Below are 52,823 nucleotides of genomic sequence, written 5' to 3'. Positions count from 1 at the left end.
TTCGACATGCAGGTGTCATTCACCGACAAGCAGATCGCGGCCGGCGACACGACATACAATTTCGAGCGGCGTGCGCGGAGATCGAAGGACCTTCCCGGCACCAGCGTGTTCTATCGTGACGAGAAAGGCGACATCTTCCTGACTTTTATCGCGCGCTCCAGAGGCGGCGATCCGCTGATAGGCGCCTATCACTATCTCGATCTGACGCCGAAGGGCCGCAACGAATCTGGCCCGCATCATAGCCTCGTCGACTGGGTGCGGCTACATGACCAGTACGAAGACCGATCCGGGACGCATGACGGCTGCCATTGAGGCGACAAGGATGTCGCTGCAAGGTCGTTCACCTTCAGTACAACATGCGCTAAGTGCTGTGCGCTATGCCCTAAAAGGGACTTGCCATGCGGCGCTTTCCGACCCTTCTCACCTGGCTCGCCTTTCCGGTCTATGTCTGGCAAGGACTTGGCGTGCGTCGTCGCACCACCCGCATGCTGCCGGCACAAGGTCCGGTCATGCACGAGATATCTGGCCTGGCGCCAGCAATCTCGGTTCTGGTGCTTGGCGATTCCTCCGCCGCCTCGGTAGGCATCGGCAATTCCGAAAACGGATTGGCCGCGCAACTGGCGGTTCTGATTGCGCAACGCACCGGCCGCACCGTGCGCTGGCGGGCGGCCGGCTTCAACTCGGCAACCTCTGGCCAGATCCGCGATCATGTGCTGCCCAATCTATCGGCCGATCCGTGGACGCATATCGTGCTGGCCATCGGCACCAACGACACCAAGAATTTTCATTCGGTGCCGCGCTTCAAGCGCGAGTTTGGCGGCCTGCTCTACGCGCTGCGCGCCAAATGGCCGGAGGCGCGCGTCGTGTGGTCGCCGGTGCTGGAGTTCACCCGGGCGCCGGCAATGCCGCCGCTGCTCGGCAAGATCCTCGAAATCCGCGCCGTCGAAATGAACCGGATGGGCGAGCGCCTTTGCCTCGAACGCGGCGCTATACCAGCGCCCCGCCTGCCGATCACCGATGCCGAGGCCGGCTTTGCGTCGGATGGATTCCATGCTTCGGAAGCCGGCTACCGAGCCTGGGCGGAACATCTGGTCGGCCTGTTGCTCGCCAACGAACCGGGCGTCGCGTAGCGGGCCGCCGGCACTACGTCCAGTGCCCGAGCACCGCCGTAATCGAAATCGCTGCCATCGCCAGCAGCGCCAGCTTCCAGAAATCACTGCGCCGCTTCAGCCCGGGCCAGCCGAGCGGCTTGATCAGCTGGATGACCATCATGGCGATGATGACGAGCGCGAGAAGTTTCGACATGCAGCCTTTGATCAGCATCGCGGCTGGCTGTCAAAGCGGCTCCGCGATCGCCGTCTTTCCACTGCGGCAGGCCGCTTTTCAGCACTGGCTGATCACTTCGGTCGACAAATCGGAATGCCGGTCACGAGAGACGCACCCTCCTGACAGACTGCTGTCAGCAGGGGTGTGCGATAGTGCCTGCATCGAAAGAGAGGAGACCAGCCATGAACGGTATTACCATTCTGCGTAGCGTGCAGCACTATGTCGGCAAGATCCGGACGATGCGCAATGAGATCCGCACCCAGCGGTTCATGAACACCCTGCCGGCGGACATCCGCAAGGATATTGGTTGGCCGGACATGTATGGCGACCGCCGCAATGGTGGCAATTGAGGCAAGCTTTCCGCGTGGCGTTTGGATGCGACCTGGCGACGAGCTGAAATGGACATGCTGAAGCCTCCTGACAGTATGGTGTCAGGAGGCTCGTGCGATAGTGCGATGGAGCCGGATGGCCGAGAGGACGATCGATGAAAAGCTGGAACGACAGGCTGAACACGCCTGGCATCAACGGCATAAGACGGTCGCCGCGCACCATCGGTGACGTCGTCGAAGGCCGGCCGATGCTGGTTCCTTCAGCTCACCAGGTCGATGCATTCATCCGCTCCATCCCCGAAGGCATGGACATGGATATCTGCGCTTTTCGCACCGCCCTTGCCATCGAGCACGGTGCCGAGGTGACATGTCCGGCCACCATCGGCTATCATCTGCGCACCGTCGCCGAGGCCGCCAACGAGGATATGGAGCGTGGTGTGCCGCTGAGCGACATTGCGCCGTACTGGCGGGTGCTCGACGCAAGCACGCCGACAACGAGGAAACTGTCCTTCGGCGCGGCCTTCGTCGCCGCGCAGCGCAAGCGCGAAGGGCTGGAACGATAGACGCCGAGGGACCATACGATGCGCCGCGCCGACAGGCTCTTCCAGATCGTGCAGCATCTGCGCGGTGGCCGTCTGGTCACCGCCCAGAAGCTGGGCACGTGGCTCGAGGTTTCCGAGCGGACGATCTATCGCGACATCGCCGACCTGCAGTCGACCGGCGTGCCGATCGACGGCGAGGCCGGTGTCGGCTACATGATGAGGGAGGGTTTCGACCTTCCGCCGCTGATGTTCACGCGTGACGAGATCGTCGCGCTGGTCGCCGGCGCCCGCATGGTGCGCGCCTTTGGCGGCGCGGCCATGGCGCGAGCCGCCGACGAGGCGCTGGTCAAGATCGGCGCCGTGCTGCCCGACGCTGAAAAGGACCGCATCGCCCGTACCGAGATCCACACGCCGATGTGGGTGGTAAGCGATGCCGCCCGCGAAGCCATCGACCTGATCGAGCGCTCCATCGAGAAACGCCAGGTGCTGACCATCGACTATTCGGATGAGGCCGGCCGCAGCACCGCGCGCGACATCCGCCCGCTCGGCCTGTGGTTCTGGGGCAAGGTGTGGACCTTGGTCGCCTGGTGCGAGATGCGCAGCGATTTCCGCGCCTTCCGCATCGACCGCGTCGCCTCGGTGGTGATCGCCGGCCGCACCTTCAAGCCCGAGCGCGGCAAGCAGCTCGCCGATTTCTACCGCGCGGTGGAGCGCAGCGAGGATTATGGCATGGCGCCGGACCGGGCGGCGCGAAGCTGACACGGAAGATCACAAAAAACCCGCTTGAAAGCGGGCTTTTTGCTTTGGATGCGAGATGCCTACTCCTCCTCGTCGGCGTCCTTGTCCTTCGACTTCAGCGCCGAAAGCTTGGCGAAGACGGCGTTGGCGTCGAGTTCCCGGTCCTCGTCCTTCGGCTTTTCGGGCGCCGGCACCAGCCGTTCGGTCAAGGCGGCCGGCAGCAGCGTATCGCCGACCGGCTGCGCCTGCTCACGGCCGCGCGAGGCGCGGTTGATTTCCATATCGAGGTCGATTTGCGACGTCAGGCCGAGTGTCACCGGGTCCATCGGCTGGAGATTGGCGGAGTTCCAGTGCTTTCTGTCGCGGATCTGGTCGATCGTCGACTTCGTCGTGCCGACAAGGCGGGCAATCTGCGCATCCTTGAGCTCGGGATGGTTGCGCACCAGCCAGAGGATGGCGTTGGGCCGGTCCTGGCGCTTCGACAACGGCGTGTAGCGCGGACCCTTGCGCTTGGATTCCGGCACCCGCACCTTGGGATCGGAGAGCTTCAGCCGGTGGTTCGGGTCCTTCTCGGCACGCGCGATCTCGTCGCGAGTGAGCTGGCCGGTCATGATCGGGTCCATGCCCTTGATGCCTTGCGCCGACTCGCCGTCGGCGATCGCCTTGACCTCAAGCGGATGCAGTCCGCAGAACTGCGCGATCTGCTCGAAGGAAAGCGCTGTGTTGTCAACCAGCCAGACGGCGGTCGCCTTTGGCATCAGCAGCGTATTGGCCATCATAAAAATCCTTCTCGTTCGCCCGCGTTCCCGCGCGGGCGGTGGTTTAGAGCCACCAAAATGGGAAAATCGCGGTCTATATAACCGCTCGCTCGCCGTTTCGCAATGTTTTTGGAAGGCGCGTCAAGGACGGCATGGCAGCGCGACCAGCAGACCGCGAAGGGTCGGCATGAAGCCATGCAGTCGAAGCTTCAAAAAGACAAAGCCCGCCAGACCAAGGTCGGGCGGGCTCGGAACCGGCGACGGAAATCCGTCTGCTGCGGCTCTGGCTTCTAAGACGTGATCCCGAACCGCGGCTCGGCGTTGCGGAAAAGCAGCGCCCGGTCTTCGGGCGGGATCGTGCTCGAGATCAAAGCCCTTGGCGGGCGATTCTCTCGATGTCGCCGCGGTTGATGCCGAGGTCGTTGAGCTGACGAGCATTCAGCCGGTTCAGTTCGCGCACGGTTTCGTTGTACATGCGCCAGTTACGGAAAGCGCGGATCGGGTTCATGATAGTCCTCCATTTCGTTGGATCATTCGTTTCGATGACGCGTAAATAGGCATCGCCGCTCAGGAATTGAACAGACGCTTTTGCATGGCCGCAATGCGTTTGTTGCATTGCACCATTAAGCTTTCGTTCAGTCTATTTGCGGGCCGTCAGGCGACATCGAGCACAATCTTGCCGATGTGCTCACCCTCCTCCATCCGCTCATGCGCCCGCCAGGCTTCCTTGAGCGGGAAGATCGTGTCCATCACCGGCGAAACCTTGCGCGTGCCGAGCAGCGGCCAGACCTGCGCCTCCAGCGCCGCAGCAACTGCCGCCTTGAACTCCACTGTGCGTGGCCTGAGCAGCGATCCCGTGTGCACGAGCCGCTTGGTCATCATCTTGAAGAAATTGGCGCTCGCCACCGCTCCGCCCTGCGTCGCGATCTGGACGATGCGGCCTTCCACGGCCGCAGCCTCGTAGTTTCGCGCGACATAATCGCCGCCGACCATGTCGAGGATGACATTGGCGCCCTTGCCGCCGGTTGCCTCCTTGACCGCGGCGACGAAGTCCTCCTCGCGGTAGTTGATCGCCCGGTCGGCGCCAAGCTTGAGGCAGGCTTCGCATTTCTCCTTGTTGCCGGCGGTGGTGACGACATAGGCGCCGAAAGCGGCAGCAAGCTGGATCGCCGTCGTGCCGATACCCGACGAGCCGCCATGCACGAGCAGCGTCTCGCCGCTCTTCAGGCCGCCGCGCTCGAAGACATTGTGCCAAACAGTGAAGTAGTTTTCCGGCAGCGCCGCCGCTTCGGTGTAGGTAAAGCCGGCGGGCAGCGGCAGCACGCTGCCGGCGTGCACTCTGACATATTCGGCATAGCCGCCGCCCGCCGTCAGCGCACACACCCGGTCGCCGACGCGCCAGCGCGATATCTGGTCACCAAGGGCAGCGACTTCGCCTGCTGCTTCCAGGCCCGGCAGATCCGATGCACCCGGTGGCGGCGGGTAGGCGCCCTTGCGCTGCTGCACGTCCGGTCGGTTGACGCCGGCGGCACGCACCCGGATCAGGATCTCGCCGGGACCGGGAACCGGCACGTCGCGGGTTTCCGGTTTCAGCACCCGCGGCCCGCCCGGTTCCGATATGGCGATCGCCATCATCTTCGCCGGAATTTTCTGTGCGTTCGCCATGAATTTTCCCGTCGTGCTTCGCCGGTTTCTCGTGCCAGCTCTTGCCCGCCATTTGCATCCATACCCTTGCCCTATGTATGCTCATTGGCAAATCAGGCAAATGGGCAATCACGGAGGAGCGACGATGGCGATCTTCGACGACGAACCCAAGAAGAAAGCGCGCCCGCACGAGATCGGGCAGGATCTGTCGCTGCTTTCCGTCGATGAATTGTCCGAACGGATCGGCATCCTGCGCGACGAGATCGCCCGGCTGGAAACCGAGCTCAAGACCAAGGGCTCAACCAAGTCGGCGGCAGAGGCGCTGTTTCGCCGCGGGTAGTACTGCGGGTAATTCCAAAAGCTCGGGCACGCCGCCGAAAAGCCCGAATGCCGCTGTCTCCAGACTTGTGCCCCAAACCCCAGCCGGATTGAAAAATGTTCGCAAGCTACAGACCGATCCTCTCGCTGCTGCGCGGCACCGCGTTCCTGCTGGCGGCATCTGGGCTGCACGGGCTGCTGTTGCCACTGCGCGGCCAGGTGGAGGGCTTCTCGACGGCATCGCTCGGCCTGATGGGCACGGCTTGGGCCGGCGGCTTCGTCACCGGCTGCTTCTTTGCGCCACGCATCGTGCGCCGCGCCGGTCATGTCAGGGCTTTCGGCGCCTTTGCCGCATCGGGAGCGATCGTCGCGCTGCTCACTGGCCTGATCATCGACGAATATACCTGGATCCTGCTGCGCGCCTTCACCGGCTTCACCATGGCCGGCGCCTTCATGGTCATCGAAAGCTGGCTGAACGAGAAGGCCACCAACGAAAACCGCGGCACCGTCTTCGGCCTCTACATGATGGTCACCTATGCTTCGATCATGGGCGGTCAGATGATCGTTGCCGGCGGCGACGTGAAATCGGCGTCGCTGTTCATGATCACCGGCATTCTGTTCTGCCTGTCGCTGATCCCGACGGCGGTCTCGACGGCGTCGCACCCCAAGCCGCTGCAGGACGTGTCGCTCGACGTCAAAGGGCTCTACATCAATTCGCCGGTATCGGCGATCGCCTGCGTGCTGATCGGCATTGCCAACGGCGCCTGGGGTACACTTGGTGCCGTCTATGGAGCGCGCATCGGCATCTCGACAGCCGAGATCGCGCTGATGATGAGCCTCGTGGTCATCGCCGGCGCCGCCATGCAGCTTCCGGCCGGACGGCTCTCCGACACGACGGACCGTCGTTTTGTGCTGGCGGGCGCGGCATTCGGCGCTGCACTGTTCGCCATCGCCATCTTCCTGTTCGAACCGCGCTCCGGCGTCTTCGTCATCGTCTGCACCGCCGCCTACGGCGCCTTCGCCTACACGCTCTATTCGATCGCGGTGGCGCATGCCAACGACCATGCCCGATCGGAGGACTTCGTCAAAGTGTCGGGCGGCCTGCTGCTGCTTTATGGCTTCGGCACGATGATCGGTCCGCTGGTGGCCGCCGGCCTAATGGGCTGGATGCGCCCCGAGGGGCTGTTCCTGGCTACCGCACTCGCGCATCTCAGCCTGGCCGGCTATACGCTGCTGCGCATCAGCCGTCGCGCGCCGGTGCCGATCGAAGGCCGCGATGCCTTCAAGACCCAGCCGGCCGACCGCTCGGTAACGCCGGAAGCGTTGCGGCTCGACCCGCGCAGAAAAGCTGAAACCGACGGTTGAGATTCGAGGCGCTTTGCCCCACAAATAAGGCATGATGCTTTCCGACGCCTTCATGGCGATTGCCGATCCCAACCGGCGCCATCTCTTGGAAGAGCTCCGGCGCGGACCGAAGACCGTCAACGAATTGGCATCCGGCTTGCCGGTGTCCCGCCCGGCCGTTTCGCAGCACCTGAAGGTGCTGCTTGATGCCGGGCTGGTCAACGCCAAGCCGGAAGGCACCAGGCGCGTCTATACGGTCAGCAATGCCGGCTTCCTGAAGCTCAACATCTGGCTTGACCAGTTCTGGGATGCGGAGCAGCTCGGTTCACCCGGAAGCTGAGAGGCGTCGTCAGCGCGTCGAGCAACTATGCAGCATCGGGACCAGAGCAATTCCCGGAAAAGTGTGAAACGGTTTTCCGTCCGGAATTGCGCAAAAACAAATAGATAGAGCGGTTCGTCGTTTCCGTGAAACGATGAACCACTCTAGCCATTGTTGTAGGGGAAGAGCTTGAAATAAGGCTGCGCTTCCTCGATCACACGGGCAATCGACGGGCGTTGCATCAACCGGTCGTGATAGCGCCTGACCGCAGGATATTCGTCTCCGAACGGCTCGACCTTGTTGGCGTAGAACAGCGCGGGGGCGGCAGCGCAGTCGGCCATGGTGAAGCTCGTACCCACCGCCCATGTCCTCGACTCCATGTCCTGTTCGATGACGGCGTAGGAACTGCGCAGCTGGGCGCGGGCCTGCTCGACGCCGAACGGATCGGTCTTGCCCTCCGGCCGCAGCCGGTCGCCGACGATCTTCTGCATCGGTTCCTGGACGTAGAAGTCATAGAAGCGGTCGGCGAGCCGGGTCTGGCGAGCGAGATCGAGATCGGCGGGGATCAGTTCGACCGGCCCAGGATAATATGCGTTGAGATATTCGATGACGATCGTCGATTCCGGCACGGTCCGGTCCAGTGCTTCATCGCGCAGCACCGGCATCTTGCCGAGCGGCCACAATTTCAGAAACGCCGCGCGCGACTGTTCATCGCCGAGATCGACGACGACGGATGTGAATGGCGTGTTGTTCTCATAGAGCGCGATCAGCGGCTTCCAGCAGAAGGAGGCCAGTGGATGAAGATGCATAGTCAGAGACATTGTTTGCCGTTCCTTGGGTGGTTCGTCTCGCGGAAATTCGGTGTCGGGGTCGGGTACTATTTGGCCTGGCTGTGGGTGACGATGGCATCGATGATCGCGGCCCAGTCGTCGCGATGCAGCTCGTGGCCGCCGCCCTCGATCCGGAGCAGCCTTGCACCGGTGACCGCGTCGGCAAGAGCGGCGCCATGTTCGACTGGAAAGATGGGATCGTCGGTGCCGTGGATAACGAGGAGCGGGATTTTCATGTCGCGCAGCCGACCCGTCCAGTCTTCGCCGCTCCCATCTTCGCCACTCTTGAGCATGAAATGATTGGTCGCACTTAGAAAACCGCCGGACCGGTCATAATCCTGTTCGACGAAAGCTCGCGTTCGCTGCTCGTCGAAAGAGTGCGCGGCACCGGTGAGCGCATGCGCGTCCTTGACGATGAAATCGACCACTTGGCCACGGTCCGACCAGTCGACCTTGGCGCCTTCGGCCGAGTGTTTCCTATAGGCCTCGGTGGTTCCGGGCAGATGCGAAGTATCGATGCCCAGGGGCGAGCTGCTGATCACCGTAAGCGAAGTGACACGCGACGGATATTTCAACGCAACGAGCTGCGCGATCATGCCGCCCATCGACATGCCGACCACATGCGCCTTTCGGATTCCGTGATCGTCAAGGACGCGGATGGCATCGTCCGCCATGTCGTTGAATGTATAAGGCGGCTCGCCCGGCGCGTATTTGGTCGAACGGCCGGTATCGCGATTGTCATAGCGGATCACGAAGCGACCCTCGCCGGCCAGCTTTCGGCAAAACGCTTCGGGCCACCAAAGCATGGAAGCCATGGCGCCCATGATCAACAACACCGCCGGATGTGCCGGATCGCCGAAGGTCTGGGATACGATTTCGGGGTGTTCGGAGTTTTTCATGGCTTTCCTCCTTGGGCTTCCAATCCGATTGCAATTTGCAATCAGTTGCACGATATTAAAACTGATACGATAATGCAACCGGTTTTTGGAGATTCGCATGAACATCGATCGTCGGTCCGGATGCCCCATCAACCTGTCGCTCGAAGTGTTCGGCGACCGGTGGAGCCTGATCATCCTTCGCGACATCATCTTCGGCGGCAGACGCCACTTTCGCGAACTGCTCAACGGCTCGATGGAGGGCATCGCCTCCAACATCCTCGCCGACCGGCTGAAGCGGCTGATGGAGCTCGGCATGCTGACCAAGGCGGATGATCCCTCCCACAAGCAAAAGGCGATCTATAGTCTGACCGAAATGGCCATCACGCTGGTGCCGATCCTGGCGCATCTCGGCGCCTGGGGCCGCGTCTGGCTGCCGGTCAGCGAAGAGCTCTCTATCCGTGCCGAGCTTCTGGAAAAAGGCGGCCCGCCGATGTGGGATAAGTTCATGAACGAGTTGCGCCACGAGCATCTGGGTGCGTCTCCTGCTCCATCCGAGCCCACCGTCCGCGCGACTTTGCAGGCCGGATACGATGCGGTGATCGCCCGCAACGCGCGGGGCATCGGCTGCGATCCGGCGCCATGACCAACTTATTTTCCCAATTGCGGGCTGGCTCTGCTATCAAGGGACTGAAGATAATTCACGGGATTGGATAACGCTCTTGGTCGAGAACTCTAAGGACACTGCCCGTGCGCGGGCCGATTTGCGCTTCAAGAAACAGGAAGAGGCAGCCACGGTTCGCCAGAAGGCGATGGCGGAATATGTCGCCGAGAGCGACGCTCGCCAAGCCAAGACCAACAAGCTGCGGGCGCTGCGCCTCGCCAAGGAAGCGGAAGACCTGGCCAATGCGCCTCCCGCCCCGGTGAAGAAGCCTCGCGCCAAGAAAAAATAAACCGGCGCTCCCAGACGCATGCTTCATTTCGCACACGAAACAGTTCACCGGGATGTTTCTGCCGGTTGATAACTGGCGCGTTTAGGAGACCGGCATGACCGCACTGACGCTCGACAAAGCCCTTGAAATCATCGCCGCCGCCTTTGCCAAGGGTGCCGAGCTCAAGCTCAGGCCGCTTGGCGTCTCGGTGCTCGACGCCGGCGCCCATCTGGTTGCGTTCCAGCGGTCAGGACGGCGCGTCGTTCCTGCGTCCGCAAATGTCGGCCGGTAAGGCCTACGGCGCGCTCGCTATCGGCATGGGCTCGCGCCGGGTGGAAGCTTTCGCCAGGGAGCGCCCGCATCTGATCGCCGGCATCTCCGACGTGTCGGGCGGGCGCGTCCTGCCGGTCGTCGGCGGCGTGCTGATCCGCGACGAGGCCGGCACGATCATCGGCGCCGTCGGCATTTCCGGCGATACGTCCGACAATGACGAAACGGCAGCCATCGCCGGCATCGAGGCGGCTGGCTTTAGCGCCGACCCCGGCTGAGCCGGGATCCTTAATTCATGTTGATATCGCGGCTGGCCGACCGCATCGACACCGAAAAGCCGGCCAGCACATCGATCAGCGCTATGACCATCAGTGTGAAGAAAACGGAATGGGCGGCGCCCTTCACCAGCAGGAACTCGACCAGATAGGCCACAAAGACGAAGGTCGACAAAAGGTGGTCCATGATCGAGGCATTTGTCGTGCGCGTCGATTTCACCACTTCGACAAACAAGAAGATCAGTGCGATCAGCACGATGAGATCGCCGAGGGTCATCGAGAACACGCCACCCGACATCATCCGGACCGAAAACATTTCGGTCGCCCACGGATCGTCGCCGCTGCCGAATATTCCCAGAAGCCCGAGATTGTAGAGGATGAAAGGCACGATCAGCAGCGGGATGGCACCGAACATGTGGCGGCTCCGGTTGGACTGATCTTTGTAGAGTGCGCCCGGCGTTCGCCGTCAAGAATTTTCGTGCGGTCGATAAACACGGACAAAGACGGCGTGAAACAACAATGTCAGGCCCGGCTGATATGATCGGTTATCGCAAACGCAAAAAGACCGGCCAATGGCCGGTCGTTTCGCAACCCATAAACCGTCGAAAGCTCTCTCAGCTTTCCTTCGGCTCCAGAACCTGGCGACCGCGATACATGCCGGTCTTCAGGTCGATATGGTGCGGACGGCGCATCTCGCCGGAGTTCTTGTCCTCGACATAGGTCGGGGCCTTCAGTGCGTCGGCAGAACGGCGCATGCCGCGCTTCGACGGAGAGGTTTTTCGTTTCGGAACGGCCATGGATATGCTCCACTACATGGTCAAAACGCCCCGGCGGCCCTCGTGAAAGGGCCACATCAGGGGCCGGAATCTGAGAAAGTCGGGTGCCTATACACGCCCGACGGCGTTTTGACCAGCATCACCGTGATTTTTTTTAACACTATCGCAGGCAACCGACATAGGCGCCGGCGCGGCCTGCGCGCCGTTCGATCAATGCGGCAAGCCGCCTCAGTCCCGGCCCGGGCTTTGCCGGATTGCGCACGATCGGGTTCGGCAAGGTGACGGCAAGCAGCGCTGCCTGCCGGCGCGACAGCTGTTTTGCCGAGACGCCGAAATGGTGCTGGGCGGCGGCCTCGATGCCGTAGATGCCCGGTCCCCATTCGGCGATATTGAGGTAGATCTCCATGATACGCCGTTTCGACAGCACCGCATCGAAATAGACGGCCAGCGGCAGTTCGACGACCTTACGGACCGAGCCCAACGGCCGCGACCATAGAAAAAGGTTCTTTACCGTCTGCATGGTGATGGTCGAGGCGCCACGCGTCATCTCGCCGGCAAGCGCATCGTCAACGACGCCGCGCAACTCGCCCAGATCGACGCCGCGATGGAAACAGAACTGCCCGTCCTCCGACATGATGACCGAATATGCCAGCACCGGCGCGACATCGTCGATGGAAACCCAGCGCCGATCGTAGCCGGAAAACGTCGCCAGGTCCTTCAGCATCAATGTCGACACCGGATGCACGAATGACGGCAGGTACAGGAAGGTCAGCACCACCGGCACCAGCGCCAGCGCGACGGCGACGGCGATGCCGCGCCGGACCCAGCGTTGAAGACCGATGCGGCTGCCGCGTCTCGGTCTCGCCATGTCCAACCCTTCGGTTTCGTGATCGACGATCGGTTCCGCCAAGCCACCCAATCCGCGCTGCTCCCTGCCCCCGGCATAATGGCGCTTGGCTTCTTGCGCAACGTCTGAGTGTCGGCTACCGCTCCCGACCATGACGAAAGACGACCAAATGGCATTCGAAGCTGCACTTATTGCCCGGGCAGTTCCGCTCGAGGCGCTGCTGAGGCGATTGCTCGACGGACGGACGCTTTCAGGCGAGGTCGCGCGGCCCGAACGCCTGATGGCGGCCATGCGACATGGCGTGCTGAACGGCGGCAAACGACTGCGTCCCTTCCTGGTCATGGAAAGTGCTGCACTGTTTTCAGCCGATGGCGAGGCGGCGCTGCGCGTCGCGGCGGCGCTCGAATGCGTGCACTGCTATTCGCTCATCCATGACGATCTGCCGGCCATGGACGACGACGATTTGCGCCGCGGCCAGCCGACTGTACACAGGGCTTTCGATGAGGCGACCGCCATTCTTGCGGGCGACGCCTTACTGACGCTTGCTTTCGACATCCTTGCCGACGATGCGACAATGCTGCCGGCCGAGCGCAGGGCAGGGTTGGTGCTGGCTCTGGCCCGCGCCGCCGGGGCGGGAAGCATGGTCGGCGGCCAGATGCTCGATCTCGAGGCCGAACAAGGCCGGCCGGACGAGGCCGGCATCATCCGGCTTCAGGCGATGAAAACCGGTGCGCTGATCCGCTTTGCCTGCGAAGCGGGCGCTATCCTTGCCGGTGCGCCGTCGGGCGACCGCGAAAGGCTGGCCGAATTTGGTTCGGCGATCGGGCTTGCTTTTCAACTTGCCGACGATCTGCTCGACCTGACCGCCGACGCGCATCAGATGGGCAAGGCGACCGGCAAGGATGCCGCGGCCGGCAAGGCGACGCTGGTCGCGCTGCACGGACCGGGCTGGGCGCGGGATCAGCTCCATGGCCTCGTCGATCAGGCTCATGCGCTGCTCGAGCCCTATGGCGAACAAGCCGCGCTTCTGAAACAGGCGGCGGAGTTCGTCGCGGCCCGCAACAATTAAAGCGCCCCTATGGCGCGCCGGAGAAGTGGCGACTGACCGGCGGGATGCCTTCGCAGCCGGCCGATCGGGGTTCCGGCGATGTCGGACCACATGGCCTCGCCACGCCAGTTGCCGAGCCATTTTCGGCCTCGCAGCAGGATTCCGCGGGTCGACAGCGGTCAGCTTTCGCCAGTTGTCTTTTCCACCGCGGGCGGCCGAACCGGTTCCAGCTCGGCCGCCGCCTCGACCGCCTGCGCTTCGGCCGGCTTGCGCCGGTTGCGGATGAACGCGGCGATGCGGTCGCGGATTTCACCGGCGCTGAGGAATACCGGAACGCGCGCCACCGGGGCGGTCGGCTCAAAGGACAGGCCAAGGCCGGTGATCCTGCCCTTGTCGTCGACGTCGCGCACGATCAGCTCGATCGGACCGAGCAGCACGCGGTCGGCGTATTCGGCGTGGCCGCCGAGCCGCGTAGTAACCAGGTCGCCAATGCTGAGCTTGCGTTCCGCTTCGGTCAGGCCCGGCGCATAGGCGGTCTCCAGTTCCTCGGCGGAGCGTGACGGATCGACGGCGAAGGCGCCGAAGAAATCCGCGTCCTCGGGATCGACCACGGCACGGCTGGCGAACAGCTTGTCGAGCAGGCGCGGATAGCGGTCCGGCACGAAGATGTAGACATGGTCGCCGGCCGCCAGCCGGCCCATGTCCTGGAAGCGCATCGAGCGTCCGTCGCGCAACACCAGCGACGGCCGCGCCCAGCGCGGTATGCGTTCGCCGCGCGCCACCGGGCTGCCAGGTGCCACGCGGTAGGCGAGAAGCTCATGATGGGCGGAGCCCGGCAGTTCCAATTCGACCTTGTCGAGCGGTCCCAGCCGAGCCGGCACGATAAGGCCGAGGCGGCGTGCCAGCGGCCCGACGGTCCATCCCTGGATGATCAGCGAGACCAGCACGATGATAAAGGCAGTGTTGAAGATGAGGCGGCCGTTCTCAAGGCCGCCGAGCAGCGGCGTGATGGCAAGCAGGATCGACACGGCGCCACGCAGGCCGACCCATGAGACGAAGGCGACTTCCGGGCGTGGCAGACGAAATGGCATCAGGCACAGCCAGACCGCGATTGGCCGTGCCACAAATATCAGGAACAGGCCGAGCAGCACTGCCGGCACCAGGATCGCCGGAAATTGCGAAGGCGTCGCGAACAGGCCGAGGATCAGGAACATGATGATCTGCGCCAGCCACGACATGCCGTCCTGGAAGCGCTTGAGGATGGTGACGGCCCGGATATCGGAATTGCCGGCAATCAGGCCTGCGAGATAGACCGCCAGGAAGCCGGAGCCGCCGACGGCGCCGGCGGCAGCGAACACCATCAGCGACAGCGTCAGCACGAAGATCGGCAGCAGGCCGTGATCGAGATTGAGGCGATCGACAAGGCGCACGATGGCCATGCCGCCGAGAATACCGATGACCGCGCCGAGCCCCATGTTGACAAGGAAACCGACGGCAAGATCGGTAACCAGCACCTTGGCCTCGGGGTGGGTGTTGGCGGCGATGACCTCGACCAGGGTGATGGTCAGGAAGATGGCGATTGGGTCATTGGTGCCGGATTCCACCTCGAGCGTGGACCGCACGCGCTCGCGCAAATTGATCTCGCCGGCGCGCAGCAGGAAGAACACCGCCGCGGCGTCGGTCGAGGCGACGGCGGCACCGAGCAGGAAGGATTCCAGCCAGGTCAGGTCGAGCAGATAATAGGCGGCGGCGCCGAACAGGCCGGTGGTCAAAAGGACGCCGAAGGTCGCCAGCGACAGCGCCGGCCCGGCCGCCTGCCGCAAGGCGTTGAGCGGCGTGCCGAAGCCGGAATCGAAAAGGATGACCGCCAGCGCCAATGAGCCGGCAAAATAAGCAACTCGGGCATTGTCGAAATGGATGCCGAGACCGTCGGTTCCGGTGGCGAGGCCGATGCAGAGAAACAGCAGCAGGAGAGGGGCGCCGAAACGGAAGGCGATCAGGCTCGAAAACGCGGCGGCAACGACAAGTGCTGCCCCAACGAGCGTCACAAGATAGATACCATGCTCCATGCGTTAGTCGCCCCTAGTCGATATGCTCCGGCATCACGGGAGAGTGGGGCGAAGACATGGCCGCTGCAAGGCAGCCGCGTGGCTTTTTGCCCCACGCTGCCGATCGTCGAAAGTTTTGGCATCCCCGAGCAGCGGAGCGTGCCTCGGCGGTTCGTGCTGCAACGAAAAACGCCCGGACTGAGCCGGGCGTCTTCCAGGTCGAGAAGATGGTTCTGCGATCAGGCGATGGTCTTGCCGAAGGCGACGGCGGTATCGCCCATGCGGTTGGAAAAGCCCCATTCATTGTCGTACCACGACAGCACCGAAACGAAGTTGCCGTCCATGACCTTGGTCTGGTCGAGCGCCACGATCGAGGAATGCGGATCGTGGTTGAAGTCGATCGAAACGTTGGGGTGGCGGGTAACGGCGAGGATGCCCTTCAGCTTGCCGTTCGAGGCAGTGATCACCGCGTCGTTGATTTCTTGGACGGTGGTTGGCCGCTTGGCGATAAACTTGAAATCGACGAGCGAAACGTTCGGGGTCGGCACGCGGATGGAGATGCCGTCGAGCTTGCCCTTGAGCTCAGGCAGTACCAGGCCGATGGCCTTGGCGGCACCGGTCGAGGTCGGAATCTGCGACAGCGCCGCGGCGCGGGCGCGGTAAAGGTCCTTGTGCATGGTGTCCAGCGTCGGCTGGTCGCCGGTGTAGGAATGGATCGTCGTCATCATGCCCTTCTCGATTCCGACCGCCTCATTCAGCACGGCCGCCAGCGGCGCCAGGCAGTTGGTGGTGCAGGAGGCGTTCGAGATGACGATGTGGTCCTTGGTCAGCTTGTCGTGGTTGATGCCATAGACGACGGTGAGGTCGGCGCCCTCTGCCGGAGCGGAGACGAGAACGCGCTTGGCACCGGCGGTCAAATGGGCGACGGCCTTGTCGCGGGCGGTGAAGATGCCGGTGCATTCGAGTGCGATGTCGATGCCGAGCTCTTTCCACGGCAGTTGCGTCGGATCCTTGATCGCGGTGACCTTGAATTTTTCCTTGCCGACGATGATCTGGTCGCCGTCAACCGTCACCTCATGCGGAAAGCGGCCATGCACGCTGTCGAAGCGCAGCAGATGCGCGTTGGTCTCGACCGGGCCGAGATCGTTGACCGCGACGACGTCGATATCCTTGCGGCCTGATTCATGGATGGCGCGCAGGATGTTGCGGCCGATGCGGCCGAATCCGTTGATGGCAACTCTGACGGTCATTGTTCTCTCCCTGGGAGTTGGAGGCCGAAGATCAAGTCCGCAGCTTCATAACGGCGGACGGGCAAAGAATCCAGCCGCCGGGGCACGGATTTAAATCGATTAGTGCTCCACCGCCCGGCAAAACCGCTATGCCAGCCTTTGCCGGGCGGGGCTCACTTTCATTTGCCGTGCAGACGGGCTTCCGCCGCCTTCACCGTTGCCTCGGCGGTGATGCCGAAATGCGGGTAGAGCTGTTCGATAGTGCCGGAGGCGCCGAAGCCGGTCATGCCGACAAAGATGCCGTCGGTTCCGATGAAGTGGTCCCAGCCCTGACGGATGCCGGCTTCGATAGCAATCTTGAGCGGCGCATTGCCGATCGTCCTGCTGCGATAGTCGGCGCTCTGCTTGTCGAACAATTCGAAGCACGGCACCGAGACGACGCGGGTCGCGTGGCCGTGCTTTTCCAAGGCCTCGCGGGCGGCCAGCGCGATCTCGACCTCGGAGCCCGAAGCGAAGATCGTCACTTCCGCCTCGCCACTGGCGGCGGCAAGTTCATAGGCGCCGCGGCTGGAGAGGTTTTCCGCAACGAAGTCGTTGCGTACCGTCGGTAGGTTCTGCCGGGTCAGCGCCAATGTCGAGGGTGTCTTTACCGACTCAATGGCCAACTGCCAGCATTCCGCGGTTTCCACCGCGTCGGCCGGGCGGAAGACATTGTGGTTCGGAATGGCGCGAAGTGCTGCCAGATGCTCGACCGGCTGATGGGTCGGGCCGTCTTCGCCAAGGCCGATGGAATCATGGGTCATGACGAAGATCGAGCGGATGCCCATCAGCGAAGCAAGCCGCATCGCCGGACGGGCATAATCGGAAAAGCACATGAAAGTGCCGCCATAGGCGATAATGCCGCCATGCAGCGTCAGCCCGTTGAGCGCTGCCGCCATGCCGTGCTCGCGAACGCCGTAGTGGACGTAGCGCTGGCCGTAATCGTCGGCGGTGATGTTCTTGGTCTGGCTGGTCTTGGTGTTGTTGGAGCCGGTCAAATCGGCCGAGCCGCCGATGGTTTCGGGCACGGCGCCGTTGATGACCTCGAGCGCCATTTCCGATGACTTACGAGTGGCGACCTTCGGCTTGTCGGCGGCGAGCTTCTTCTTGTAATCGCCAATGACGGCGTCGAAGTTGGCCGGCAGCGTGCCACTGATGCGGCGTTCGAACTCTGCGCGCAATTTGGCGTCGGCCCTGGCAAGGCGGCCTTCCCAGTCGGTGCGTGCCTTGACGCCGGTCCGGCCGGCGGTACGCCACGCGTCGAGGATGTCGGCCGGAACCTCGAAGGGCGGATAATCCCAGCCGAAGAATTTTCTGGCGCCGGCGATTTCCTCGGCCCCGAGCGGCGAGCCATGCGCCTTGTTGGTGCCGGCCTTGGTCGGCGCGCCGAAGCCGATCGTGGTCTTGCAGGCAATCATCGTCGGCTTGTCGGAGTGGCGGGCCGCCTCGATGGCATAGGCGATCGCTTCCGGGTCCTGGCCGTCGATATGGCTGGCATTCCAGCCGGACGCCTGGAAGCGGGCAACCTGATCGGTGTTGTCGGCGAGCGACACCGGGCCATCGATCGAGATGTTGTTGTTGTCCCAGAAGACGATCAGCTTGTTCAGCTTCAGATGTCCGGCAAGCGCAATGGCTTCCTGGGATACGCCTTCCATCAGGCAGCCGTCACCGGCCAGCACATAGGTGTAGTGGTCGACGAGATCGTTGCCGAAAGCGGCATTCATGATGCGCTCGCCGAGCGCGAAGCCGACCGAATTGGCAAGGCCCTGGCCGAGTGGGCCGGTCGTCGTCTCGATGCCCGCGGCATGGCCGTATTCCGGGTGGCCCGCCGTCCTCGACCCCAATTGGCGGAACTGCTTGATCTGGTCGATGGTGATGTCTTCATAGCCGGTCAGATAGAGCAGCGAGTAAAGCAGCATCGAGCCGTGGCCGGCCGACAGGATAAAGCGGTCGCGGTCCGGCCAATGCGGGTTTTTCGGATCGTATTTGAGAAAGCGGGTGAACAGCACCGTGGCGATGTCGGCACAGCCCATGGGCAGTCCGGGGTGGCCGGAGTTTGCCTTCTCGACGGCGTCCATGGCGAGAAAACGGATCGCATTGGCCATCCGGTCATGTTGTTCGCGCGAGGTCATGCTTCCTCCAAAATGGGGGTTTGGGCCTTGGGAGAGCCCTTGAAAAGGGTGCGCGACACATAGCAGGCGCGGCCTTTTAGTCAACAAATCGGTGTGCTTTTGCCGGTCTTGTGATGGCCATGCGCGACTTACATTAGCGTTAGCAGGGGACAGTCGCGACAGCTTTATTGACGGGCGGTTCACACGACGCGTAATGTTTCAAGGATAACGCGTTCTGAACGTGGATGATTCGGTGATGGGCAGGGCGCAGGACGAAAGCCATGACCGGGGAAACGACCCTCAAGGAAGTCATTGCCAGGCTGGGTAAGGCCATCGAAGGGCTGGAAAACGCCGTCGCGGCCAAGCTCGAGCATGAGCGGGACTATTCGGAAGCCGAGGCCGAAGTGCAGCGGATGAACGCCGACCGCTCGCGGCTGGCGCAGGAACTCGACAACTCCGAGGCCCGCGCCGAACGGCTGGAAGATGCCAACAAGGAAGTATCGCGAAGGCTGGTGACAGCCATGGAAACCATCCGCGCGGTACTGGACAGGTAGGCCAATGGCACAAGTCACGGTTTCCATCGACGGCAAGCAGTATCGTATGGCCTGCGACGAGGGCCAGGAAGAGCATCTGATCGATCTTGCCGAGCGCTTCGACCGCTATGTCTCGCATCTGAAGGATTCTTTTGGCGAGATCGGCGACCAGCGGCTGACCGTGATGGCCGGCATCATGGTCATGGACGAGCTTTCAGAACTGCAAAAGCGGGTCAAGGGCATGGAAAGCGAAGTGCTGACGCTGCGCAAGACGCGCGACGATGCACTGACCAAGGCCGACAAGAACGATTCCGTGCTGACCGGGGCGCTTGGCGCGCTGGCCCAGCGCATGGAAGACCTGGCGACGACGCTGGCAGTGAACAAGGCCTGAGCCAGCGCAGCGAAGATTCCTGCTGCATTTGCCGAGAAGCAATGAAAATATTTCGCCGCCGGCCTTGCTGCCGGCGCAACAGCCGTTTGAAGGATGACGCCGGAGTGGTAGAAAGGCAAAAGCAGCGCCGGTCAACGCCGGCTGCGATCTGCACTCACAAGGTAGGGACACGCCATGAGCCTTCGTATCAACGACATCGCACCGGACTTCATCGCTGAGACCACGCAAGGGCCGATCAGCTTCCATGAATGGATCGGCGACGGCTGGGCGGTATTGTTCAGCCATCCGAAGAACTTTACGCCGGTTTGCACGACCGAACTCGGCACGATGGCCGGGCTCGAAGGCGAGTTCAGGAAGCGCAACGTCAAGATCATCGGCATCTCGGTCGATCCCGTCGAAAGCCATGGGAAGTGGCAGAACGACATCAAGACCGCGACCGGCCATTCGGTGAACTATCCGCTGATCGGCGACAAGGATCTCAAGGTCGCCAAGCTTTACGAGATGCTGCCGGCGGGTGCCGGCGAGAGCTCGGAAGGCCGCACGCCCGCGGACAATGCCACGGTGCGTTCGGTCTACGTCATCGGGCCCGACAAGAAGATCAAGCTGGTTCTCACCTATCCGATGACGACGGGACGCAACTTCGACGAAATCCTGCGCGCCATCGATTCCATGCAGCTGACCGCCAAGCACCAGGTGGCGACGCCGGCGAACTGGAAGCAGGGCGAGGACGTCATCATCACCGCTGCGGTCTCGAATGAGGATGCCATCAAGCGCTTCGGCGCCTTTGAGACGATCCTGCCATATCTCAGGAAAACCAAGCAGCCTTCTGCCTGAGCCGGCAGAGGCGGCACAGAGAATTTTTTGGTTTTCCTGGCCGTGTGAGCATGGGGTGCTTGACGATGCCTGGTTGACGGACAACCATGCCTTTTAATTTGCCGTGGCAGAGAAAATCCTTCCTGCCGTGGTGAGGGGCGAAGGAGGCTGGGATTGGACGCATTATCGGCGAGGTCGCAGGTCACCGGCTTCTATGACAAGCCGAGCGGGTCCGTCCAGTATGTGGTCGCCGACATGGCGACCCGCAAATGCGCCATCATCGATCCGGTGCTCGACTTCGACGAAAGGTCCGGTGCAACGGCGACGAAAAACGCCGACGCCCTGCTCGATTTCGTCAGGGAAAGCGGGCTGGAGGTCGAGTGGATCCTCGACACACATCCGCATGCCGATCATTTCTCCGCCGCCCATTATCTGAGGGGGAGAACCGGAGCGCCGACGGCAATCGGCGAGAGGATCGTCGACGTCCAGAAATTGTGGAAGGTGATCTACAACTGGCCGGAATTCCCCGCCGACGGTTCGCAATGGGACAGGCTGTTCGCCGACGGCGCGACTTTTTCGGTCGGCGGCCTTCCGGCAAGAGTGCTGTTCTCGCCGGGCCACACACTGGCCTCGATCACTTACGTCATCGGCGACGCTGCCTTCATCCACGACACGCTGTTCATGCCGGACAGCGGCACCGCCAGGGCAGACTTTCCCGGCGGCAGCGCCGAGCGGCTCTGGCGCTCGATCCAGGACATCCTGGCACTGCCGGACGAGACACGTCTGTTCGTCGGTCACGACTACCAGCCGGGTGAACGCGAAGCGCGCTGGGAAAGCACGGTCGCGGAGCAGAAAGCCGGCAACACCCATGTTGCCAGCTGCAAGACGGAAGCCGACTTTGTCGCGCTCCGCCAAGCCCGCGACAGGACGTTGCCGATGCCGCGGCTGATCCTGCATGCGCTGCAGGTCAATATGAATGGCGGACGCCTGCCGGAACCGGAATCCAACGGCCGTCGCTATCTGAAATTTCCGCTCGATTGCCTGTGAGGAGATGGGTCGCTGCCACTACAATGCCGTTCAGACTCGGCGCTGACCGCGTCGGCAGCCGGATGAGGAGCGGCGCAGACGCCAGCTAATTGCTTAGTCCAGCGTCAGGGTTTTGTTCGGCGGGCTAAATGTTCATACGTGATTTGCCAAGGGTCGCTCTCGGAAGATCTTTCCTCGCCGATCCAATGGAAGCTGCTGGCAGTGATCTCAGTGAAACGCCATCGAGTTTTCATCCCCCGTGAGTCATTGCCGAGCTGGACAATGTCCTTACCCTCGGCCCGGCCGATCTGGCACGAGTGATCCCGGTTGAGCGGGTCATTCCATATGATATGCCAGCCATCGATCCCAGGATCGAAGATGCGCAAGGTCGTGCCATACATCGTCGACGGTGCAGGGCGCTTGGGCCTGATCCAAACGTCCTGAATCGCGCGGCCTTCGAGCACCCAGCCAAAATGGCATTCGCCATCCCATTTCCGGATTGTGCCGTCGTCGAGATAGTGGACCGTGTCCATGTCCCAGCTTCCAATTAGCCATCCATACAGGGCCATGTCTTTTGCTCGGTCGGCTGGCGGACCTTCGGATACGAGAGCGGCCAGAAGCGGAGAAATGGTCATCGTCACACTGCCCTTGTTTCCGAACAGATGAGTTCAACTGCCCGGCGCGGCCCGGCGGGCCCGTTGTCGACCGTCTGAGCAAGCGCCGCCTTGTGGAACTTTGCGACGGAAGCCCGTGTCGGCGCCGGAACATTGTCGCCACAGCTTGCAGCGTTGCGGTTTCCAGGGCTTGGGGAAAATTGCGATAATGCCGCTATCAATGAGATCGCCTGCGGACACGATGGCGAGGCTACTGAGCAGTTTATGGCAGCGGATCGGGCATCCGCGAAGGCGCCGCGGAACTGGCAACCCTCTAAAAAAACGGCGGCGCCAGGTATGTGGCGCCGCCGTTATTCGTTTCTATCTGAAGGCTTTACGCCGCGGGCTGCGCCTCGATGGTGCGCAACGCCTGCGTCTGGCGCTTGGCCGCGGCCTTGACCGCGTCCTGCACCTTCTCGAAGGCACGCACCTCGATCTGGCGCACGCGCTCGCGGCTGATATCGAACTCGGCCGACAGCTCTTCCAGCGTCAACGGCTCATCGGCGAGGCGGCGCGCCTCGAAGATGCGGCGTTCGCGGTCGTTGAGCACGGCAAGAGCGCCGGACAGCATGCCGCGCCGGTTTTCCAGCTCGTCCTGCTCGATCAGCATCTCTTCCTGGCTTTCGTGGTCGTCGACCAGCCAATCCTGCCATTCGCCGGACTCGCCTTCACTGGCCCGGATGGGCGCATTGAGCGAGGCGTCGCCCGACAGACGGCGGTTCATCGACACGACTTCCGCTTCCGAGACGTTCAGCCGGGTAGCGATCTCGGTGATCTGGTCGGGCTTCAAATCGCCTTCGTCGAGCGCCTGGATCTTGCCCTTCACCTTGCGCAGGTTGAAGAACAGGCGCTTCTGGTTGGCGGTGGTGCCCATCTTGACCAGGCTCCACGAGCGCAGGATGTATTCCTGGATCGAGGCCTTGATCCACCACATCGCATAGGTGGCGAGACGGAAGCCGCGCTCCGGTTCGAATTTCTTGACGGCCTGCATCAGGCCGACATTGCCTTCCGAGATCACCTCGCCGATCGGCAGGCCGTAGCCGCGATAGCCCATGGCGATCTTGGCGACGAGCCGAAGGTGGCTGGTGACGAGCTTGTGCGCAGCCGTGGTGTCCTCATGCTCGGCATAGCGCTTGGCGAGCATGTACTCTTCCTGCGGCTGAAGCATCGGAAAGCGGCGGATTTCTTCCAGGTAGCGGCTGAGACCGCCTTCGCCGGAAACGATACTGGGTAATGACTGGGCCATGATAGCGCCCCCTCTCTATTGGAGTAATGCCCCCGAAACGCGGCGGGCATGTGGCGCGAATGCCAAAGGCACATTCGCGCCAACCGACATATACAGGAACAAAACCAGAAAGACAGGCATTTGTTCAACACGAAACAGTGTGTCACGTTGAAGTGAACAACGCCGGTCAGGTTTTCAGGTGGTTGGTTCAGAGCTTGCGGAAGCCGTCGACGAGTTCCTCCATGTCCCACGGTATCGGTGCTTCGAACCTCATCGTTAAATGGGTATCCGGATGCCGAAATGCAAGGAGGCGGGCGTGCAAAGCTTGTCGCGGAAACGCTTTTACCTTGCTCCTTAGCGGCTCGGGCAACCGATTGGCCTTGGTGCGGAAAGCCTGGCCGTATTCGGGGTCGCCAATCACCGGATGGCCGATATGGGCCATGTGGACGCGTATCTGGTGGGTGCGACCGGTCTCCAGCCGGCATTCGACCAGGCTCGCCGTGGCGAATTCCTGCTGCTGCTCGCCAAAGCGCTCGACGACGGTGAAATGTGTTATGGCATGGCGGGCACCGTCGCGGCCTTGCGACACCACGGCACGGCGTACCCGGTCGGCGGCGCGGCCGAGCGGCGCGTCGACCGTCCCGGTCGGCCTTGCCGGTATGCCCCAGACCAACGCCAGATACGCCCGCTCGAGATCGCCGGTCAGGCCGTGGTCGGCGAAGGCCTCCGACAACGCCTTGTGGGCGCGATCGGTCTTGGCGACGACCATGACGCCGCTGGTCTCCTTATCGAGGCGATGGACGATGCCCGGCCGTCTCACCCCGCCGATGCCCGACAGGCTGTCGCCGCAATGATGGATCAGCGCGTTGACCAGCGTGCCGGTCCAGTTGCCCGCGCCGGGATGCACGACCAGCCCGGCCGGCTTGTTGATGACGATCAGCTCGCTGTCCTCGTAGAGGACATCCAGCGCAATATCTTCGCCTTGCGGCTCCGCCGGTTCCGGCTCCGGCATATCGACCGACACGCTGTCACCTTGTGCCATCTTGCGCTTCGTCTCGTCGACCTGCCTGCCGCCGATCCTGACCGCGCCCTGCTTTATCAGCATCTGCACGCGGCTGCGCGACATGTCGGGGCCGAGCCTGGCCGCCAGCCATTGGTCGAGCCGCTGGCCGGCCGCATCGGCGCCCGCCTCCAGCACGATCGGTCCGGCCCCTATTAATTGTCTGGCCTCTTCGCTATGAGCGCTCATCGAAAATAGTTCCGGAATCTGCTGCCATGGCCCGGCCGCTTGCCGACGAAGACGAGGAAAAGCCGCTCGACCCCGAGGTCGAAAAGGTGCGGCGGAAGCTCGTCCGCTTCGTCGCCATCAATCTCGGCCTGCTGTTCCTCGCCCTTATGGTGGTGATCGCGGCGCTTGTCTACAAAGCGCGCAACGCACCGCCTGCCGCCCCGCCGTTGACCAGTGACATCCAGGTGCCGATCGGCGAGACGGTCAACGGCGACATCGTGCTGCCGGTCGGCGCCAGGGTGATCAGCCAATCGCTCTCCGGCAATCGCCTGTCGATCGACGCCGAACTGCCCGACGGCAGCCGCGCTATTTTCGTCTATGACATCACTGAGCGCCGCATCGTCGGCCGTTTTTCGATCAGGAACAAATGACCGGTTTTGCCGAACACCGCAGCATTGCCACGGTCGCGCTTATCGTCGCAAACTATGACGAAGCGATCTCGTGGTATGTCGACCGGCTGGGTTTTGTCCTCACCGGAGATGTCGATCTCGGCAGCGGCAAGCGCTGGGTCACCATCACGCCGGGCAACGGGCAGGGCGCGCGCCTGCTTCTCGCCGAGGCATCCGGCGATGCGCAAAGGGACGCGATCGGCAACCAGACCGGCGGACGGGTCTTTTTGTTCCTCGAAACCGACGATTTTGCCCGTGACCATGCGCTGATGCTCGAAAAGGGCATCGAATTCCGTGAGGCGCCACGCCATGAAGCCTATGGCACTGTGGCGGTTTTCGCCGATCTCTATGGCAATCTCTGGGACCTGATCGAGCCAAAACGCTAGGCTTGCAGCGGATATTTCACCGGCGCGACAGGCAGCCTTAAGCCTAGTTGCTTTTTGCCAGCCGTCAGCCTATATCGCCGGTTCTTGAACGCGCCCATCGTCTAGCGGTCAGGACACCGCCCTCTCACGGCGGGAACAGGGGTTCGATTCCCCTTGGGCGTACCAAGTCTCTCCAAGCTCTCGGCAAACCATCAATCCGATCCATCGCCTTGGGTCGCGGCGGGTTTGGCTCATTGCCGCTTCTGGCGCAGCGGAGCCGATTGCACTAGCATTGAATCATAGGTTTTGAGGCACAGCTTTAGCGCGCGCAGAACGTCGCGCTGAACAGGGCAGTCGATGCCGCGCGGGAGGAGCCAGATACAGAAACTACAATCGCAAGGCGTCCATCACGCTGGTCGGCACTGCCTGGAGCCGACCTGAGCTACAGCTGCCGGCGGCGGATCGTTTTGGCGAGCTTGGCGAAGGCGCCTCTCCCTCGAAGGGTGGATGCCGGGAATACTCGGCCCTTAGCACCGGCCAGCGAAAGCTGCGCGCGACGCGCATGGCTGGGCTCTAAACGCGCCATACTCCAGTTGCAGTATCATAGCTTCTTTGCCGTTCGAATTTCTCTCATTCATGGCTTCGCACGATACCAAGATATGCTGCGAACGACACAGCCACGGCGCGCTCAACCATTCGATCTATTCCGGCAAGCCGAAAAGTGTTTGCGCGCCTGCTATTCCTCCGAGCGGATGACTGCCCATGGCGATCATCGGCTCGGTAGTTTCTGCCTCGAACGCTGTCGACGCGAGCACCGTCCGTCCTAACGGCTTGCACAGCCCTTCGATGCGGCTGACAAGATTTACAGCCTTGCCGATCGCGGTGAAGTCCAACCTGCCGGCAGTGCCGATATTCCCCCAGAGTATCTCGCCGACATGCAGGCCAATGCCATATCCGAGCTCAGGGCCGCCATTGCGGCGCCGAGTTTGGTTGAGGTGATCTATCCCGGCGCGCGTGGCCTTCACGGCGCGTACCGCAGCGTCACATGCGGCATTTGCATCGCGCTCGCCAATCGGGAAGATCGCGAGGACGCCATCACCTATAAACTTGAGAATCTCACCACCAAATGCGTGCACCGCGCCGGCGACGCAATCGAACCAGGCATCAAGTACCAATACGATCTCGTCTGCATCTAGAACCTCGGATAGATCGGTGAAACCTCGAAGGTCCGCGCACAGAAGCGCAGCCCGTATCGTCTCTCCCTTTACTCGACGAGAATGACCGTTGAGCACATGTGCTGCACTGCGCTTTCCCAAATATGCTTCGAGCAATGCGCGTTTCGCGGACCGTTCCGCGAGTGCGGTCATCGGAGCCGCAGCAAACCGGGAGACTTGCCGCAGCAGCTCTGACTGCGCCTCATCCGGAGTATGATCGAACGCCCACACCAAAGTCGGTGCGACACCGCCCGCTCGCTCGTCGAACACGATCGCCCGCGTCGTGCCAAGCCACTCCCGCAGCACGAGCCGGGGATCGGCATTCTGGCCGTCGGCGCCTATCCCCAAAGCCTCGACCACTTCACCCCCAGGCGCTCGCCAGAGCCAGATGCGGCGTGAAATGATCGGGTCGGGAGCATCCTGCGCCAGCGCGCCGGCGATGATCGGCAAGCCGTCTTCCATCAAATGCGTTGAGAGCTGCAATAGAAGTCGCCCACCGTCGCCAATATGCGCGGCGTCGTCCAGAAGGAATGAAAGCGAGCTTGCGAGAAGCATCGGTAGAAGGTCACTCGGCACCGGCTTATGCTTACGCCTCGAACATCTTCTTGCAACTCCCCATATTCGCTTCAATCATGCACGGCATTCGATGCGGATGTGACCTGGAGTGAGCGATGGCGGAATCGGTTTACACAGAGATTGAGGTCGCCGCGCCACAAGCGACCGTGTTCGCGCTTTTGACGGATCCGGACCAGATCGTGCGATGGATCGGGACCGAAGCGAATTTGGATGCAACGCCGGGCGGTCTGTTCCTCGTCAATGTCGGTGGTCGCCATATGGCGCGCGGTGAGTTCACCGAGGTGATCCCGGTCCACCGTCTTGCCTACAGTTTTGGCTGGGAAGACAACGAGACCGTGCCGCCCGGCTCCAGCCATGTCGAGATCGACCTGATCGCAAGGGATGCGGGGACACTGATCCGCTTCACGCACAGCGGACTGCCGAACGCAAAGGAGCGTGACAGCCACCGAAGGGGATGGGAGCACTACCTCTCAAGGCTGAAGATCACTGCCGATGGGGGACATGTCGATCCCGACGTGCCGATGAAGAATATGTGATTTTCATCTAAGGGCGCCCGTAATCCGAACCAGGCGCGGCATGCGTCAACCAGCCTCCTTGACCTGCCGTCGCCAAACCGGCCGCTCGGGAAACCCAGCGACCTGCGGGCTGCCGCACCATTACCGCTGCCGGCGACGGATCGTTTCGGCGAGCTCGGCGAAGGCGTCCGCGATCCCGGTGCCGCTCTTGGCGCCTGCGTGGAGTTCTTGAAGCTCAGCGCTTCTGGCGTAATGCCTCGGATTGAATTAGCATCCGTTCATCAAAGCTCCGGCCGCACTCCTGCAGGATGCGGAATGCGCAGCGCAGGCGAGCGAGGCCGGGCGCGGTCACATGCCGGGCGCTGATCCAAGCGCGACTGGGCATCCGAACTTCCGTTCGGCGGCAAGACGGCGTGGCCGGGAGGAATCAGATGCAAAAACTGCAATCACAAGGCGTCCATCACATCACACTGGTCGGCGCCGGGCGCCAGACCTCGATCGATTTCTGGGAGGGCGTGCTCGGCATGCCTTTCATCTTCGAGCAGCCCAATCTCGACAAGGCGAGCGAAAGCCACCTCTATTTCGACCCAGGCGATGGGCGGCTGATCACGGTCTTCACCGACGAGAGCCGCGCGGCGGTCAAGCGGCGCACGCCGACCGATACGGGCTGCGTCCATCACATCGCTTTCGCGGTGTCGCGCGTCACCTTTTTGCAGGCGGTCGCCCGGCTCGACGAGCGCGCCATCAAGCACAGCGGCGTCAAGGATCGCGGTTTCATGGACTCGATCTATTTCGAGGATCCGCTTGGCCTGTTGATCGAGCTCGCCTCCTACCGTTTCGAGCCGCCGGCGGGCTTCACCCATGCCGACGTGCTGATGCAGGCGCACAAGATCCGCGTCGCGCGCGGCGACTACAACATCGCCGAAGTGCACCTTGCCGATGCGATCCAGGCGCTTGTCGAGCGCTCGCGCGCAACCTTGTCGGAGGATCGCGCACCGAAAAATCCATACTGACGACACGCCAAACAAAGGGAGGACATAATGGCAAAGACAGCAACGAAGAGTGCGAAAAAGCCCACGGCCAAGACTTCGGCACCGATGACAGGCAAGCCAGGAGCGAAGCCGGCGGCCAAAGCTGCCGCCAGGTCAGCGGCGAAAGTGGCAAGGCCGGCGGCGAAGGTCTCCGCCAAAAAGCCCGCGAAGGCCAAGGTGAAACCGGCGAAAAAGCCGGCGCTGACGCTCAGCATGCTGAAGCCGAGCGTCAACAATATGAGCGTTCGGGTGTTTGCGCGCGCCGCCGGGCTCGACCATTCCGAAACCGACGTATGGGGCCACACGCGCTCGCCCGAATATATGGCGCGAAACCCCGCCCATCTGACACCGATGATCGAGGACAAGGGCCTGCCGAGAGGTGTCTTGTGGGAAAGCTGCGCCATCATGCAGTACCTCGCCAACAAGCACGGGCTGGATAAACTATATCCCAAGGCGCCGGCCAAGCGGGCAATGATCGACAGCGCCATGTTCTACCTGATCGGGACGCTCTACCCCTATGTGGCGCGCGCCACCTATCCGGCACTGAATTTCCCGCAATATGCCGGCGAGGTCGGCCACAGCGACGCTGATCCCGACAGGAAGTCGGAAGCCCAGAAGGCCGCTATGGAAGCGATAGCCGAGCCGCTGGAGGTGTTTCACAGCTTCTTCAGGAACGGCAAGCCGTTCATCGGCGGCAAGAACCCGTCGATCGCCGACATCCGGCTGGCGGCGACGCTCGAATTCCTCGCCGTCATCGACTATGCGCTACCCCAATGGGCAAAAGACTATATGGCGGCGATCGAGAAGAAGCTCGGCAAGGCCTATGCCGAGCCGGCCGGCGATGTGCGCGGCTATATCGCCTATGTGCGGTCGCAGGCCAACGCCTGAGGCACGTACAGGCCGGCGATCGTCCGCGCGTTCTGCAGGAGCCTGCAATGATCTGGGGTAATTCTTTTTTACTCTCCCCTGTTTGCACGATGTGGGGAGCTTAAGGTTTCGTTAACCGAAACCCTTTCTACTGTATCCACCTCCAGCCCGCGACCACGGATGTACTGGCGCGGATGGAAAGCAAAGGTCGGCTGCGCGCCGGCCTTTTGCTTGTGGCAGCCCTGCCGAAGTTGCGGCTGTCGGCGCTTCACGGCGCCTGCATGGCTGATGAAGTGCGTTGCCGGCATCTTGTCATCGCCCCCACCTTGTCATCGCCGATGTCGGCCCTACCATCGAAGTAGTCCCGTCCTCGAGGGCGGTTCAAGGACAGAGGCCCTGTCATGAAAAGCATTGCTGGAATGGTGGTGATCGCAGGCGCTATGCTGGCGGGTGCAGCCGGTCAATCGAATGCAGCGACGCTCAACACCATGCCCGAGGTCGGGGCTGCCATCCAGGCGTGCTGGACCCCGCCGGCGAATGCCGGGAATTCCACCGTCACCCTGAGCTTCAGCTTCAGGCGCAATGGCACGCTGATCGGCCGGCCCAAGCCGACCGCCATCCGCGTGGCCGGCGACGAGAAGGCGCGGCAAACTTTTGTCGATGCGGCGATTGCGGCCGTGGACCACTGCCTGCCGTTGAGCCTTTCACCGGCGCTGGCCGAAGGCATCCCGGGCAAGGTGTTCACTCTGCAATTCAACTCGCCCAAACAAAAACAGCCTGCAACGCGAGTGCAGGCTTCGCCTTGATCTTTTCCGACATCCGGATTCCACTTTTCGGGACCTAATGCATGTCGCGCAAAGTGTGCAGCGGTTTTGCGACAACGACATGCATTAGACAAGAACCTAAGCGCGTCACATGAGGCCCTGTCGACCGCGATGCGCTCTAGTGGCGGCTTCGTCTCGCCTCGACATGTCGTGCCAGTTCCGGCATCTCGAAGACATAGTCGCTCCAGGCCGATTCCGGTATCTGGCCGGCGAGATAGCACTCCAGTAAAAGCCTCTGCTCGTGGTCGAGTGGCCTCGGCGCACGTTCATGGTCCAGCCCAAGAGAATGGAACAGACTTTTGGTCAGGTCCGCGACCGTGAAGTGGATCGACATTTGCGGTCTCCTCCTTTGGCCGCTCAACGCCGAACCCAGGGCTAAGGTTTCAGCAACGGTCGGCCGGTAACGCCGGATTGATCGCGATGCGGAACCCGCCGCGCGCATCAAACTTCGCCGTGGCGGGCGTCCGCCGGCGTTGCTGCCGGTTCGTCTCAATCTTGAAATAAAAATGTAATATTGAGTTTACACGAGTTGATCTAATACACTGGAGCTAAAGTCTCTGTCGGCAGTTCGATCTACTTCAATTAGGTGAAACTGATTTAGCTAGTACTTATCTATAGTCGACAAAGAAATCCTGTTCTCGGCGCAACAAGGATAATGGTCGTTCCAATGACACGCTTCTGGCTCTTCACGATTCTGATGCTAGTGTCGGCAATAGCCGTTGCGCTCGGCACATCCTTCTCCTACGCGGATAGCTGCGGTGCTATCAGGAGCCAATTGCTTTCGGCGGGGCGCAGCGGCGGGACCAGCCCCGAGCTTGCCCAACTGCACCGGCAACTCGCCGCGCTTCAAAAGCTGGAGAGACAACGCCGATGCACGGTGAAAACGGCCGGTTTCTTCTTCAATCCCTGCGCCGACCTGGTCAGCAGCAAGGCGGAGGCGCAACGGCAGATCGCCAGACTGTCGAATTCGGGCAGGGACACCTCCGGATTAAAGGCCAGGTTTGTCGCGCTGGGCTGCGCCGCCCCCGCTGCCAAGAAACAGCCGGCGCAGCAACGCACAGCACCCAAAGCCCAGTCCGCAGGCACAACAATTGGCGGCAATCGGATGCTGTTTTGCGTCCGCTTGTCGGACGGATATTTCTTCCCCGCGCCAAAATCGCAGTTCGCCAAGAGCGACGATCTGAAGGAAACGGTCGATCAGTGCCGCTACATCTGCGACGATGCCGGCGTCGACCTCTATACGCTGAGCGATGCCACTCGCGAGACCGAAGAGATGGTCGGGCTCCAGTCGGGAAAACCCTATGTGGAGCTACCTGCCGCGTTCCGGTACCGCGACGACGCGAACTTCAAGGCCTGCGACGTCAAGCGCTATTACCGGCGCGTCGCCGAACTCAGGGCACGAACCGTGACACCGGCCAACATGAGCAACGCCATCATTCCGTTGCCTACGGCAAAGCCGGATTTTGGCATCGTCGCGGAAATTCCTGAATCCGGGATCGAAACCGCCGGTGCCGCTGCCGCAGAGGCAAAAACGCAAGCTGCCGAGGTGCAAGGGGCTGCCCAGCATCAGTCGATCGAAAAAGCGGTTGGCGCGCGGCCGGTGAGAGTGGTCGGGCCGGCCTTTTTCCCGGCGGACTGACCAAGGCGGGCGATGGTCCGAGACGGCGAACGGCTGGCCGGATAGCCGCCTCAAGGCCTGGAGCCGTGCGCATCGATCGACGTCTGCCGGTTATTCGCAGACCATGCGGGCCCGTTTGCCGGGCTCGCTGACGTTCCTGCAAGTTAGCGGCTTCGTCGGCTCCGGCGACAGCACGGGCGGGTTGACGGCAACCCTTCTCCGTGGCGCTGCAACCGAAGCTGCGCTCCTGCGCACCGCCGGCCTTTTCGGCGTTTGCGGCGCCACTGGAAAGACGTCGGTCTCCAGTTGCGACTGTTCGGCTTGCGCCTGCGGCGAAGGCCGGTCCCAGAAACGGCGAACATCGAGCGGCTTGGGAATGATGACGGTGCCGTCATAGCTGCGCGCGCAGCCGCTTCCCAGAGGCAGCGCCAGGCACAGGAAGACAGGCAGAATCCGTCGAAACATCGGCAATACCCCTGCAAGCTTATAACGCTGCTTCGGCCTAACCGACAACCGGCGGAATAGGGCGAAGGGAGTAGATACGGTGAGGTAGAGGTCGTCGCACTTCCGGTCGAAGGCCTTGCTCGAAGATCGAGCGCGGATCGAGGTCCAGCGCGCGTTAAACCTTGCGATTCGTCAACGCTTCCAGCTTAAGGCCATGGTGCGATCGCACCATACCAAAGCCGCGCTCAGTGGCGACAATGGGATATTCGAAGTTCCGCTCCTCCAGTTACGGGCGGGAGCAGCGACCGCCGGCAAGAAACAGGGTCAGATTTACCCCAACGGACCTGTTTCGGCGATGGCGCGGCCATGACACGTTCTGGCTGCATGCAACGCGCTCCCGTCCGGCTTTTTTCTTTTAAAGCCGGTGGCTGCGATCGCCGACGAGACGATGCCGGCCGGAATTCACGCAAGCTGCTGATTCCAGCGGCAAACCGCGGCCCACTCCGACAAAGGCCGCGTTCGCTCCTTCTTAATCCGGCTGGACGACGTTACCGGAGCGACATGAAACTGTCATGCGACTGTAATAATCGGGGGCTATTGGCCTCAGCGGGCGCCGGAGGAATGGCGCCGAGAGACCATATTCCGAACAGGAGCAGGCCACATGAGACATTTCATCCGCTCGGCGGCCGTTGCGATTGCAATGGCTGCGGCGACGACCACCCTCACCCTGTCCGCCGCGCTCGCCGCGGACATCTCCGGCGCCGGCGCCACCTTCCCCTACCCGATCTATGCGAAGTGGGCCGACACCTACAAGAAAGACACCGGCGTTGGCCTTAACTACCAGTCGATCGGTTCCGGCGGCGGCATCAAGCAGATCAAGGCCAAGACCGTTACCTTCGGCGCTTCGGATGCGCCGCTCAAAGGCGAAGAGCTTGAAGCGTCCGGACTGGCTCAGTTCCCGATGGTGATGGGCGGCATCGTTCCCGTCGTCAATCTCGAAGGCATCAAGCCGGGCGAGTTGGTTCTCGACGGCCCGACGCTGGCCGACATCTTCCTCGGCAAGATCACGAGCTGGGATGACGAGGCGATCAAGAAGCTCAATCCCGACGTCAAGCTGCCTTCGCAGGCGATCGCGGTCGTTCATCGTTCCGACGGTTCGGGCACGACGTTCAACTTCACATACTATCTCGGCGACGTCAGCGCGGACTGGAAGGAAAAGGTCGGCGTCGACAAGGCAGTGGAATGGCCCGTCGGCATCGGCGCCAAGGGCAATGAGGGCGTTGCCAACAACGTCGCCCAGACCGGCGGCGCGATCGGCTATGTCGAATACGCCTACGCCAAGCAGAACAAGCTCACCCACACCGACATGATCAACAAGGACGGCAAGAAGGTCGAACCGACCGCGGCGGCGTTCTCGGCAGCAGCGGCCAATGCCGACTGGAGCTCGCAGCCGGGCTATGGCGTCATCCTCGCCAACGAGCCGGGCGCCGAGTCCTGGCCGATGACGGCTGCCACGTGGATCCTCCTGTACAAAAAGCCGGACGACGCCGCGACGACCGGCGAAGCGCTCAAATTCTTCGCCTGGGCATACGACAAGGGCGACGAGATGGCCGGCGAGTTGGACTACGTTCCGATGCCCGACAAGGTGGTCGAGAGCGTCAAGGCCATGTGGGCCAAGGAAGTCGTCGGCGACGACGGCAAGCCGCTCTACTCGGCCATGTAATCTCCTCCAGGGAGGGCGTCGATGGCGTCCTCCCTGTTGCCTTCAATCGCGAGGACCCAATGACCATCGCTTCCGATGCCATGCCATCATCCGCAGCAGCCCGGGCCAGGGAAGCTACGGTGCGGCGCTTCGCGCTCACAGATGCCATATTCCGCGGTCTCACCCGCGCTTCCGCAATTCTGGTACTGGTCATCCTCGGCGGTGTCGCGATCTCGCTGTTTGCCGGCTCATGGCAGGCGCTGTCGTCTTTCGGTTTTTCTTTCCTGACGACTGAGAGCTGGAATCCGGTCACGGAAAAATTTGGCGCACTGGCGCCGATCTACGGCACCCTGGTCACGGCGGCCATCGCCATCCTGATCGCGGTCCCGATCGGCATCGGCATTGCAATCTTTCTCACCGAGCTCTGCCCGCGCCCGCTCAGGCGCCCGATCGGCATAGCGGTCGAGCTGTTGGCCGGCATTCCCTCGATCATCTACGGCATCTGGGGCCTGTTCGTGTTCGCGCCGTTCCTGCAGACGACGATACAGCCCTTCATCATCAACATCTTTCACGGCGTACCGGGACTATCCAGCCTTTTCGCCGGCCCTCCTTACGGCATCGGACTTCTGACCTCGGCGCTGATCCTCGCCATCATGGTGTTGCCATTCATCACCTCGATCACCAAAGACGTCTTCGATACGGTGCCGGCGGTGCTGAAGGAATCGGCTTACGGCATCGGATGTACGACCTGGGAAGTGACCCGGCGCGTGGTCATTCCCTATACCCGCATCGGCATCATGGGCGGCGTCATGCTTGGCCTCGGCCGCGCGCTCGGTGAGACCATGGCGGTGACCTTCGTCATCGGCAACGCCCACCGCATCAGTGCCTCCCTGTTCGCGCCGGGCACGACCATCTCGGCCACCATCGCCAATGAATTCACCGAAGCCGACGGCGATCTCTACACCTCCTCGCTGGTTTCGCTCGGCCTGATCCTGTTCGTCATCACCTTCCTGATCCTTGCCGCCGCCCGCTATATGCTGATGCGGATCGACGCCCGTACGGGAGCCTGACCGATGTCGACATCCTCATCGCTCCACAGCCGCCGCAAAGCCAGGAATTCGGTGATGATGGCGCTTTGCGTCGTCGCTGCCGGTATCGGGCTTGCCTGGCTGGCGCTCATCCTCGGCGCACTGGTCTATAAGGGCACAGCCGGGCTTTCGTTCGCGGTCTTCACCGAGATGACGCCACCACCCGGCGAGGCGGGCGGCCTGCTCAACGCCATCGCCGGCAGCCTGCTGATGACGATCATCGCGGTTGTCGTCGGCACGCCGATCGGCGTGCTGGCGGGAACCTACATGGCCGAGTATGGACGTTTCTCGCGCATCACCACCGTCGTCCGCTTCATCAACGACATCCTGTTGTCGGCGCCGTCGATCATCATCGGCTTGTTCGTCTATGAATTGATGGTGCGGCCAATGGGGCATTTCTCGGCCATTGCCGGTGCCGTGGCGCTTGCCATCCTGGTCATTCCGGTGGTCGTGCGCACCACCGAAGACATGCTCAACCTGGTACCGAACGCGTTGCGCGAAGCCGGCGCCGCGATCGGCGCGCCGCGCTGGGTGGTGATCCGTTCGGTCGCCTATCGCGCCGCATTGTCCGGCATCGTTACCGGCATATTGCTGGCGATAGCACGCATTTCCGGCGAGACGGCGCCGCTGCTCTTCACTGCGCTCAACAACCAGTTCTGGTCGAGCAATATCAACGCGCCGATGGCCAGCCTGCCGGTGACCATCTTCCAGTTCGCTCTCAGCCCTTACGAGGAATGGCAGCAGCTGGCGTGGACCGGCGCACTCATAATCACCCTGACGGTTCTGGGCTTGAGCATCCTCGCCCGCAGCCTTACCGGACGCAGAGAGGACAGATGACGCAGATGTTGTCCCCAGACATGACGATGACCGAAACGGTCGCCGAGAAGACGAAGATCGAGGTCAAGAACCTCAACTTCTACTACGGCCAGAGCAAGGCGCTGAAGGACATTAGCCTGTCGCTGCCCGAGCGCAGTGTCACGGCCTTCATCGGCCCATCGGGCTGCGGGAAATCGACGCTGCTGCGTGTGTTCAACCGCATCTATGAGCTCTACCCGAAACAGACGGCCGAGGGCCAGGTGCTGCTCGACGGCAAGAACATTCTCGACCGGTCGCAAGATCTCAATCTGCTGCGCACCAAGATCGGCATGGTGTTCCAGAAGCCGACGCCGTTCCCGATGTCGATCTACGAGAACATCGCCTTCGGCGTCAGGCTCTACGAGAACCTCGGCAAGTCCGAGATGGACGGCCGCGTCGAACAGGCGTTGAAGCGCGCCGCGCTGTGGAGCGAGGTCAAGGACAAGCTCAACGCCAGCGGCTTGAGCCTGTCCGGCGGCCAGCAGCAGCGGCTCTGCATCGCCCGCACCGTGGCGGTGAAGCCGGAAGTCATTCTGCTCGACGAACCGGCGTCCGCACTCGACCCGTTGTCGACCGCAAAAATCGAGGAGCTGATCGACGAATTGCAAGCCGACTACACGATCGTCATCGTCACCCACAACATGCAGCAGGCGGCGCGCGTGTCGCGCCAGACCGCCTTCATGTATCTGGGTGAACTGGTCGAGTTCGACCGGACCGAGAAGATCTTCACGTCGCCCCGAGAGAAGCGCACGCAGGATTACATCACCGGCCGCTTCGGCTGAGCCGTTCCGATCATGCATATGAGGACAGGACCATGGGCGAACACACAGTCGCTTCTTTCGACGAGGATCTCGAGCAGATCAGCAAGCTGATCCGCGACATGGCCGACCTCGCCGGTTCGATGGTCGGCGGGGCGACCAAGGCCCTGTTGAATTCCGACAACGTGTTGGCGCAACGCGTCGTTTCCGACGACGCCATCATGGATGCGCGTCAACGCGAACTGGACGACCGCGCCATCACCCTGATCGCCAAACGCCAGCCGATGGCCCACGATCTCCGCCATGTGGTCGGAGCGATCCGCATGGCCGGCGACCTCGAACGCATCGGCGACCTTGCCAAGAATATCGCCAAGCGTGTGAGTGCGGTCGGCCTCAGCGTCACGCCGCGCGACTTGTCGCATTCCATCGACGCGATGGCGCAGCTGGTGCTCATCCAGGTGCAGGGCGTTATCGAGGAATATGCTGCAGGCGATGCGGCCGCGTTGGCCAAGCTGCGTGCCGCCGACGAGCGCATCGACGTCAAATACACGTCCGTGTTCCGCGAGCTGTTGACCTACATGATGGAAGATCCGCGCAACATCACTGCTTGCACGCATCTGCTGTTCTGCGCCAAGAATCTGGAGCGGATCGGCGACCATGTTACCAACATCGCCGAAAATGCGTACTATGTGCTGACCGGCGAGCAATTGCCGGTCAATCGTCCGAAGCAGGACGAAACGACAATGTCCGCGCCGGTGACATGATGGGGGTGCCCAGCCGATGATCGCACCACGCATAATGGTGGTGGAGGACGAGGAGCCGTTGGGTGTGCTGCTCCGCTACAATCTCGAATCCGAAGGCTACCAGGTCGAGGTAGTGACACGCGGCGACGAAGCCGAGATCCGTTTACAGGAGAATGTGCCCGACCTTCTGGTGCTCGACTGGATGATACCAGCGGTTTCCGGCATCGAGCTCTGTCGTCGGTTGCGGGTGCGCCCCGAAACCGAGCGGTTGCCGATCATCATGCTGACCGCGCGCGGCGAGGAGAGCGACCGGGTGCGCGGTCTTTCGACCGGCGCCGACGACTATCTGGTCAAACCGTTTTCGACGCCGGAATTCATGGCCAGGGTCAAGGCGCTGCTGCGCCGCGCCAAGCCGGAAGTGCTGTCCAGCGTGCTGAAGGTCGGCGACATCGTGCTCGATCGCGAATCGCACAGGGTCTATCGCAAGAAGAGCGAGATCAGGCTCGGGCCGACCGAATTCCGGCTGCTCGAATTCATGATGCGGCATCCGGGCCGCGTGTTCTCGCGCAGCCAGTTGCTCGATAATGTCTGGGGCGAGACGATCTATATCGACGAACGCACAGTGGACGTGCATGTCGGCCGGCTGCGCAAAGCGGTCAACAACGGCCGCATGCCGGATGTCATCCGCACCATCCGCGGTGCCGGTTATGCGATCAGGGAAGATTGATCCGCCTGGTCAGGCTACGTGCTTTCTGACGCCGGGCCTCATTTGCGCGCCCGGCGCGAAAATCTCCTGGTCGACGAAGCTTAACGCCCGCATCGCGCAGCCTTCGCGGATCAGCGGCAATTCGTTTGGTTCGGTGTCGAAGGAGATCGAGCCCGAATGCTGGCCACCGGCGGTCTGGGCGATGGCCTCGCGCAAGGCCGGCTCGATCAGATCGAAGGCAGCGGCACTGGCGCCGACCATCGCGACCGGCGCCGGATCGATCAGCGCGAACAGCGAGCCGAGACCGAAACCCAGCGCTTCGCCGGCCTTGCGGTAGGCCTCGCGTTCCGGCCCATCCTTCTCGCGCGCCCGGGCCGCCAGTGCGCGCATGTCGGCGTCGCTGACGTCGGCGACCGGTTCGCTGTCTTCGCTCATCTGCCTGGCGTTGCGCCAGATGGCGTAGTTGCCGGCATAGGCCTCGATGCAGCCGCGCCGCCCGCAACGGCAGAGCGCGCCGCCCGGACGATGGATCATGTGGCCAAATTCGCCGCCCGAGGAATGCGTGCCGGTGAACAGTTCGCCCTTCAGCACCAGCCCCATGCCGATGCCATGCGAAAGCAGGATGGCGATGAAGTCGTCGCGATAGCGATCCGGATTGCGCCAGCGCAAAGCCACCGCCATCATGTTGCAGTCGTTCTCCACCGTTGCCGGGATGCCGAATTCGTCCTCCAGCATGTCGGCAAAGGCGATGTCGGTCTGCGGCGTGATCGGCGACCACAGCATGGCGCGTGCAGGGGAGTCGGTAATGCCCTGGATAGCCAGCGCGATGCGGGCGACACTGCGGACGTCAAGGTCTGGATCCTCAAGCCGGCGCCGGACGATGGCCATGCATTCACGGATCAACTCGTCGCGCGGCATGGTCAGCGTGTCCAGCCGGCGCTGTTCCTCGGCGACCACCTGTCCCGCATAGTCGATAATGGCGGCCGACAGGAAATTCAGCGACAACACCACGGTCAACACCGCCGCAGCTTCCGGGTTGAGGGCGAGGCCGACCTGCGGACGACCGCGTTTCAACGAAACGGGCTCGCTTGCCTTGCTCTCGGCGAGGATGCCTTCCCGTATCAGGTCGGAGGAGATCGCCGATATGGTCGAATGGCTGAGGCCGGTGGTTGCTGCGATCTCAGTACGCGATGGCTGGCCGGCCCGGCGCACCGCCGAGATCACCATCGCCCGGTTGCGCCGGCGCAAATCGTCATGGCGGATTCCGACCGACATCGTTTTGCTTTCCTCCCGGTTGCCGCGGCCGCTCATGAACCGGAAGCCGTCGGTAATGTCCGACAAATAGTGTCGGATGCAGGCAAATAGTGTCAGATGCCGGTGGCGCTGTCATCGTTTATTCCGACGCTCGAAAAAACTCGCAGAGTCATCAAAATCCATCAGAATCGATGTTGACAGCAGCCGGAGATCGGGCCAGTATTTTTTCGAGGCTCGAAAAAATTAGAGCTTCTAAGGTGGTCTTTGAGCCAATTGGTCACGCCGTACGCGGCGCAGGGAGGATATGATGAAGAAATTCACGACCGCCATTCTGGCGGGTGTCGCCATGACGCTGGCGCTGGCGTCGGTGGCGCAGGCTAAAGACAAGGTCATCGGCGTCTCCTGGTCGAACTTCCAGGAAGAGCGCTGGAAGACCGACGAGGCCGCAATGAAGGCGGCCATCGAGGCCGCAGGCGACAAGTATATTTCCGCCGACGCGCAGTCCAACCCCGGCAAGCAGCTCACCGACGTCGAGAGCCTGATCTCGCAGGGCGCCAACGCACTGATCATCCTGGCCCAGGACGCTTCAGCCATCGGGCCAGCCGTGCAAAAGGCGCTGGACGAAGGTATTCCGGTTGTCGGCTACGACCGGCTGATCGAGAACAAGGACGTCTTTTACCTGACCTTTGATAACAAGGAAGTCGGCCGCATGCAGGCCCGCGAAGTGTTCAAGGTGAAGCCGGAAGGCAACTACGTCTTCATCAAGGGCTCGGGTGCCGATCCGAATGCCGATTTCCTGTTTGCCGGTTCGATGGAAGTGCTGAAGGACGCTATCGACAGCGGCAAGATCAAGAATGTCGGCGAGGCCTATACCGACGGCTGGCTGCCGGCCAACGCCCAGAAGAACATGGAACAATTCCTGACGGCGAACGACAACAAGGTCGATGCCGTGGTCGCCGCCAACGACGGCACTGCCGGCGGCGTCGTCGCCGCGCTGACGGCGCAAGGGCTGGCCGGATCTGTTCCGGTCTCGGGCCAGGACGGCGACCACGCCGCGCTGAACCGCATCGCGCTCGGCACACAGACCGTGTCGGTGTGGAAGGACGCGCGCGAGCTCGGCAAGAACGCCGCCGAGATCGCCTCGCAACTGGCCGACGGCAAGCAGATGACCGACATTGCCGGCGTGAAGGATTTCACCACGCCCGGCGGCAATACCGTCAAGTCGCTGTTCCTGACCCCGGTCGCCATCACCAAGGATAACCTCAACGTCGTCATCGACGCCGGCTGGATCAAGAAAGAAGAGGTCTGCGCCGGCGTGGCGGCGGGCACTGTTGCAGTCTGCAACTGAGCCGACGTTTCCGAGACGTCCGAACGCCGCGGCCGCTCGCCGCGGCGTTTTTTCAAGAAGAGTTGTTTTTCCGCTTCCGGCGGATAACTTCTAGGCTGCTTCCGGCATCCGCGGCAGACGGCAACCCGGCGGGAGAAACAAGATGACCGACACAACTTCGAACACGCCGGTCGACGGCACGGCAGACCGGGCGCGTGAATCCGAGCTCGGCATCGTTGCCCGATTTCTCAAGGCAACCGAACTCGACACGCGCATGCTCGGCATGGTCGGCGCGCTGCTAGTCATCTGGGTCGGGATCCACATACTCTCGGGTGGGCTTTTCCTCACGCCGCGCAATCTCTGGAACTTGTCGGTGCAGACCTCCTCGGTCGCGATCATGGCGACGGGCATGGTGCTGGTCATCGTGATGCGCAACATCGATCTTTCTGTCGGCTCCGTCGAAGGCGTGATCGGCATGGTGATGGGCGTGGCGCAGGCCGAATTCCTCATCCGCGTCATGGGATTCCAGCTTGGAAATCCCTGGATATGGATCATCGCGCTGGCTGCCGGCGTGGCGCTCGGCCTCCTGATCGGCGCGTTCCAGGGCTTTATCATCGCCTATCTCGAGGTTCCGGCCTTCATCGTGACGCTGGGCGGCCTGCTGGTATGGCGCGGCATGGCATGGTTGATGACGAGCGGGCGCACCGTCGCGCCGCTCGACGCCACCTTCCAGCTCATGGGCGGCGGGCCGCGTGGCTCGATCGGCGCAACCGCAAGCTGGATCGTCGGCATTCTCGCCTGTGTGGGCGTCGCCTTCATGCTGCTCAACGGCCGGTCGCAGCGCAAGCGGTTCAAATTTCCGCTGCGCCCCGTCTGGGCGGAGACCCTGCTCGGTGTTGTCGCCTGTGCCGCCATCCTTGGCGCTGTCTGGATCGCCAATTCCTATCCCTGGCCGATCGGCATCGTTCGCCAGTACGCCCAGCGGAACGGCATCACCCTCCCCGAAGGCGGGCTGTTCATCGCCCATGGCATCGCCATACCGGTGCTGATCGCTGTCGCAGTCGGCATCGTCATGACCTTCATCACCAAACGCACCCGTTTCGGCCGCTATGTCTTTGCCATTGGCGGCAACCCGGAAGCGGCGGAACTTGCCGGCATCAACACGCGCTGGGTGACCATGAAGGTGTTCATGATCATGGGCGTGCTGGCCGCGATAAGTGCGGCAATCGCATCGGCCCGCCTCAATGCGTCGACCAATGCGCTGGGGACCCTGGACGAACTCCTGGTCATCGCGGCGGCGGTGATCGGCGGCACGTCGCTCGCCGGCGGCTCCGGCACAGTGCTTGGCGCCATGCTCGGCGCGCTTTTGATGCAGTCGCTGCAATCCGGCATGGTCCTGCTCGGCATCGATTCGCCGCTTCAGAGCATCGTTGTCGGCGCCGTGCTGGTGGTCGCGGTGTGGCTCGATACAGTCTATCGCAAACGGGTCTAGTGAGGAGAACGAGCATGGCAGACAGGACCGCCCCCACGGGCACGCCGCTGATCGACATGCGCAACATCTCGATCGCCTTCGGCGGCATTCGCGCCGTCGACGATGCCTCTGTCGACCTTTTCCCGGGCGAGGTGATGGCTTTGCTCGGACACAACGGTGCCGGCAAATCGACGTTGATAAAAATCCTGTCCGGCGCCTACAAGCGCGATGCGGGCCAGATTTTCGTCAACGGCGAGGAGGCTTCGATCTCCAATCCCCGCGACGCCAAGAAGTACGGTATCGAGACGATCTACCAGACGCTGGCGCTGGCCGACAATGTCGATGCGGCCGCCAACCTGTTTCTCGGCCGCGAGCTGATGACCGGCTGGGGTACGCTCGACGACGTCGCCATGGAGGCCGAGGCGCGCAAGGTGATGGGCAGGCTCAATCCGCGTTTCCAACGCTTCAAGGAGCCGGTGGTAAAGCTTTCAGGCGGCCAGCGGCAGTCGGTTGCGATCGCCCGCGCCATCCTGTTCAACGCCCGCATCCTGATCATGGACGAGCCGACGGCGGCACTCGGGCCGCAAGAGACGGCGCAGGTCGGCGAACTGGTCAGGCAGCTCAAGTCCGACGGCATCGGCATCTTCCTGATCAGCCATGATATTCACGACGTGTTCGAGCTTGCCGACCGTGTCTGCGTCATGAAGAACGGTCGGGTTGTCGGCACGGCACGCACAACCGACGTCACCCAGGACGAAGTGCTCGGCATGATTATCCTCGGCAAGTGCCCACCCGGCGCCATTCCGGGGCCGGGCGCCCTGAAGATCGCCGCATGAAACGAGAATTAGCCGGCTAATCACAAGTCGCCAAAATATGCCAGCCGTCACCATGCTTTGGCCTCGCCATTGTGTTGGCGTCGGGACTTGCCCATAAAGATGCCGAACCGTCCACGGGACGTATCCGCAATTGAAGAAGCTTTTTCCGACCGTTGCTTTCATCGCCGTCGCGCTGATCAGCCTGACGATGGCGGGTTTTGCCTATTTTGCCACCCAGGAGGCGGCCCGCATAAAATTCGAGGCGACGGCCGACGACGCGCTTAACCGGATTGAAAGCCGCATCGACCTGGACCTGTCGCTGCTGCGCTCAACCCGGGCGCTGTTCGACGCGCGCAATGGCGGTATCTCGCAGGGCGAGTTCAAGGCTTTCTTCAAAGCGCTCGACATCGACAATAATTTCGCCGGCCTGCGCGGCATCGGCTTCCTCCGCCTGGCGAAGACGGGAAACGAGGCGGCGGTCGAGCGCGATGTCCTGCACGATCACGGCGCAAGCCATCCGATCTATCCCGACACGAACTTGCCGTGGCGTACGCCCATCGTGCTGTTCGAACCGCTGGATCCCTCCAACAAATCCAGCATCGGCTACGACATGTTCACCGGGCCGGCGCAGCGCGAGGCGATCGAAAAGGCGATGGCCGACGACCAGCAGCACGCCAGCGGGCTCGTGCAGCTCGGCAAGGATACGGGTGCCGCGCAGACCTTCACCGGGTTCCTCGTCTTCGTCCGGCTCAATGTCGAAAGCGCGCCGGACGCCGTGAACGCGTCGAGATCCTCGACTGCCGGCTTTCTTTATGCGGCCTTCCGCGCCCGTGACCTGTTCCAGGCTGCGCTCAGCCGGGCACCATTGCTGCCGGTCAACACCGAGATCTATGACGGCACGGTGGACAGCGACAACCTGCTGTTCCAGTCGGAAACGCCGCCTGTTTCGAGCCTCGGCGACAGGCTGCTGGTCACCCGCAAGATCACCGTCGCCGGCCGGCCGTGGGTCGTCCTGTTCAGGCCGACAAGTGCCTTCTCGCAACCTTCCTCGCGCGCCATCCCGGTGATGCTCGGATTGTTCGGACTGCTGCTTGCGGGCGCCATCGCGCTGGTGGCCCGCTATCAGGAGCGGGCTTATGAGGCGGTCTCGCTGCTTCATGAAACGACCGAAAAGAGCCTGCTGGAAAAAGACCTGATGCTGCAAGAGATGAAGCATCGCATCAAGAACTCGATCACGCGGGTGCTGGCAATCGCGCGCCAGACAGCATCGCACACCACCGACGTCCAGGAATTCTCGGCGTCTTTCTCGGCCCGGCTGCAGGCGATGGCGGCTTCCCAGGATATGTTGACGCGCTCACGCTGGCAGAAAGCCGATCTCGGCGACCTGCTGCGCATCGAGCTTGGCCAGGTGTTCGGCAGCGAGCTTCCTGAAGGGCTGCTGTCAGGACCGGAGGTTCTTCTTGACGAAAAGACGACGCAGGCACTCGGCCTCGTCTTTCATGAACTGGCGACGAATGCGCTGAAGCACGGCGAGGCCGGCAATTCAGTCGGTGCGCTGAAGGTCGACTGGTCGCTCGAAGGCCGCGGCGGCGCCCGGACATTGGCTCTCAACTGGCGCGAGGCCGGTCAGAAGAAGCTCGCGACACCGGCAAAGAGCGGTTTTGGCACCAGACTGATCGATCTCAACGTCACACGCGAATTGCGTGGCACAATCAGGCGCGATTTTCGCGAAGATGGCTTGAAAGTGGAAATCAAGGTTCCGCTGCCGGCCTGAAACGCCGTCTCGTGGGCCGCGTCGCAGCAGCGCTTTAAAAGGCAAACGCGGAGACAGGTGGCCCGTCCCCGCGTTCGCTGTGGCCTGGAGTTCGAAACTAGTTGCAGCGAGCTGTGTAGATCCGGCCGTGACGATCTCTGTACTGGCAGTAGCCATTTTGCAGACGGCGAACGAGCAGACCGCCAATCGCACCAGCGCCAGCGCCGATCAAAGCGCCCTTGCCGCCGCCAACAGCGCCACCAATGAGTGCGCCGCCCACAGTGCCGATACCCACGTTCTCTTCCGTGGTGGTGCAGCCGCTGACCGCAACCACGGCAACCATGGCAATAATCATCTTCCGCATGGAGTCATCCTCACTTTTGTCCTCACTTTAATAAGCTCCAGCCGCCATTTAGCATGAAAGTACGGCCTTTGCCCGCACGATTTCATTGTTGATTAAGATAGTCTTTTTCGGGGCGTGCGCCGTTCGATGCTACCACGAACCCGGAAATCTCCAAGGACGCATCGTTTCAAGCCGATCAAGCAGAGGCGAGCTCGATCAGATCAGCTGGGAGGCGGCGGTCAGGACGATCGCGGCCATAAGCGCGACGGCGGCGAAACGGAGGGGCAAAACACGAGGCGCGGGCGCTGCGGACGCGTCGGGATCCTGAAAACCGCCCATCGAGACGCGAGCGGCCTGTTCCAGTCTGTTCAAGTCGGCAGCCGTCAAGGCCCATTCCTTTCATTTTGTGCCAAACTCAATCGATGTCCGGCGGATCGGCACGTTCGGACAGGATCGGACCTTATGGTGAACAGTCGGTTAAGGTTGGCGCCGCGCAGCAAGCCTTCTCGCGGCGACCGCGGATCGTTCAATCCGTCTCGAAATTGCCGTGAGGAACGACGAGGCGGTATTCGAGGCGGTTCCCGGTGATTTCGAGTGTCGCCGTTCCGTTCAACGAAGTGGGCACGACGCGTTCAAGCGCGACGCTGCCAAAACGTTTCTCGCTGCGCTGATTGTCGTTGGCTCCGATCACTTCGGCCCATGTCAGTGACAGCGCAGGCTCACCAGCGGAAGCTGCCGTCAGATCGGCTGTCACCTCGACGAAACCGTCGCTGCGCGACAGTGCGCCATAGCTGACCGAATTGACGGCGAGCTCATGCATGGCCAAGCCGATGTGCAAGGCGGCATTGGGGTTGAGATATGGATTTGCGCCGCGGAAACGCAGACTGTGCAAGGGGTCCGCGCCGTACCTGCCGACCTGACCGGAAACCAGCTCGCGCAGCGCCGCTCCCCGCCAATTGGATGACGTAACCAGGTCCTGCGAGGAGGCCAGCGACTGCAATCGGCCCCGGAAACGCGTCAGGAAATCGTCAATGCTGCCGGAATAGCGGCCCGTCTGGGTGGCGATGCTCTGTATGATGGCCAAAAGGTTCTTGGAGCGATGACTGACTTCGCGCAGCAGCGCCTTCAACGTCTGCTCCCGGCGTTTCTGCTCGGTTGTTTCGACCATGGTGGTCACGACGCCCTGCACCGCGCCGGTCTCGCTGCGGTCGGCGTCTATCCATACCTGAAACCAGCGGGCGCCGTCATCGGCCGGCACGCTGAGTTCGAGATGTTGAGGATTGCCGGAGACGATGACGTCGTGCTTGGCGGCGCCGATACGCTCCGCCTGCGCCGGCGGCAAGATGCCGTTGTTGTCGGAGGCATCGGAAGTCCAGGGCGCGCGCATGTTACGCGCCCACACCGTCTTCATCTCGCGATCCTGGTACAGGACGGAAATCCCGGCATTGTGCAGTGCATGGAGAAGGGCTCGGCCAAGCTGCATCCCGCTTTCGGCGGGATGCAAAGCGATGATCTCATCACTCTGGCCGCGGTCTTTCATTTTTCCGACTCTGGAACGCATCGGTCAATTTGCTCAACCCATGTCGGGCTGAACGGCTCGCGGAAAAATGGGTTCCAAAAGGAGGAGCTTCGTATCAAGCCTTAAAAAGCGGTCCGCCGAGCGGCATCCCGTTGGAGGACACTGCCCGGCGGTGGCTGGAAACCGTTTGAGGGGTGCGGCTTCCAGTGTTCGCTCGAATGGCCGCTTGGCATTCACGCTCGTCTGATCAGGCCGGCAATAAGCGATATGATCAGGAAGGCGAGAAAGATGAAGAACAATATCTGTGCTATGCCGGCCGAGGTACCAGCGATGCCGCCGAAACCAAGCGCACCGGCGATAATCGCCACGACGAGAAATACGAGCGCCCAGTAAAGCATGATCGATCTCCTTCCAATGCTGCGGTGAAAACGTGATTCGCCTCCGTTTGTTCCACCATTTTCCGAAAAAGACGATGCCGAAAATCTTCAGGGCCCGAATTGCCGCGGTGTGTGAAAAAGGTCCAGTTGATTGCCCCAGTTGGTTGCCAGTGAGTTGAGCCGGCATCACGCCCATCTGATCCGAGGGATCGGCTATCCCGGCGGCCGCAGCTCGGCCGCCAGCTGTTTCATGCCGCGGCTTTCGCGTGCCGGTCAAAGAACAGGGCCTGACTGATAAGCGCCTTGACCATGTCCGGATTGAACGGCTTGGTGACGAGGAAAGCCGGTTCCGGCCGCTCGCCGGTGAGCAGGCGCTCGGGAAAGGCGGTGATGAAGATCACCGGCACCGAGGTCGAGGACAGGATCTCATTGACGGCCGCGATGCCCGAACTGCCGTCGGCGAGCTGAATATCGGCAAGCACCATCTTTGGCCTCGCCTTGCCGAACATCGCCACCGCCTCGGCGTGGGTGCGCGCCGTTCCGACGACGCGGTGGCCGAGGCTTTCGACCATTTCTTCGATATCCATGGCGATCAGCGGCTCATCCTCGATGATCAGCACGTCGGTTGCCACCTGACGGGAGATCTCGTTGCTCGCCTGCGCGAGGAGTTCGGAGAATTCCTGTTCGTCGACGTCGAGAATCTCCGCCGCCTCGTCTTCGCTGAAGCCTTCGACCGCGACCAGCAGAAAGGCTTGGCGGGGACGAGGCGCAATTGCATTCAGATTGGCCGCGGCGCGCTGTTCCCATGCCGACTGGGCATGCTCCTGCGGAACGCGAATGGCCACTGAGGTGAAGAGCTTGGCAAAGACCTTGTAGAGAGCGATGCGGTCGGTCGATGCGTTCGGAAAGATGTCGACATCGGCAATGATGGCCTCGAGCATTGCGGCGACCAGCGCGTCGCCGCTCTCCTGCGATCCGGATACCGCGCGCGAGAAGCGGCGCAGGAACGGCAGGTGCGGAGCGATGGTTGCTGATAGGCTCATATCGGACGTCTCCCTCATATGACGTGATTGCATGTTACAGCTAAAAACGGTTCGCAAGCCCAAACTTAGAAACGCGGGTTGTGCGAAAAAGTTCCGGTCATGCGGAACTAAGTATGCGGGCTGGCGTTTAGGGCGGGGTTGGGCAACCAGACGAGGCTGCCGCTTGCCTTGCGTTATGTGTTGAAGGGCGGCTTAAGGCTGGGACAAAAGGGCGAAATGAAGAACATGACGAAAGCTACCACGGGTGGCGTTGGCAACGGGCGCCGGGCTGCTTCCCGCGACCCGCTTGGGCCGAACTCAGAAATCGGCCGCAAACTCAAACAATACTACGACGAGCTGGTCTCCGACAATGTGCCGGATCGCTTCGCCCAACTGCTCAGTCAGTTGGAAAAGGCCGAACCTGTACAAAAGAAGGACTGAGGCATGGCGGCCGTCTCCCAGGGCTTCAAGACCGACTTGCTCGGCTCGATCCCGAGCCTGCGGGCTTTTGCCGTGTCGCTGACGCAAAACGCCGACAAGGCCGACGACCTGGTGCAGGAAACATTGGTCAAGGCATGGGACAAGCATGAAAGCTTCCAGCCCGGCACCAATCTGAAGGCATGGCTGTTCACGATCTTGCGCAACGAATTCTATTCGCAGATGCGCAAGCGTGGCCGCGAGGTGCAGGACAGCGATGGCGTCATGACGGCCAGGCTTGCCGTTCATCCGGCCCAGCACGGCCAGCTCGACCTCGAGGACTTTCGCGGCGCGCTCGAGTTGCTGCCCGAAGACCAGCGCGAAGCCATTATCCTCATCGGGGCGTCGGGCTTCTCCTACGAGGAAGCGGCCGAGATCTGCGGCTGCGCCGTCGGAACGATCAAGAGCCGCGTCAGCCGCGCCCGCACACGGCTGCAGGAAATCCTGAAGATCTCCGGTGAAGACGAGTATGGCCCGGACGCAATTTCGGCTCAGGTAACGGGATCGACGGCTGCGTGAAGCGCGGGCGTGTTCGAACCGCTCCGCGCCTCAGCGAAGCGGCGTGCGCCTGCAGGCCGTTACCACTGCCTCGACGAGATCGTCTCCCGAATAGGGCTTGGTGACCAGCCTGACGCCGGGAAAAGCTTTCTTGATCTCGTCGGTATCCGAATAGCCCGAAGCGAAGACGAACGGGATGCCCGCTTCACGCAGCCGCGAAGCAAATTGGAGCGTCGAAACGCCGCTCAGCATGAGGTCGACGATGGCCACATCGAACTGCGCGGCAACGTCTTGCTGTTCGATCTCGGTCAGATCGCGGGCGATGACCACATCGAGCGCGCCGTAGTCGCGGCAAAGCTGCTCGATATCCATAGCAATCAGGAACTCATCTTCCAGGATAAGAATCCGCAAACCGTCAAGCGATGGGCGCACGCAGCAATATCTCCTCAAACGCGTCTCTATCGTGAAACGGAGGAAGTCATGATGGTTATTTGGCATGCTGTCATTTAAAAAAACGCGCTGGCGCGGATGCGTTGGCCTCGGCCCATGCAAGGCATTTGCAACCCGCGCTGCCGGAGATAGGGTTAGAAGAGGTTCGTGCCGGAACCTTGGGGTCTGTCGGGCGTTTCGACCGAGCAAAAAGCATGGAGAGTGAAGCAATGGCGACTGCCACAGGAAAGGCCGCGAACGAAGCCCGCACGAATTCCGATATTGAGGCCGACATCGCACAACTGAAGGCCGACATCGAACAACTTACCAAGCTGTTGGCCAAAACCGGCGAACATGGCTATGGAGCTGCAAGGCGAGCCGCCGCCGAAAGCGTCGAGCAGTTGCGAACCCAGGGCGAGGCGGCCTTCGACAGCCTGCGCAGCAACGCCAGGGACATCGAGGCGCAGATGATAGCGCATATGCGCGAAAAGCCGGTGACTTCACTGGCGATCGCCGCAGGCGTCGGATTCCTCTTCGCGCTTCTCGCGCGCCGCTAGTTCTGCACGCATGGGAATGCTTGCATCGCTGATCTCGGGCCTCGCCTCGGGCGAAACCATTGCAGCGGTGCAACGCGCGCGCGTCGCTGCGATTGTCTATTCGGTCGCAGCGCTCGCGGCGCTGTGCGGCCTCGGCTTCCTGGTCGGGGCGGCCTATATCTGGGCGGCGGCCCGCTATGGGCCGATGGCAGCTTCCCTGAGCTTCGGGATCGGCTTTCTGGCAATCGCCGGTCTCATCCTGCTCGTCTACCGGATGTCGGCCGGCTCGCGCGCCAGGCGCCGGGCGAAGCGACGCAGCGCCGACATGAAGGCTATTGGCATCACTGCGGCACTCGCCGTGCTGCCGGCGCTGCTCAAGGGCAAAGGTGGCCTGGCGAAGGGCGGGTTGGGCGCCATTCTCGGCCCGGCGATAGCACTCGCTGCCTACGCCATCTACCGCGAGAACGTGAACCGCGGCTCCGATGATCCGGATACCGGCAAACGGGATAGTTCGGAGGAATAGTTCGGGGCAAACGATTCTGGCGCCCGGTCGCAAAATGCTGGCGTCACAAATCTTCGAGCGGAATCGATATTTCGGCGACCACGCCGTCCGGCCGGAATTCGTGGGTCACCTCGCTGGAAATGACCTTGGCGAGGCTGCGGCGGATCAAGATCGAGCCGAAGCCATGGCGTTCGGGCGGCGCAACCCGCGGGCCGCCGCTTTCGCGCCAGGCCAGCAACAGACGCCGTGCACCCTTCCTGCCTTGTACCTTCCAATCGAGATCGACCTTTCCGGAGGAAACCGAGAGCGACCCGTATTGCAGTGCGTTGCTTGCCAGTTCATGCAGGATCAGTCCGAGCCCGACTGCCTGGTCGGGTGAGAGCAGGACATCGGCGCCGGAGATCGCCATTCGCGATTGTCCGGCGGCTTGGAACGGCCTTACCTCGATCTGCACCAGCTCGCGGATGCCGATGCCGCGCCACTCGCGGTCCGACAGCATGCTGTGCGCAACGCCCAGTGCCTGCAGCCTGGCGCTGAAGGCTTCGAGGAATTCGCTTGGCTGGCGGGCGTGGCGAACGGTCTGCGTCGCCAGCGCCTGTACGGTTGCCAAAGTGTTCTTGACGCGGTGATTGAGCTCGCGCAGCAACAGCCGTTGACGTTCGTCGCCAAGCTTGCGTTCGGTAATGTCGTAGTTGACGCCGAAGATCAGCGTCGGCTTGCCCTCGCCGTCGCGCTCTATGACGCGGCCGCGCGTTGCGATCCATCGCGGCGGATCGAGGCCTTTGACACGGTATTCGCCAAAATAGTCGTCGCTGCCGGTCAGCGCGTCGCGAAAGCGTGTTTCGGTCTGGTGAACGTCGCGCGGGTCGATGGCGGTCAGGATGTCGCGCGCCCTCAGCCGGTTCGACTTCGGCAGGTTGAACAATTCAGACAGCAGGACATCGCAGTCGATCATGTCGCTGCGGATATCCCATGCCCAGCTGGCAAGCGAAGCCGCGTCGAGCGCGATAGCGCGCCGCTTTTCCTCTCGAACCAGTGCGGCCTTGGCTATCGCCGCGCTACGTGTTGCATCCTTCAGCGTGAACAGGCTGGCGGCGAGTCCAGCCAGCGCCGACAGCTGGTCGAGCTGGACAGAGGAGGGACGTGCGTGCGACTTCCGGTCGAGCACGCACAGCGTGCCGATCAGCGCGCCGTCGATTACGATCGGGACGCCTGCGTAAAAGCGGATATGATGCTCGCCGGTGACCAGCGGATTGGCTTTGAACCGCGGATCCGCCGCCGCATCGACCACCACCATCGGCACGTTGCCGGCTGCGATGGTATAGGCGCAGAACGATGTCTCGGTTGCGGTTTCGGTCTCGTCGAGGCCGATACAGGACTTGAACCACTGCCGCTCGGCATCGACCAGCGTGATCAGTGCGACAGGCGTTTGCATCGCCGAAGCGGCAAGACCGCCGATACGATCGAAATCGGGGTCGGCAGCCCTGTCCAGCGCGTCGAGGCCGTGCAGCACGGCAAGGCGGTCCGCGGCGCCCACCACACGGCGAATATCGGCCGGCAGGCCCGGCGTTTTCTGGCTATTGTCGTCCACTATGCCCCCGGTGGCCGGCTCCGCTGATTGGTCAGGCCAACCGACCGGTTTGCCGCCTTGCAGAGCCGGAACTTTCGCGGCGGGGGACCGTTACCAGCCAACGCCCCGCTAGTTATGCCTGCCGGCGCCAAATATGGAGCCAGACAATGCCAAAAATCATTCCTGAAAACAAAGCCCGTCAAGGGGGGCGGGGTCGGCATGTCCTTCGTATCCTGATCGCCGCGCTGTTGCTGGCTTTTATCGCCTGGGGCGTCGCCGAAATATACGGCTGGATGATCGAGACGCCGAAGACCGAACAGGGCAACACGCCCAGCGGCTAAGTTCTCTCCATCGCCCGTGCCAGCTCGCATCACGCATCCCACGTCAGGCAACCCTTGCCTCGGCGGCGCGCGCCGGGACGAGAACATTCAACGCGCGCGGATGGATTTCGACGGTCGTCTCGCGATCGAGCTTTACCAGTTCGCCGTCCATGACGGCCTGAACTTTCCTGTTGGTCGAATGGATTTTCAAAATGGCGCGGTTTGCCTGATGGATTTCGACATGCTCGTTGCCGCGCCATTTCCCACGGGCGACGTCAAAGAGGAACCTGATCAATTCGCCGCGCCGCCGTGCCACGGTGACATAGATGCCCAGCACGCCGCCTGCAGGATCATCGGCGTAGGGCAGGTGGCCCTCGCCGAACAGATT

At 62.2% G+C, this 52,823-nt stretch carries 64 protein-coding genes, 1 tRNA gene and 1 pseudogene (2 of these 66 cut by a window edge); 39 read left to right on the top strand and 27 right to left on the bottom strand.

Annotated elements, in window-relative coordinates; all coding sequences use genetic code 11:
• Both AC0L2X_RS16420 and AC0L2X_RS16415 read left to right on the top strand, forming a co-directional pair.
• Positions 1–312, top strand: partial view of a DUF899 domain-containing protein gene (locus tag AC0L2X_RS16420; RefSeq protein WP_473600028.1) — the end only. Its footprint begins 426 nt before the window's first position; only the last 312 of its 738 coding nucleotides appear in the window; its start codon lies beyond the left edge, outside the window; the stop codon is at positions 310–312.
• A gap of 86 nt (positions 313–398) precedes the next feature.
• On the top strand, positions 399–1,130 hold the full coding sequence (locus AC0L2X_RS16415) for an SGNH/GDSL hydrolase family protein (protein ID WP_473600027.1): 732 nt from the start codon (positions 399–401) through the stop codon (positions 1,128–1,130).
• Between the two features lie 13 nt (positions 1,131–1,143).
• On the opposite strand, the gene AC0L2X_RS16410 is transcribed toward AC0L2X_RS16415, so the two are convergent.
• Positions 1,144–1,305, bottom strand: a complete 162-nt coding sequence (locus AC0L2X_RS16410; RefSeq protein WP_008873884.1) for a hypothetical protein — start codon at positions 1,303–1,305, stop codon at positions 1,144–1,146.
• Between the two features lie 203 nt (positions 1,306–1,508).
• Here AC0L2X_RS16410 and AC0L2X_RS16405 point away from each other — a divergent pair, with 203 nt between their 5' ends.
• The 3 genes from AC0L2X_RS16405 (at position 1,509) to AC0L2X_RS16395 (ending at position 2,956) form a co-directional block, all read left to right on the top strand.
• Positions 1,509–1,676, top strand: coding sequence for a hypothetical protein (locus AC0L2X_RS16405; RefSeq protein WP_352489312.1), 168 nt, complete (start codon positions 1,509–1,511; stop codon positions 1,674–1,676).
• 134 nt (positions 1,677–1,810) lie between these two features.
• Positions 1,811–2,218 (top strand): hypothetical protein, encoded by a 408-nt coding sequence (locus AC0L2X_RS16400; protein ID WP_473600026.1) that lies wholly within the window; start codon positions 1,811–1,813, stop codon positions 2,216–2,218.
• 18 nt (positions 2,219–2,236) lie between these two features.
• The gene (locus AC0L2X_RS16395) at positions 2,237–2,956 is read left to right on the top strand and encodes a helix-turn-helix transcriptional regulator (RefSeq protein ID WP_473600025.1); all 720 of its coding nucleotides are present in this window, start codon (positions 2,237–2,239) and stop codon (positions 2,954–2,956) included.
• A 59-nt stretch (positions 2,957–3,015) separates the two neighbouring features.
• Here the strand turns inward: AC0L2X_RS16395 and AC0L2X_RS16390 are convergent, their stop codons facing one another.
• From AC0L2X_RS16390 to AC0L2X_RS16380, 3 genes are all read right to left on the bottom strand, one after another.
• On the bottom strand, positions 3,016–3,711 hold the full coding sequence (locus AC0L2X_RS16390; protein WP_292655650.1) for a DUF1013 domain-containing protein: 696 nt from the start codon (positions 3,709–3,711) through the stop codon (positions 3,016–3,018).
• Positions 3,712–4,060: 349 nt separating this feature from the next.
• The gene (locus AC0L2X_RS16385; protein ID WP_023720976.1) at positions 4,061–4,201 is read right to left on the bottom strand and encodes a DUF1127 domain-containing protein; all 141 of its coding nucleotides are present in this window, start codon (positions 4,199–4,201) and stop codon (positions 4,061–4,063) included.
• A gap of 146 nt (positions 4,202–4,347) precedes the next feature.
• On the bottom strand, positions 4,348–5,358 hold the full coding sequence (locus tag AC0L2X_RS16380; RefSeq protein ID WP_473600024.1) for an NAD(P)H-quinone oxidoreductase: 1,011 nt from the start codon (positions 5,356–5,358) through the stop codon (positions 4,348–4,350).
• A gap of 124 nt (positions 5,359–5,482) precedes the next feature.
• On the opposite strand from AC0L2X_RS16380, the gene AC0L2X_RS16375 reads away from it, so the two are divergent.
• The 3 genes from AC0L2X_RS16375 (at position 5,483) to AC0L2X_RS16365 (ending at position 7,339) form a co-directional block, all read left to right on the top strand.
• Positions 5,483–5,677: a DUF1192 domain-containing protein gene (locus AC0L2X_RS16375; RefSeq protein ID WP_352489315.1), complete on the top strand. Its 195-nt coding sequence runs from the start codon at positions 5,483–5,485 to the stop codon at positions 5,675–5,677.
• 95 nt (positions 5,678–5,772) lie between these two features.
• Positions 5,773–7,020, top strand: coding sequence for an MFS transporter (locus AC0L2X_RS16370; RefSeq protein WP_352465767.1), 1,248 nt, complete (start codon positions 5,773–5,775; stop codon positions 7,018–7,020).
• 31 nt (positions 7,021–7,051) lie between these two features.
• Positions 7,052–7,339, top strand: coding sequence for an ArsR/SmtB family transcription factor (locus AC0L2X_RS16365; protein WP_023678497.1), 288 nt, complete (start codon positions 7,052–7,054; stop codon positions 7,337–7,339).
• Positions 7,340–7,482: 143 nt separating this feature from the next.
• Here AC0L2X_RS16365 and AC0L2X_RS16360 read toward each other — a convergent pair whose 3' ends face one another.
• Both AC0L2X_RS16360 and AC0L2X_RS16355 read right to left on the bottom strand, forming a co-directional pair.
• Entirely contained in the window at positions 7,483–8,139 is a 657-nt protein-coding gene (locus AC0L2X_RS16360; RefSeq protein WP_352489316.1) for a glutathione S-transferase family protein, read from the bottom strand.
• Positions 8,140–8,195: 56 nt separating this feature from the next.
• Positions 8,196–9,047: an alpha/beta fold hydrolase gene (locus AC0L2X_RS16355; RefSeq protein ID WP_352489317.1), complete on the bottom strand. Its 852-nt coding sequence runs from the start codon at positions 9,045–9,047 to the stop codon at positions 8,196–8,198.
• A gap of 97 nt (positions 9,048–9,144) precedes the next feature.
• On the opposite strand from AC0L2X_RS16355, the gene AC0L2X_RS16350 reads away from it, so the two are divergent.
• From AC0L2X_RS16350 to AC0L2X_RS16340, 3 genes and pseudogenes are all read left to right on the top strand, one after another.
• A complete protein-coding gene (locus AC0L2X_RS16350) occupies positions 9,145–9,669 on the top strand; it encodes a winged helix-turn-helix transcriptional regulator (protein ID WP_352564605.1) in 525 nt (174 codons plus the stop codon).
• Between the two features lie 76 nt (positions 9,670–9,745).
• On the top strand, positions 9,746–9,976 hold the full coding sequence (locus AC0L2X_RS16345; RefSeq protein ID WP_023678501.1) for a hypothetical protein: 231 nt from the start codon (positions 9,746–9,748) through the stop codon (positions 9,974–9,976).
• Between the two features lie 94 nt (positions 9,977–10,070).
• Positions 10,071–10,503, top strand: a pseudogene (locus tag AC0L2X_RS16340) (GlcG/HbpS family heme-binding protein).
• 10 nt (positions 10,504–10,513) lie between these two features.
• On the opposite strand, the gene AC0L2X_RS16335 reads toward AC0L2X_RS16340, so the two are convergent.
• The 3 genes from AC0L2X_RS16335 to AC0L2X_RS16325 all read right to left on the bottom strand — a co-directional run bounded on the left by AC0L2X_RS16335 (position 10,514) and on the right by AC0L2X_RS16325 (position 12,195).
• A complete protein-coding gene (locus AC0L2X_RS16335; protein WP_023720966.1) occupies positions 10,514–10,915 on the bottom strand; it encodes a hypothetical protein in 402 nt (133 codons plus the stop codon).
• Positions 10,916–11,114: 199 nt separating this feature from the next.
• A complete protein-coding gene (gene rpmF, locus AC0L2X_RS16330; RefSeq protein WP_006203806.1) occupies positions 11,115–11,297 on the bottom strand; it encodes a 50S ribosomal protein L32 in 183 nt (60 codons plus the stop codon).
• 139 nt (positions 11,298–11,436) lie between these two features.
• Entirely contained in the window at positions 11,437–12,195 is a 759-nt protein-coding gene (locus tag AC0L2X_RS16325; RefSeq protein WP_352489319.1) for a transglycosylase domain-containing protein, read from the bottom strand.
• 97 nt (positions 12,196–12,292) lie between these two features.
• Between AC0L2X_RS16325 and AC0L2X_RS16320 the strand changes: the two genes are divergently transcribed.
• The gene (locus tag AC0L2X_RS16320) at positions 12,293–13,192 is read left to right on the top strand and encodes a polyprenyl synthetase family protein (RefSeq protein ID WP_473600023.1); all 900 of its coding nucleotides are present in this window, start codon (positions 12,293–12,295) and stop codon (positions 13,190–13,192) included.
• 158 nt (positions 13,193–13,350) lie between these two features.
• Here the strand turns inward: AC0L2X_RS16320 and AC0L2X_RS16315 are convergent, their stop codons facing one another.
• The 3 genes from AC0L2X_RS16315 to tkt all read right to left on the bottom strand — a co-directional run bounded on the left by AC0L2X_RS16315 (position 13,351) and on the right by tkt (position 18,619).
• A complete protein-coding gene (locus AC0L2X_RS16315) occupies positions 13,351–15,240 on the bottom strand; it encodes a potassium/proton antiporter (RefSeq protein ID WP_352489321.1) in 1,890 nt (629 codons plus the stop codon).
• A gap of 218 nt (positions 15,241–15,458) precedes the next feature.
• Positions 15,459–16,469: a type I glyceraldehyde-3-phosphate dehydrogenase gene (gene gap, locus AC0L2X_RS16310; RefSeq protein WP_352465773.1), complete on the bottom strand. Its 1,011-nt coding sequence runs from the start codon at positions 16,467–16,469 to the stop codon at positions 15,459–15,461.
• A 158-nt stretch (positions 16,470–16,627) separates the two neighbouring features.
• Complete coding sequence (gene tkt, locus AC0L2X_RS16305) at positions 16,628–18,619, bottom strand: transketolase (RefSeq protein ID WP_473600022.1); 1,992 nt, start codon at positions 18,617–18,619, stop codon at positions 16,628–16,630.
• 260 nt (positions 18,620–18,879) lie between these two features.
• Here tkt and AC0L2X_RS16300 point away from each other — a divergent pair, with 260 nt between their 5' ends.
• The 4 genes from AC0L2X_RS16300 (at position 18,880) to AC0L2X_RS16285 (ending at position 21,382) form a co-directional block, all read left to right on the top strand.
• The gene (locus AC0L2X_RS16300) at positions 18,880–19,152 is read left to right on the top strand and encodes a DUF4164 domain-containing protein (RefSeq protein ID WP_006200774.1); all 273 of its coding nucleotides are present in this window, start codon (positions 18,880–18,882) and stop codon (positions 19,150–19,152) included.
• Positions 19,153–19,156: 4 nt separating this feature from the next.
• Positions 19,157–19,522 (top strand): cell division protein ZapA, encoded by a 366-nt coding sequence (locus AC0L2X_RS16295; protein ID WP_254816554.1) that lies wholly within the window; start codon positions 19,157–19,159, stop codon positions 19,520–19,522.
• Between the two features lie 174 nt (positions 19,523–19,696).
• The gene (locus AC0L2X_RS16290; protein WP_473600021.1) at positions 19,697–20,356 is read left to right on the top strand and encodes a peroxiredoxin; all 660 of its coding nucleotides are present in this window, start codon (positions 19,697–19,699) and stop codon (positions 20,354–20,356) included.
• 153 nt (positions 20,357–20,509) lie between these two features.
• A complete protein-coding gene (locus AC0L2X_RS16285) occupies positions 20,510–21,382 on the top strand; it encodes an MBL fold metallo-hydrolase (protein WP_352489325.1) in 873 nt (290 codons plus the stop codon).
• A gap of 104 nt (positions 21,383–21,486) precedes the next feature.
• Here the strand turns inward: AC0L2X_RS16285 and AC0L2X_RS16280 are convergent, their stop codons facing one another.
• The 3 genes from AC0L2X_RS16280 to AC0L2X_RS16270 all read right to left on the bottom strand — a co-directional run bounded on the left by AC0L2X_RS16280 (position 21,487) and on the right by AC0L2X_RS16270 (position 24,488).
• Positions 21,487–21,894 carry a hypothetical protein gene (locus AC0L2X_RS16280; RefSeq protein WP_473600020.1) on the bottom strand — a complete coding sequence of 136 codons (408 nt, stop codon included), beginning with the start codon at positions 21,892–21,894 and terminating at the stop codon, positions 21,487–21,489.
• A 454-nt stretch (positions 21,895–22,348) separates the two neighbouring features.
• A complete protein-coding gene (gene rpoH / locus AC0L2X_RS16275) occupies positions 22,349–23,260 on the bottom strand; it encodes an RNA polymerase sigma factor RpoH (protein ID WP_023678514.1) in 912 nt (303 codons plus the stop codon).
• 187 nt (positions 23,261–23,447) lie between these two features.
• Positions 23,448–24,488, bottom strand: a complete 1,041-nt coding sequence (locus tag AC0L2X_RS16270; RefSeq protein ID WP_473600019.1) for an RluA family pseudouridine synthase — start codon at positions 24,486–24,488, stop codon at positions 23,448–23,450.
• Between the two features lie 26 nt (positions 24,489–24,514).
• Between AC0L2X_RS16270 and AC0L2X_RS16265 the strand changes: the two genes are divergently transcribed.
• The 3 genes from AC0L2X_RS16265 to AC0L2X_RS16255 all read left to right on the top strand — a co-directional run bounded on the left by AC0L2X_RS16265 (position 24,515) and on the right by AC0L2X_RS16255 (position 25,467).
• On the top strand, positions 24,515–24,898 hold the full coding sequence (locus AC0L2X_RS16265; RefSeq protein ID WP_473554898.1) for a fimbrial protein: 384 nt from the start codon (positions 24,515–24,517) through the stop codon (positions 24,896–24,898).
• Positions 24,895–25,302, top strand: a complete 408-nt coding sequence (locus tag AC0L2X_RS16260; protein ID WP_473554899.1) for a VOC family protein — start codon at positions 24,895–24,897, stop codon at positions 25,300–25,302. The genes AC0L2X_RS16265 and AC0L2X_RS16260 overlap by 4 nt, the downstream gene beginning before the upstream one ends.
• A gap of 90 nt (positions 25,303–25,392) precedes the next feature.
• Positions 25,393–25,467, top strand: a tRNA-Glu gene (locus AC0L2X_RS16255).
• Between the two features lie 515 nt (positions 25,468–25,982).
• On the opposite strand, the gene AC0L2X_RS16250 is transcribed toward AC0L2X_RS16255, so the two are convergent.
• A complete protein-coding gene (locus tag AC0L2X_RS16250; RefSeq protein ID WP_473554900.1) occupies positions 25,983–27,050 on the bottom strand; it encodes an adenylate/guanylate cyclase domain-containing protein in 1,068 nt (355 codons plus the stop codon).
• Positions 27,051–27,166: 116 nt separating this feature from the next.
• On the opposite strand from AC0L2X_RS16250, the gene AC0L2X_RS16245 reads away from it, so the two are divergent.
• The 4 genes from AC0L2X_RS16245 (at position 27,167) to AC0L2X_RS16230 (ending at position 30,290) form a co-directional block, all read left to right on the top strand.
• Positions 27,167–27,607, top strand: coding sequence for an SRPBCC family protein (locus AC0L2X_RS16245; protein ID WP_008873905.1), 441 nt, complete (start codon positions 27,167–27,169; stop codon positions 27,605–27,607).
• Positions 27,608–28,017: 410 nt separating this feature from the next.
• On the top strand, positions 28,018–28,599 hold the full coding sequence (locus AC0L2X_RS16240; RefSeq protein ID WP_473554902.1) for a VOC family protein: 582 nt from the start codon (positions 28,018–28,020) through the stop codon (positions 28,597–28,599).
• A gap of 27 nt (positions 28,600–28,626) precedes the next feature.
• A complete protein-coding gene (locus AC0L2X_RS16235) occupies positions 28,627–29,505 on the top strand; it encodes a glutathione S-transferase family protein (protein ID WP_473554903.1) in 879 nt (292 codons plus the stop codon).
• 380 nt (positions 29,506–29,885) lie between these two features.
• Positions 29,886–30,290: a hypothetical protein gene (locus tag AC0L2X_RS16230; RefSeq protein ID WP_473554905.1), complete on the top strand. Its 405-nt coding sequence runs from the start codon at positions 29,886–29,888 to the stop codon at positions 30,288–30,290.
• 136 nt (positions 30,291–30,426) lie between these two features.
• On the opposite strand, the gene AC0L2X_RS16225 is transcribed toward AC0L2X_RS16230, so the two are convergent.
• Positions 30,427–30,642 (bottom strand): hypothetical protein, encoded by a 216-nt coding sequence (locus AC0L2X_RS16225; RefSeq protein WP_292655575.1) that lies wholly within the window; start codon positions 30,640–30,642, stop codon positions 30,427–30,429.
• 333 nt (positions 30,643–30,975) lie between these two features.
• Between AC0L2X_RS16225 and AC0L2X_RS16220 the strand changes: the two genes are divergently transcribed.
• Positions 30,976–31,947: a DUF2865 domain-containing protein gene (locus AC0L2X_RS16220; RefSeq protein WP_473554908.1), complete on the top strand. Its 972-nt coding sequence runs from the start codon at positions 30,976–30,978 to the stop codon at positions 31,945–31,947.
• A gap of 90 nt (positions 31,948–32,037) precedes the next feature.
• On the opposite strand, the gene AC0L2X_RS16215 is transcribed toward AC0L2X_RS16220, so the two are convergent.
• Entirely contained in the window at positions 32,038–32,391 is a 354-nt protein-coding gene (locus AC0L2X_RS16215; RefSeq protein WP_352564581.1) for a hypothetical protein, read from the bottom strand.
• Positions 32,392–33,031: 640 nt separating this feature from the next.
• On the opposite strand from AC0L2X_RS16215, the gene pstS reads away from it, so the two are divergent.
• The 6 genes from pstS to phoB are packed head-to-tail and all read left to right on the top strand — an operon-like array spanning position 33,032 to position 38,243.
• A complete protein-coding gene (gene pstS, locus AC0L2X_RS16210; protein WP_473554910.1) occupies positions 33,032–34,093 on the top strand; it encodes a phosphate ABC transporter substrate-binding protein PstS in 1,062 nt (353 codons plus the stop codon).
• Between the two features lie 59 nt (positions 34,094–34,152).
• Complete coding sequence (gene pstC / locus AC0L2X_RS16205) at positions 34,153–35,142, top strand: phosphate ABC transporter permease subunit PstC (protein WP_352634128.1); 990 nt, start codon at positions 34,153–34,155, stop codon at positions 35,140–35,142.
• Positions 35,143–35,145: 3 nt separating this feature from the next.
• The gene (pstA, locus tag AC0L2X_RS16200) at positions 35,146–35,997 is read left to right on the top strand and encodes a phosphate ABC transporter permease PstA (protein ID WP_023720929.1); all 852 of its coding nucleotides are present in this window, start codon (positions 35,146–35,148) and stop codon (positions 35,995–35,997) included.
• Complete coding sequence (gene pstB, locus AC0L2X_RS16195; protein WP_292655560.1) at positions 35,994–36,797, top strand: phosphate ABC transporter ATP-binding protein PstB; 804 nt, start codon at positions 35,994–35,996, stop codon at positions 36,795–36,797. Before pstA ends, pstB begins: the two co-directional genes overlap by 4 nt.
• A 32-nt stretch (positions 36,798–36,829) precedes the next feature.
• A complete protein-coding gene (gene phoU, locus AC0L2X_RS16190) occupies positions 36,830–37,537 on the top strand; it encodes a phosphate signaling complex protein PhoU (protein WP_254816572.1) in 708 nt (235 codons plus the stop codon).
• 16 nt (positions 37,538–37,553) lie between these two features.
• Positions 37,554–38,243, top strand: coding sequence for a phosphate regulon transcriptional regulator PhoB (gene phoB, locus AC0L2X_RS16185; RefSeq protein ID WP_031212149.1), 690 nt, complete (start codon positions 37,554–37,556; stop codon positions 38,241–38,243).
• Positions 38,244–38,252: 9 nt separating this feature from the next.
• On the opposite strand, the gene AC0L2X_RS16180 is transcribed toward phoB, so the two are convergent.
• Positions 38,253–39,497 (bottom strand): ROK family protein, encoded by a 1,245-nt coding sequence (locus AC0L2X_RS16180; protein WP_473600018.1) that lies wholly within the window; start codon positions 39,495–39,497, stop codon positions 38,253–38,255.
• A 286-nt stretch (positions 39,498–39,783) separates the two neighbouring features.
• Between AC0L2X_RS16180 and xylF the strand changes: the two genes are divergently transcribed.
• The 4 genes from xylF to AC0L2X_RS16160 all read left to right on the top strand — a co-directional run bounded on the left by xylF (position 39,784) and on the right by AC0L2X_RS16160 (position 44,863).
• Entirely contained in the window at positions 39,784–40,824 is a 1,041-nt protein-coding gene (gene xylF / locus AC0L2X_RS16175) for a D-xylose ABC transporter substrate-binding protein (protein ID WP_292655550.1), read from the top strand.
• Positions 40,825–40,966: 142 nt separating this feature from the next.
• On the top strand, positions 40,967–42,295 hold the full coding sequence (locus AC0L2X_RS16170; protein ID WP_352489344.1) for a sugar ABC transporter permease: 1,329 nt from the start codon (positions 40,967–40,969) through the stop codon (positions 42,293–42,295).
• A gap of 14 nt (positions 42,296–42,309) precedes the next feature.
• On the top strand, positions 42,310–43,110 hold the full coding sequence (locus AC0L2X_RS16165) for an ATP-binding cassette domain-containing protein (RefSeq protein ID WP_352564573.1): 801 nt from the start codon (positions 42,310–42,312) through the stop codon (positions 43,108–43,110).
• A 130-nt stretch (positions 43,111–43,240) separates the two neighbouring features.
• Positions 43,241–44,863, top strand: coding sequence for a CHASE domain-containing protein (locus AC0L2X_RS16160; RefSeq protein WP_473600017.1), 1,623 nt, complete (start codon positions 43,241–43,243; stop codon positions 44,861–44,863).
• A gap of 97 nt (positions 44,864–44,960) precedes the next feature.
• On the opposite strand, the gene AC0L2X_RS16155 is transcribed toward AC0L2X_RS16160, so the two are convergent.
• From AC0L2X_RS16155 to AC0L2X_RS16135, 5 genes are all read right to left on the bottom strand, one after another.
• Complete coding sequence (locus tag AC0L2X_RS16155) at positions 44,961–45,206, bottom strand: YMGG-like glycine zipper-containing protein (protein ID WP_006328050.1); 246 nt, start codon at positions 45,204–45,206, stop codon at positions 44,961–44,963.
• Positions 45,207–45,401: 195 nt separating this feature from the next.
• A complete protein-coding gene (locus tag AC0L2X_RS16150; RefSeq protein WP_352489347.1) occupies positions 45,402–45,572 on the bottom strand; it encodes a hypothetical protein in 171 nt (56 codons plus the stop codon).
• Between the two features lie 139 nt (positions 45,573–45,711).
• On the bottom strand, positions 45,712–46,746 hold the full coding sequence (locus AC0L2X_RS16145; RefSeq protein WP_352451150.1) for a sensor histidine kinase: 1,035 nt from the start codon (positions 46,744–46,746) through the stop codon (positions 45,712–45,714).
• Between the two features lie 191 nt (positions 46,747–46,937).
• Positions 46,938–47,102, bottom strand: coding sequence for a DUF1328 domain-containing protein (locus tag AC0L2X_RS16140; protein WP_023678541.1), 165 nt, complete (start codon positions 47,100–47,102; stop codon positions 46,938–46,940).
• A gap of 227 nt (positions 47,103–47,329) precedes the next feature.
• Positions 47,330–48,124 (bottom strand): response regulator, encoded by a 795-nt coding sequence (locus AC0L2X_RS16135; RefSeq protein WP_352489349.1) that lies wholly within the window; start codon positions 48,122–48,124, stop codon positions 47,330–47,332.
• Positions 48,125–48,340: 216 nt separating this feature from the next.
• Between AC0L2X_RS16135 and AC0L2X_RS16130 the strand changes: the two genes are divergently transcribed.
• Entirely contained in the window at positions 48,341–48,544 is a 204-nt protein-coding gene (locus AC0L2X_RS16130; protein ID WP_473555316.1) for a NepR family anti-sigma factor, read from the top strand.
• 3 nt (positions 48,545–48,547) lie between these two features.
• Complete coding sequence (locus AC0L2X_RS16125; RefSeq protein WP_023678544.1) at positions 48,548–49,099, top strand: sigma-70 family RNA polymerase sigma factor; 552 nt, start codon at positions 48,548–48,550, stop codon at positions 49,097–49,099.
• A gap of 30 nt (positions 49,100–49,129) precedes the next feature.
• On the opposite strand, the gene AC0L2X_RS16120 is transcribed toward AC0L2X_RS16125, so the two are convergent.
• Positions 49,130–49,510, bottom strand: coding sequence for a response regulator (locus AC0L2X_RS16120; protein WP_352489350.1), 381 nt, complete (start codon positions 49,508–49,510; stop codon positions 49,130–49,132).
• Between the two features lie 227 nt (positions 49,511–49,737).
• Here AC0L2X_RS16120 and AC0L2X_RS16115 point away from each other — a divergent pair, with 227 nt between their 5' ends.
• Together AC0L2X_RS16115 and AC0L2X_RS16110 are read left to right on the top strand one after the other, a co-directional pair.
• Positions 49,738–50,064: an ElaB/YgaM/YqjD family protein gene (locus AC0L2X_RS16115; protein ID WP_352489447.1), complete on the top strand. Its 327-nt coding sequence runs from the start codon at positions 49,738–49,740 to the stop codon at positions 50,062–50,064.
• Between the two features lie 10 nt (positions 50,065–50,074).
• Positions 50,075–50,566 carry a hypothetical protein gene (locus AC0L2X_RS16110; RefSeq protein ID WP_352489351.1) on the top strand — a complete coding sequence of 164 codons (492 nt, stop codon included), beginning with the start codon at positions 50,075–50,077 and terminating at the stop codon, positions 50,564–50,566.
• Between the two features lie 43 nt (positions 50,567–50,609).
• Here AC0L2X_RS16110 and AC0L2X_RS16105 read toward each other — a convergent pair whose 3' ends face one another.
• Positions 50,610–52,136 carry a sensor histidine kinase gene (locus AC0L2X_RS16105; RefSeq protein WP_352489352.1) on the bottom strand — a complete coding sequence of 509 codons (1,527 nt, stop codon included), beginning with the start codon at positions 52,134–52,136 and terminating at the stop codon, positions 50,610–50,612.
• Between the two features lie 146 nt (positions 52,137–52,282).
• On the opposite strand from AC0L2X_RS16105, the gene AC0L2X_RS16100 reads away from it, so the two are divergent.
• Positions 52,283–52,456, top strand: coding sequence for a hypothetical protein (locus AC0L2X_RS16100; RefSeq protein WP_352489353.1), 174 nt, complete (start codon positions 52,283–52,285; stop codon positions 52,454–52,456).
• A gap of 43 nt (positions 52,457–52,499) precedes the next feature.
• On the opposite strand, the gene AC0L2X_RS16095 is transcribed toward AC0L2X_RS16100, so the two are convergent.
• A protein-coding gene (locus AC0L2X_RS16095; protein ID WP_473600016.1) for a diacylglycerol/lipid kinase family protein crosses the window boundary here: on the bottom strand, positions 52,500–52,823 show its final stretch. Its footprint extends 597 nt past the window's final position; only the last 324 of its 921 coding nucleotides appear in the window; the start codon falls outside the window, past its right edge — the gene reads right to left on this strand; its stop codon occupies positions 52,500–52,502.

Source organism: Mesorhizobium sp. WSM4828, from assembly GCF_055811175.1.
The sequence above is the reverse complement of the archived record's forward strand: the minus strand, read 5'-3'. Positions and strand labels throughout refer to the sequence as shown.

What these genes read in the sequence shown, in the direction of transcription:
- AC0L2X_RS16270 (WP_473600019.1), bottom strand. Translation starts at nt 24,488, where the DNA reads ATGAGCGCTCATAGCGAAGAGGCCAGACAATTAATAGGGGCCGGACCG.
- AC0L2X_RS16245 (WP_008873905.1), top strand. Translation starts at nt 27,167, where the DNA reads ATGGCGGAATCGGTTTACACAGAGATTGAGGTCGCCGCGCCACAAGCG.
- AC0L2X_RS16215 (WP_352564581.1), bottom strand. Translation starts at nt 32,391, where the DNA reads ATGTTTCGACGGATTCTGCCTGTCTTCCTGTGCCTGGCGCTGCCTCTG.
- AC0L2X_RS16180 (WP_473600018.1), bottom strand. Translation starts at nt 39,497, where the DNA reads ATGTCGGTCGGAATCCGCCATGACGATTTGCGCCGGCGCAACCGGGCG.
- rpoH (WP_023678514.1), bottom strand. Translation starts at nt 23,260, where the DNA reads ATGGCCCAGTCATTACCCAGTATCGTTTCCGGCGAAGGCGGTCTCAGC.
- xylF (WP_292655550.1), top strand. Translation starts at nt 39,784, where the DNA reads ATGAAGAAATTCACGACCGCCATTCTGGCGGGTGTCGCCATGACGCTG.
- AC0L2X_RS16145 (WP_352451150.1), bottom strand. Translation starts at nt 46,746, where the DNA reads ATGCGTTCCAGAGTCGGAAAAATGAAAGACCGCGGCCAGAGTGATGAG.
- AC0L2X_RS16395 (WP_473600025.1), top strand. Translation starts at nt 2,237, where the DNA reads ATGCGCCGCGCCGACAGGCTCTTCCAGATCGTGCAGCATCTGCGCGGT.
- AC0L2X_RS16320 (WP_473600023.1), top strand. Translation starts at nt 12,293, where the DNA reads ATGGCATTCGAAGCTGCACTTATTGCCCGGGCAGTTCCGCTCGAGGCG.
- AC0L2X_RS16170 (WP_352489344.1), top strand. Translation starts at nt 40,967, where the DNA reads ATGACCGACACAACTTCGAACACGCCGGTCGACGGCACGGCAGACCGG.
- AC0L2X_RS16350 (WP_352564605.1), top strand. Translation starts at nt 9,145, where the DNA reads ATGAACATCGATCGTCGGTCCGGATGCCCCATCAACCTGTCGCTCGAA.
- AC0L2X_RS16335 (WP_023720966.1), bottom strand. Translation starts at nt 10,915, where the DNA reads ATGTTCGGTGCCATCCCGCTGCTGATCGTGCCTTTCATCCTCTACAAT.
- AC0L2X_RS16315 (WP_352489321.1), bottom strand. Translation starts at nt 15,240, where the DNA reads ATGGAGCATGGTATCTATCTTGTGACGCTCGTTGGGGCAGCACTTGTC.
- AC0L2X_RS16380 (WP_473600024.1), bottom strand. Translation starts at nt 5,358, where the DNA reads ATGGCGAACGCACAGAAAATTCCGGCGAAGATGATGGCGATCGCCATA.
- AC0L2X_RS16390 (WP_292655650.1), bottom strand. Translation starts at nt 3,711, where the DNA reads ATGGCCAATACGCTGCTGATGCCAAAGGCGACCGCCGTCTGGCTGGTT.
- AC0L2X_RS16405 (WP_352489312.1), top strand. Translation starts at nt 1,509, where the DNA reads ATGAACGGTATTACCATTCTGCGTAGCGTGCAGCACTATGTCGGCAAG.
- AC0L2X_RS16115 (WP_352489447.1), top strand. Translation starts at nt 49,738, where the DNA reads ATGGCGACTGCCACAGGAAAGGCCGCGAACGAAGCCCGCACGAATTCC.
- gap (WP_352465773.1), bottom strand. Translation starts at nt 16,469, where the DNA reads ATGACCGTCAGAGTTGCCATCAACGGATTCGGCCGCATCGGCCGCAAC.
- AC0L2X_RS16140 (WP_023678541.1), bottom strand. Translation starts at nt 47,102, where the DNA reads ATGCTTTACTGGGCGCTCGTATTTCTCGTCGTGGCGATTATCGCCGGT.
- AC0L2X_RS16125 (WP_023678544.1), top strand. Translation starts at nt 48,548, where the DNA reads ATGGCGGCCGTCTCCCAGGGCTTCAAGACCGACTTGCTCGGCTCGATC.
- AC0L2X_RS16400 (WP_473600026.1), top strand. Translation starts at nt 1,811, where the DNA reads ATGAAAAGCTGGAACGACAGGCTGAACACGCCTGGCATCAACGGCATA.
- AC0L2X_RS16220 (WP_473554908.1), top strand. Translation starts at nt 30,976, where the DNA reads ATGACACGCTTCTGGCTCTTCACGATTCTGATGCTAGTGTCGGCAATA.
- pstA (WP_023720929.1), top strand. Translation starts at nt 35,146, where the DNA reads ATGTCGACATCCTCATCGCTCCACAGCCGCCGCAAAGCCAGGAATTCG.
- AC0L2X_RS16415 (WP_473600027.1), top strand. Translation starts at nt 399, where the DNA reads ATGCGGCGCTTTCCGACCCTTCTCACCTGGCTCGCCTTTCCGGTCTAT.
- phoB (WP_031212149.1), top strand. Translation starts at nt 37,554, where the DNA reads ATGATCGCACCACGCATAATGGTGGTGGAGGACGAGGAGCCGTTGGGT.
- phoU (WP_254816572.1), top strand. Translation starts at nt 36,830, where the DNA reads ATGGGCGAACACACAGTCGCTTCTTTCGACGAGGATCTCGAGCAGATC.
- AC0L2X_RS16365 (WP_023678497.1), top strand. Translation starts at nt 7,052, where the DNA reads ATGATGCTTTCCGACGCCTTCATGGCGATTGCCGATCCCAACCGGCGC.
- tkt (WP_473600022.1), bottom strand. Translation starts at nt 18,619, where the DNA reads ATGACCTCGCGCGAACAACATGACCGGATGGCCAATGCGATCCGTTTT.
- AC0L2X_RS16165 (WP_352564573.1), top strand. Translation starts at nt 42,310, where the DNA reads ATGGCAGACAGGACCGCCCCCACGGGCACGCCGCTGATCGACATGCGC.
- AC0L2X_RS16235 (WP_473554903.1), top strand. Translation starts at nt 28,627, where the DNA reads ATGGCAAAGACAGCAACGAAGAGTGCGAAAAAGCCCACGGCCAAGACT.
- AC0L2X_RS16280 (WP_473600020.1), bottom strand. Translation starts at nt 21,894, where the DNA reads ATGGACACGGTCCACTATCTCGACGACGGCACAATCCGGAAATGGGAT.
- AC0L2X_RS16410 (WP_008873884.1), bottom strand. Translation starts at nt 1,305, where the DNA reads ATGTCGAAACTTCTCGCGCTCGTCATCATCGCCATGATGGTCATCCAG.
- pstB (WP_292655560.1), top strand. Translation starts at nt 35,994, where the DNA reads ATGACGCAGATGTTGTCCCCAGACATGACGATGACCGAAACGGTCGCC.
- AC0L2X_RS16370 (WP_352465767.1), top strand. Translation starts at nt 5,773, where the DNA reads ATGTTCGCAAGCTACAGACCGATCCTCTCGCTGCTGCGCGGCACCGCG.
- AC0L2X_RS16155 (WP_006328050.1), bottom strand. Translation starts at nt 45,206, where the DNA reads ATGCGGAAGATGATTATTGCCATGGTTGCCGTGGTTGCGGTCAGCGGC.
- AC0L2X_RS16385 (WP_023720976.1), bottom strand. Translation starts at nt 4,201, where the DNA reads ATGAACCCGATCCGCGCTTTCCGTAACTGGCGCATGTACAACGAAACC.
- pstC (WP_352634128.1), top strand. Translation starts at nt 34,153, where the DNA reads ATGACCATCGCTTCCGATGCCATGCCATCATCCGCAGCAGCCCGGGCC.
- AC0L2X_RS16375 (WP_352489315.1), top strand. Translation starts at nt 5,483, where the DNA reads ATGGCGATCTTCGACGACGAACCCAAGAAGAAAGCGCGCCCGCACGAG.
- AC0L2X_RS16225 (WP_292655575.1), bottom strand. Translation starts at nt 30,642, where the DNA reads ATGTCGATCCACTTCACGGTCGCGGACCTGACCAAAAGTCTGTTCCAT.
- AC0L2X_RS16100 (WP_352489353.1), top strand. Translation starts at nt 52,283, where the DNA reads ATGCCAAAAATCATTCCTGAAAACAAAGCCCGTCAAGGGGGGCGGGGT.
- AC0L2X_RS16360 (WP_352489316.1), bottom strand. Translation starts at nt 8,139, where the DNA reads ATGTCTCTGACTATGCATCTTCATCCACTGGCCTCCTTCTGCTGGAAG.
- pstS (WP_473554910.1), top strand. Translation starts at nt 33,032, where the DNA reads ATGAGACATTTCATCCGCTCGGCGGCCGTTGCGATTGCAATGGCTGCG.
- AC0L2X_RS16260 (WP_473554899.1), top strand. Translation starts at nt 24,895, where the DNA reads ATGACCGGTTTTGCCGAACACCGCAGCATTGCCACGGTCGCGCTTATC.
- AC0L2X_RS16250 (WP_473554900.1), bottom strand. Translation starts at nt 27,050, where the DNA reads ATGCTTCTCGCAAGCTCGCTTTCATTCCTTCTGGACGACGCCGCGCAT.
- AC0L2X_RS16130 (WP_473555316.1), top strand. Translation starts at nt 48,341, where the DNA reads ATGAAGAACATGACGAAAGCTACCACGGGTGGCGTTGGCAACGGGCGC.
- AC0L2X_RS16240 (WP_473554902.1), top strand. Translation starts at nt 28,018, where the DNA reads ATGCAAAAACTGCAATCACAAGGCGTCCATCACATCACACTGGTCGGC.
- AC0L2X_RS16355 (WP_352489317.1), bottom strand. Translation starts at nt 9,047, where the DNA reads ATGAAAAACTCCGAACACCCCGAAATCGTATCCCAGACCTTCGGCGAT.
- AC0L2X_RS16265 (WP_473554898.1), top strand. Translation starts at nt 24,515, where the DNA reads ATGGCCCGGCCGCTTGCCGACGAAGACGAGGAAAAGCCGCTCGACCCC.
- AC0L2X_RS16110 (WP_352489351.1), top strand. Translation starts at nt 50,075, where the DNA reads ATGGGAATGCTTGCATCGCTGATCTCGGGCCTCGCCTCGGGCGAAACC.
- AC0L2X_RS16295 (WP_254816554.1), top strand. Translation starts at nt 19,157, where the DNA reads ATGGCACAAGTCACGGTTTCCATCGACGGCAAGCAGTATCGTATGGCC.
- AC0L2X_RS16290 (WP_473600021.1), top strand. Translation starts at nt 19,697, where the DNA reads ATGAGCCTTCGTATCAACGACATCGCACCGGACTTCATCGCTGAGACC.
- rpmF (WP_006203806.1), bottom strand. Translation starts at nt 11,297, where the DNA reads ATGGCCGTTCCGAAACGAAAAACCTCTCCGTCGAAGCGCGGCATGCGC.
- AC0L2X_RS16230 (WP_473554905.1), top strand. Translation starts at nt 29,886, where the DNA reads ATGAAAAGCATTGCTGGAATGGTGGTGATCGCAGGCGCTATGCTGGCG.
- AC0L2X_RS16135 (WP_352489349.1), bottom strand. Translation starts at nt 48,124, where the DNA reads ATGAGCCTATCAGCAACCATCGCTCCGCACCTGCCGTTCCTGCGCCGC.
- AC0L2X_RS16300 (WP_006200774.1), top strand. Translation starts at nt 18,880, where the DNA reads ATGACCGGGGAAACGACCCTCAAGGAAGTCATTGCCAGGCTGGGTAAG.